This is a genomic window from Flavobacterium gillisiae (assembly GCF_900107635.1).
In the GTDB taxonomy this organism is placed as follows: domain Bacteria; phylum Bacteroidota; class Bacteroidia; order Flavobacteriales; family Flavobacteriaceae; genus Flavobacterium; species Flavobacterium gillisiae.
This window is the reverse complement of sequence record NZ_FNRD01000001.1, coordinates 461,373-519,043: the sequence shown is the minus strand read 5'-3', so window position 1 is coordinate 519,043 and position 57,671 is coordinate 461,373. Positions and strand designations below refer to the sequence as shown.

The following is a 57,671-nucleotide window of genomic DNA, read 5'->3' as shown; positions in this document are numbered from 1 at the left end:
TTAGAATTGGAAAATCTTTTTTCCAGCTTTTATTTAAATTATCTTCTTTTGACATGGGTATATATTTAAAAAATGATCAACTCAGTACTACCCTTAGGCATCATGATATTCACTTTTGTATTAACAATCTCTTTTCCAAAAACAAAAGTATTCACCGGTGAACTATTTGGTCTCATTTCGGTGATCTCTTCTTTGGTACCATAAAATAATGCCCCACTAGGACAAACCGTGGCGCACATAGGTTTTTTACCTACGCTAGTTCTGTCGTAGCACATGGTGCACTTCATCATCATATCGTATTCTTCTATTTTCTTTGGAACACCAAAAGGGCAAGCCTCAACACAATTGGAACAACCAATGCATCGCTCCGTGTTTGCTGTATGTACTATCCCAAATTCGTCTTTTGATATGGCGTCTGCAGGACAAACATTAGCACAAACTGGATCATCACAGTGCATACACACTTGAACCGTAGTTTGAGTAGTAGACGCTCGATCGACGTAATTAACATGAATCATAGAGTCCTGACCGTTTGTTTCACATTCGGCGCAAGCCATTTCACAGGCTTTACAACCAATGCAACGTTGCATATCTACAAAAAATTCTTCGTGTGTATTAAAACTGGTATAGTTCATTTTTTGGATTTTTTTATAGGTTAAACACTTGCGTAGGCTTTTGAGTCTTTAGACGGCGCGGCAATTTCGTTAAGCGGTTCCAAATGGCATGCGCATACTTTGTACTCTGGTATTTTTGAAATTGGGTCCAATGTTCCTGGCGTCAATTGATTGGCTGATTTTTTTCCAGACCAGTGATACGGAATAAAAACAGTATCTTCTCGAATGGTTTCTACAATATTCGCTGGAAAAATTCCTACTCCTCTTCGAGTCGAAACTCTAACCAACTCTCTTTGTTCAATACCAAATTTCTTTGCCATTACAGGATGAATTTCTAATAAAGGCTCTGGATATTGATCGACCAATTTTCCTATTCTTCGGGTTTGTGTTCCACTTAAATATTGCGAAACTACACGTCCTGTGGTTAATATTACGGGATAATCTGTATCAGGCACTTCGCCTGGAACCTTGTAAGGAGCTGGATTGAAATGTGCTTTCCCATCCGGTGTTTTAAACTTTTTATCTTCCCATAAACGTGGCGTTCCAGGATGGTCTTCTGTAGGGCAAGGCCAAAAAATCCCCATATTTTCTTCTATTCTTTTATAGGTAATTCCATTATAATCAGCAGTTCCTCCTTTTGATGCCACACGCAACTCATTAAAAATTGCTTCACTATCATCATAAGTAAACTTATCCTCTTCTCCCAAGCGTTTTGCTAATTCTAATATGATTGACGTATCTGTTCTCGCATCTCCTGGAGGCGTAATTGCTTGACGAATTCGGATTACTCTTCCTTCGGCAGATGTTGTTGTTCCCTCCTCTTCTTCTTGCAATGAACCCGCAAGAACAATGTCTGCATGACGCGCTGTTTCATTTAAGAAAAAGTCGATACAAACATAAAATTCTAATTTTTCTAGCGCTTCTCTAACGTAGTTACTGTTGGGTAAAGACACTAACGGATTAAAACAAATAGACAATAGCCCTTTGATTTCACCTCTATGAATGGCTTCAATTATTTCGTAAGCAGTAAGTCCTTTTCCAGGCATGTCTTTTTCATCAATACCCCAAACTTCTGAAATGTACTTGCGATGCTCCGGGTTTTCAATATCCCGATTTCCAGGTAATTGATCGCATTTATGACCGTGCTCTCTTCCGCCTTGACCATTTCCTTGACCCGTAATTGTTCCATATCCGCAATAGGGTTTCCCAATGCGGCCTGTAGCAAGAACTAAATTTATACAACCTAAAACATTATCTACTCCTTTAGAATGGTGTTCGATTCCACGTGCATGAAGCAAAAAACTCGTTTTAGCTCTACCCCATAATTCAGCAGCTGCTTTGATTTTTTCTTTTTTAATTCCTGTAATTTCCTCTGCCCATTCTAAGGTATAATCCTTAACAGAATCTATTGTAATATCAAACCCAGAGGTATAATTATCTATAAAGTCATGGTCTAGCAAGTCATTATCTACAAGATATTTCAGCATCGCTCCATAAAGCGCTGAATCTGTTCCTGGTCTTACATCTAAGTGAATGTCTGAAGTTCTAGCCAATGGAATCATTCTTGGATCAATCACAATCAACTTCGCTCCACGATCTCTCGCTTTCCAAATCCAATGCGTCAATGTTGGAAAAGTCTCACTGATATTGGCTCCAGCCACAATAATTACCTCGGCATATTCTAAATCTGCATACGTATTTGAAGCTCTATCTAAACCAAAGGCTTTTTTGTTTCCCGCACCCGCGCTCACCATGCACAAACGACCGTTGTAATCTAAGTTTTTTGTTTTTACGGCTACACGAGCAAATTTACCCATCAGGTAACTTTTTTCATTGGTTAAAGAAACACCCGAAAGTATCGAAAAAGCGTCTTTACCATATTGTTCCTGAATACGCTTAATTTCCGAAACCGTTTTATCCATGGCTTCATCCCATGTAGTAGTCTCAAAACCTTTTCCTTCTACCCTTTTTATTGGGCCTAACAAACGATCTGGATGGTTATTTTGCAAGTAGCGTTGTACTCCTTTTGGACAAAGTCTCCCTTCATTAAAAGGAAATTCCATCCAAGGCTCAAACCCCACCACTTTATTACTTTTAACTAACAACTGAATTCCGCATTGCATACCACAAAAACAACAATGTGTCTTCACAATTTCATCGGGTTCATCCCTTCCTTCATACCCTTCTTTCGGGCTATAATTTAAATGAGGCCCAAAATCTTCTACAATTTTTTCTTCTGAAACAGGTAATTTTGCCATGTGTATTTTTTTTCAAGTGTCTGTTAATCCTTTTCTCTATTGTAAAATTTAAAATCCTTTGGGCGTGACCCTTTCTATAAAAAAGGGCTATCTACTTTGTCGTCATTGCCCTTTTTATAGCCACGGTCGGGCTATACGCGCTACTACGGTAGCTAGCTTCTATCCCTCACGCAGTCCTGTAGAAATACTATTTCCTAATCAGTACTAATTTCATTTACAAAACCAACTTATCTTATTTCTGTGCATTTCCTTAATTATCCAAATAAATGACCGCTTTCTTGCCTTGCCTTTAAGTGGGCTTGCGCCAATCGCGATCTTTTTCCCTCAGGACTCAAATCCAAATGCGACGTTCCATCTTCACGATCAAAATTAAAGCCTAACTCCTTTGTCACAATTTTTAGATCATTGATGTGTAAATTAGTAGCATATTCTTCTCCAGTATGCTCGCAAACTGCCATTCCCATCTTCATTCCTTCCTTCTTGTAAATATGGGCACCAATTTGTGCAGGACGCTGAATGATATGGAAAAATTTCCCAAACGGAATCCAAATTAAAAACATGATTACCGTTACCGCATGAATTACGGCCAAGAAATCAAAAGCAAATCCTTTCATAAATTGATACGAATACGTCAAACCAAGTCCTGTAACGGATATGGCTATCAATAAAATAAGTGGCAATAAATCACCTTCAAAACTTTGTGTAGCAATTAATCCTGGATTAGTCAAACGTCTTCTCAAATAATACAATGATCCTAAAATAACCAAATAAGAAGACCAGTTTAACGCATGAAAAGTTAAAAAAGCCATGATAGAGTCGAGTTTGAATTCCATCACTTTAAAACCGAAGAAATGCGCTTCGTACAACGAAATACTATTGGGAGCCATCGTGAAATGAATCCAACCAAAAGTCAACGGAATGGTAATTAAAAATGCCGAAGTACAACCTACTGCTATCATAAAATGCGCCATCCAACGGTATTTCCCTCTTGGGTAAATAAATTTCTGAAAGGCTATATTTTCAATGGTTTCTTTTGAAGCAAACCAAAAATGTGAAAATACTTTTCCAGTAACCAAGTACATGATTCCTCTTTTAAAATAAATCCATGTGGGCGGTCTTTGCAACCATACCGAATAGCGGTACACAATACCAAAAAAAGCGAATATTGTTCCAAACAAATAAGTAATAAGCGCAGCATCAAAATTCTGCAAATTTCTGGAACCAAAAAATACCAGCACAATAGAAAATATTGACATTCCGGTGGCGATAAGTAAGGCCTTGGTATTAAAAGTTCTGTTTTTCATTTCCTATAATTTAATAAATAGCGATCTATGTCATTTTATTATAAAATCTACAAGATCCTAAAACCTTGTAGATCATTATTTTATTTTCTGATTCTTAAAACAAATATAAAATCATAAACTAACTTGGTTTTTCACATCCTCTACGGTTATAAAACCACCAATTGATCATTGTAGCTAATATAGTGAATATAATCAAGCCGATAAAGAACTGATTTGCACCACCATTAGCGGTAATATTATTCCCTATTAAAACAGCAAAAATAAATGGGCCAAATGCTGCAATTGCTGCTGTCCATCCAATTACCCCAGCTGCTTGACGTTGATTCTCAGAAAAGATAATAGGATATTGTCTAAAAGTACCTGCATTACCAACACCTGTAAAGAAAAACATTACTAAAATAACTCCTACAAACATTGGAAACTACTCCATACTTGTAGGTGCTACAAGTCCTTGAGTTACCAAAATAATTGCGCCTCCCAAAATACCTAATCCAGTTATTGTTGTTAAAATAGCACCTCCCACTTTATCAGCAATAAAACCAAATAATATTCTACTCGCTGACCCAATAAGTGGCCCATAAAAAGCATAAACTAATGGGTCTGGTGCATTTGGAAAATCACCATATAAAAATTTAATCATTAACGGGAAAGCCGCAGCCAAACCAGCAAAAGTTCCAAAAGTCATCATGTAAGTAACAGTACAATACCAAGTATGTTTGTTTCCAAAAATATCCAATTGTTCTTTAATGGACGCTTTCATTGGGATACTTCTTAGGTAAAACCAACTCACGATAGACATGATCAATAAAAAAGGAATGTACCAAAAGGCAGCCGATTGGATGTACATATTTGTATTCACAACCGCTTTATTTCCTTCTTGAATCTCATTCAATATTTTCTCAGCTACTTTTGGATTAGCATTCGCAAGTACTTTTGCTCTTACGTTTACTGGTAATGAAATAAACAAAACCACTTTATCTGAAGAATTTACTGCAGTACTCACTGAGTCTATTACTTTTTTCTTCACATTAGACAAGATAGCGGTTTGCGTTTTATCTTCTAATGCAGCAAAAACTTGTTGTTGTTTTTCAATACTTGCGTTTTCAATCACCACCTTAGTTTCTTTGGCGTCAATTTTTGTAAATATTGAAGGTGCGCCATAAAGCGCTACACTCAAAACCATCGGCGTTACAAATTGCGCTAATGAAACTCCAAAATTCCCAATACCGGCTTGAAGTCCTAGTGCTGTACCTTTCAATCTTTTAGGAAAGAATAAACTTGTACTTGGCATATAGGACGAGAAATCTCCTCCACCAAAACCAGTTGAAAAAGCTAAAATTATAAACACCCAGAAAGGAGTTTGCGGATTCATAACCGCAAAACCAATTCCTATTATTGGGAACACCTTTAAAATCGTGGCAAAAGTAACCACATGACGCGTTCCAAAAATTGGCAATATAAAAGTATGTATGATTCGTAATAAACCAGCAGCTAAACCAGGTACGGCAGCCAACCAGAAAAGTTGATCTTTTGTATAAGTGAATCCAAGCCCTGGTAATTTTACCACCAGAACACTCATGATAAACCAAGAGGCAAATGATAAAATAAGTGTTAATGTAGTTATAGTTAAGGTTTTCCAGGCAATTTTACTCCCTGTTTCATTCCAGAATTTTTCATCTTCTGGTTCCCATTTGTCTAGCCAAGTCTTCATATGTATTTATTTTTGGGTTTATATTGGTGATACGTAATTCGCATAATCGTTATGCTTACTTCATATCTCGATTTTTTAAGTGTAAAAACTATTTTTAGTGATTGATGTGTTCAATATCTCTAGTAAACCCTGGTGTTTTCTTTCTCATGATATTAATAATGGTTTTGTGCATCCAAATCAAACATGCGGTAGAAATCACAAAAATAAAGAGCCAGGAACTCGTCCAAAGACCTGTAAAATTCAACAGGTAACTAAATATAATTGGTCCAAAAAAACCTCCTAATCCTCCGATTAATCCAACCATTCCACCCACAACACCTACTTCATTTGGAAAATATTCTGGGATGTGTTTGTAAACTGCCGCTTTACCAATTCCCCACGAAATCCCTATAAGTACAACTAGGATAACGTACACCCACATATTGGCTGCAAATTTGATTTGTGTAACGCCCTTGGCTAATAATTCTTTCTTGTTAACGGCCTGATTTTCTTTTACTACAATTTCTTGCCAAGAGGTTTTAACGGGTAAAATAGACTCGTTAGTTAATGCAGCTTCAACCTTAGGTTTAATCGTGTAATCATTATTATTTAGTACTAATCCAGAAGCGGTAACTTTAGATACGATACCACTATTATTAGCCATTACACCTGGTCCTGAAGTAAAGATCTCCATTTTAGGAAACATCAATAAAAAACTGATTACCATAGTCGAGCCCAATACCCAATACATTACTTTTCTAGCTCCAAATTTATCCGATAGATAGCCTCCAAAAGCTCTGATAACTCCTCCAGGCAAACTGAACATAGTAGCAAACATTCCTCCCATAACTAGCGAAGTATGGTATACATTCATAAACGTAGGAAGCAACCACTGTGAATAAGCGACAAAACAACCAAAAACTAGAAAGTAATAGGCTCCAAAACGCCAAACTCGAACTGATTTTAATGGCATTAAAAGTGTTTTTATATTTTTAGATTCTCCTTCTGGTTTTTTATTTTTAGCGACAAGTATAAAAAGGATTCCAATAACGACCAAGACCACGCCATAAGTTATTGGCAACATTTTCCAACCGTTAATAGGATCACTTTTAGAAAAATTATTTAGTAAGGTTGGTGCTATAAAAGTAGTGATAGCTGCACCTGCATTTCCCATTCCGAATATCCCCAAAGCTCTACCCTGCCAGTTTTGTGGGTACCAAACAGAAGTGTAAGCAATCCCAACAGCAAAACTAGTTCCTACCAATCCAAAAAGAAAACTCAGCACGGCAAAAGTCAAAAAACTATCTGCAAAAGGAAGTAAAAACAACGGAATAGAACATAGAAATAATAAGATCGAAAATATAATTTTACCACCAAATTTATCGGTAAGAATCCCAATAGGAAGGCGGAAAAGAGCCCCTGATAAGATGGGAATTCCTAAAAGCCATCCCACTTCGACAACAGTCCAGTTGAAGATGCCTCTTTCAACTAAAAAAGTAACTAAAACACCGTTTAACGTCCAACAAGCAAAGCAAATCGTAAATGCTAATGTGTTTAGAAATAATATTTTGTGTGATGCTCTTAAACTGCTCATGATAGTCTCGAATTAATTAAAAATTAAAATCGGACAAAAACATCCTTCATTTAATGATGCAAAATTAATAACAAACGAGTCATTAAAACATGATATTTGTCAGCCTAGCTAAATGCTTTTTAAATTACAAAAGAAGATAATTCTATTATTTGATATAAATTACTAACGCTGAATTTAGCCTTTTGACTTTTAAAAAATTCAAGGTTTTAAATAGAATGAAGGCATAAAACCATGCTTAACTTTTTTTGTAGAATATAAACCAGGAATTCCTCTTTTCATCCTTATCCCCCAATTTTTATCATACTTCTATTTTGAGAAAATAGTTTTGGGTTTTGAAATTTCGCATCATCATCCATGCCACCACGCATGGCATGTTTCGATTTTATATTCTGAAAAATAAGAGGCTCAATAGCTCCTCCAGAACGCAACGTTTGCAATAAATCCGTTTCAGAATTGGAGAAAAGACAGTTTTTAAGTTTACCATCGGCGGTTAAACGGATGCGATTGCAACTGCTACAAAAGGGATTAGTAACAGAACTAATCACCGAAAAACTCCCTTTGTAATTCCTTATCTTATGATTCTTGGCGGTATCATGTGGTTTATCTATCAAACGTTTCACTTTTTCAACAGTGTATTGATCATTGACTTGCGAAAGGATTTCGGCATAAGAAACCAGCTTCTCCTTGTTCCATTGATTGCCATCAAAAGGCATAAATTCAATAAACCGAATTTGGATGTTTCGGTCTTTGGTCAATTCAATAAAATCGATAATTTCATTGTCGTTAAATCCTTTCATCACCACTACATTCAGTTTCAACTGGAAACCATTGGCGTCAAGCAACTCCAAGTTTTCATTGAATTTATCAAAATAATTCCTGCGGGTAATCTGGTTGAACTTCTCTTTTTGCAAACTATCAATACTCAGGTTTAAGGTGTGAACACCTGCTTCTTTGAATGTATCTATAAAATCATGAACCAGGATTCCATTAGTAGTCAGTGTGAGTTCTACTCCTAATTTACCAAGACGCAGAATGATATCTTTGGCATCTTTTCGAACCAAAGGCTCTCCACCAGTCAACCTGATTTTATTTACGCCTTGATTGACAAAAGTTTGTGCAATAGTAACAATTTCATCTGCAGTCATCAGATGGGCTTTTGGCGTAAGCGAAATCCCTTCGGCCGGCATACAATACGTACATCTCAAATTACAATTTTCTGTAATTGAAATACGCAAATAGCTGTGTCCGCGACCGTGAGTATCCTGCATTAGAATGTTATTTTCCATGGTTGAATCCTTTTAAAATTTTGAATAAATGCAAAACCGAAGGAAAAACGGCGTCCATTGATTCTCCTGCTCCAGCTGTAGAACCTGGCAAAGCCATAATTAATGTATCTCCTTTAAAACCGACAACGCTTCTGGACAACATCGCATAAGGCGTGCGATCCTGACCGTACGCGCGAATCGCCTCCTCGATACCTGGAATACGGCGGTCTAACAACGGAATCACCGCTTCTGGCGTGACATCTCGATCTGACAATCCTGTTCCTCCAGTCAAGATAACCAAGTCCACATTCTTAGCACATAATTTATTAATGGTGTCCTGAATGTCTAAAACCTCATCCGGAATCACGACATAATTAGAAACACTTAATCCTAAATTTTTGATTTTATCCGAGATTACTTTTCCGGCTCTATCTTCTTTTTTTCCACTAGAAACACTATCCGAACAGACCATTACCGCTACCGATAAGTCCTGAACTTCTTTGTTGCCATAATCTGATTTTCCGCCTTTTTTATGCAATAATTTAATGGTCGAAATCTCCACTTGTTTGTCAATGGGTTTCAGCATATCGTACATCGTTAATGCCACAATCGAAGCACCATGCATGGCCTCAACCTCAACACCTGTCCTATAAATAGCCTTTACGGTAACCTTAATTAAAACCGAATCCTCCAGAAATTCATAATCGATTCCCGTATATTCGATCGGCATAGGATGGCAATCCGGAATAGAATTAGAAGTGTTTTTTACTGCAAAAAGTCCTGCTGTTCTTGCTACTTCTAGCACATCGCCTTTAGGAACTGTTTTATCCAATATCGCCTTCATCGTGTCTGGCGAGCCTACTTTTACAATAGCCTGTGCCGTTGCGGTGCGAAGCGTAATTATTTTATGTGTAATGTCTACCATTTTATTGCTTTTGGTTAATTGTTATTTCGCAAAGATTCACAAAGCTAACACGAAGATTCGCGAAGTTCTTTCTTCTTACTGTCGCTTTAGGCGCTCTACGTAACTTATCTAACTTTTCTTATTTCGCAAAGATTCACAAAGCTAGTACGAAGATTTACAAAGTTATTTCCTTCTTAGTGCATCTCTGAGTTTCTTTGGGTGCCTTTGCGTAACTTATTTTACTTTTCTTATTTCGCAAAGATTTATAAAGCTAACACGAAGATTCACAAAGTTATTTTATTCTTAGTGTATCTCTGAGTTTCTTTGGGTGCCTTTGCGTAACTTATTTTACTTTTCTTATTTCGCAAAGATTCACAAAGCAAACACGAAGATTCACAAAGTTATTTTCTTCTTAGCGTATCTCTGAGTTTCTTTGGGTGGCTTTGTGTAACTTATTTTACTTTAATTTCTTCTTAGCGGATCTCTGAGAATCTCTGTGTGACTTTGCGTAACAACCTAAGAATTCTCTTTCCAAGTATAGGATTCGTCTTCCATTATCTCTTTACCAAAAACAGCGGTCTTTTCTTTGATTTCTTCAACCAAAAACTCCAAGGCTTCATAAACCACTTTTCGCCTTGGTGCCGACACAAAAACAAAAAGGCAAATCTCCCCCGTTTTTACCGTTCCTAGACTATGATAAATATGCAAACATGACAATTCATATTTGGTGAAAGCCGCTTCGCGAATTTCATAAAAAGTCTGTTCAGCCATTTCCTCGTAAGCCGAATATTCGATAGCTACAACCGTTTTCCCATCAATAACATCGGCGCGAACTTGCCCTAAAAAAATATTATGAGCGCCAATAGTAGTTTTACTTTGATGCTTCGCAATAGCATTTCCAATGAAATCTGATGTTATCGCTCCTTGAATGAAAGAACTTTTTTTAGGTTTTGTTGTTGCCATTATATTGGTATTTTTATTTAGTTTCTAAATGTATTTTTATGGATTCAATTCCCTTTTCGAGATGAGAAAGCTTCGTAAATCCTTCTTTTTTTAAATAGTCCAAAGCCAATTGACTTCGTTGTCCGCTTTGACAGAATAAAACAATCTCTTGTTTTTTATCAAACTTTCTGCAGTAGTTTTCCAACTCAGCAAGGGGAACGTTCACCACATTTTGCTCGTTGAATTTCGGTTCTTCGTAGGCTTCTCTAATGTCGATAACTACGCAATGGTCTTGACGACACTTTTCTAAAAAAGTTTCTTGCCTTATTGCCATGACTACTTTATCAGAATCCTTATTTAGAATTAAAAATCCGCTTTTAAGTCCTTTTTCAATTTCTCTAGGATTTTTGGTAAAATCAATTATTTGCGTTTGATACTGCAATGCATCATAAATCAGCAATTTACCTGACAGTACACTTCCTATCTCCAGAATAATCTTTAGTACTTCGGTAGCTTGAAGCGCACCAAGTGTATTTGGTAAAATGCCCAAAACTCCCGAACTAACGCAATTTGGAACAGCATTCAAACCCTCCTTTTGAGGAAATAAACAACGGTAGCTCGGTCCATTTTTATAATTAAAAACCGAAACCTGCCCTTCAAATTTGTAAATTGATGCGTACACAACAGGAACTTTTTTGACTAGTGAAACATCATTAATCAAATAACGAACACTAATCGTATCGGTACAATCTACGATAATCTGATAATCGCCAACTATTTCAATTGCGTTTTTAGTATTAAAAAACTCAGGAAACACCCTAACTTCAACATCGGGATTCAGTTCTTTAATCACGGTAGCGGCTGTTGCTGCTTTGCTCTTTCCGCAATCTTTTAAAGTATATAATAATTGTCGATGCAAATTGGTTTCTTCAACGATGTCACCATCTACAATTCCTATGAAACCCACTCCAGCGGCAGCCAAATTCTGCAAAACGGGACAACCCAAACCACCCGCACCAATTACTAGGACACGAGCGTTCTGTAATTTCTGCTGGCCTTGTTCTCCTATTTCGGGTAGCGCTATTTGTCTGGTATATCGTGTTGAATTTTTCATTATAGAATTTTATTCCCCATTAGGGATTCAGGAATTATCCTCCCGCAAATGGTGGCAAAAATGCAATTACGTCCTGATCTTTTATATTGGTATCCATACCCACCATTGCCTGATTTACAGCAACTGAATAGTTGGTGTTTTGCAATTCTTGATACGCTGATTCCATTTTAGATTTTAAAAAAGCAACTGAAAAATTGGATTCATCCAATACCATTTGTTCCTCTTTTTTCTTAGTGATATCAGCCAGTAAACCAAAATATTTGATATTTATAATCATGATATTATTTTTTGATATTCTTCTTGTGTGTTTATATTTTGCACTTGATCCTTCCATTTTGCGGGAACTACAATGGTTTGGTGCGCCACCTCATCTCGTACGCTTCGCAATCTTAATTGGTCGTTTCTCAGATTTTCTTCAAAAACAGTCACCAGCGATTGGTCATAAATCGCAATCAAAGGATAGCTTTTGTCATTGGCCTGCACTTGCGTCATTAAAAAGGAATTCGAGTGATTTTCGAGAATCCATAGCAACAATTCAGTCGTGACCAAAGGCGCATCCACGCTTAGTACAAAGTTTAATTTTGTTTTGGACTGTTGCAAAGCGGTATAAATTCCGCCCACAGGTCCTTTGTCTTTTATTATATCTTCAATTCGGGTATAACCCAAAAAATCATAGTCGGTATTCGAGGAAACAATAACAATGTTCTCGCCCACAATAGGACTTACAGCTTCACAAATATGGCTGACAAATGGTTTCCCGTTCAAAGGCAACAAACCTTTATCGGTTCCCATGCGTTGGCTTTTACCGCCAGCTAGTATAAATGCTGTTATTGTATTTTTCATGCGGTTACATATAATTTATAAATCGCTATGGAAAGCACTACTGCCAACACATTTCGTAAAACCAGTGTATTGAATTTCTTGCTTCCGTAATAAGCGCCAAAAAAACCACCTATAAAAACAATGGCTATCAATGGCAACGACGATTCTGGAAGCAATCCGCCTTGGAGCAAGAAACCAGAAATTCCAGATATCGAGTTAACAAATATAAACAAGGCCGAAACCGCTGCCGTTTCTTTCATTGTCCCCCAACCTAAAAGAAGGATTACAGGACTCAATATAATACCGCCGCCAATACCTATCAAACCAGACAAAAGTCCGATGAGAGCTCCCACAAATAAGGCTAGGTATATATTTACAGGCGTTATCTCCTCCTTCGTTTTTCCTAATAAACCCAACAACCTCATCACTGCAAAAATTAAGGCTGTCGCCAAAATTATTTTATAATAAAAAGTGGAAACCGTAAGATAGCCGCCCAAAAATGAAAAAGGAACCGAGGTTATTGCAAAAGGATAAAATAAGTTCCATTTGAATTTTTTTTCTCTATAATAAAAGTAAAATGCAATTCCCGAAACCAGAATATTAAGCACTAAAGCAGTTGGTTTCATAAACGTTACTGGAAAAGCAAAAGCACTCATTAATGCCAAATACCCACTTGCTCCTCCATGTCCCACGCTAGCATACAAAAAAGCAACGATAGCTAACAAAAGCAATAACAAAGGGGTATCAAATAAATGGACTGCAGTCATAGGGAATGTTTTTTGAGCTGTTCGTCAAGAAACTCCCAACAGGCTGCATTAATAGATTCGAAAGAGGTTATGAGTGATTCGCCATAAGGAGTTAGTATTGTACCACCGCCTTTGCTTCCACCCACTTGAGTTGCTATCAAAGGGCTGCTTGCCGCTTTATTAGAAACGTCTACTAATTTCCAGGCTTTTTGGTAGGATAGATTCATCGCTTTGGCTGCTTTATTGAGCGAACCCGTTTCGGCAATCAATTTCAATAATTGAACACGGCCTTCACTAATGAGAATGCCTTCCTCTGTTTCTATCCAAATTTTACTCTTTATCTTCAAAACTAAAATACGTTCGTTATACTTTTACAAATATAACGAAAAGAAGTATCAATTATATATGATAAATATCAACTTGTGAACCTTTAACGATTTCGTAATTACCATCAGACACAAAAACGAGACTATTGGCAACCGAAAAAGAGTTCAACATCGAGGAAGCTTGATGCGATAAAATGGTAACAGTATCACCCTCAACATTGGCTTTTAGAAATTGACAACGGCTGTTATTCACGTTAAAATCGTGGCTGATTGTTTTGCGAACGGTTTGATTGTAGTTTGTTGCTTTTCCCGAAAGAATGGTTAACGTAGGCAACACATACACATAAAAACAAGTCAAACAAGCTCCTGGATTGCCCGGTAAAGCAAATACCATTTTATCTTTTAGTCTACCAGCAAATAGAGGTTTGCCTGGTTTTTGATTTACTTTATAAAATAAGGTTTCTACCTCTAGTTCTTTTAAGGCCTGCGCTACAAAATCATAATCTCCTACTGATATTCCGCCGGAAACTAATACCACATCATTTTCGGACAAGGCTTGCTGTATTTTGTTTTTAGTATTTTCGAAATTATCATTTACTTCATAAAGGGTAACAGTATCGTAAAACGCATCTTTTAGCGCCGACTCTAGCATGACACCATTACTTTCATACACTTTTCCGTATTCTAATGGATTTCCGGGTTTCACCAATTCGTTTCCTGTAATCAGAATTCCAATAGCGGGTTTTTGATATACTTTTACTTTGGTAAATCCCAAACCTGCTAGAAACCCAATGGCTGCGGCATTAAGTACCGAACCTTTTTCAAGAGCCAGATCGCCTTTGGTAGTTTGTTCGCCAATTGGTCGGATATTCAAACCTAATTTTGGGTGTTCTTCAAGTTTTAAAATAGTTTCTTTAACAGAAACTTTTTCGATTTGGATCACCGCTGAAGCCGAATCAGGAACTGCTGCGCCTGTAAATATTTTGACTGCTTGACCGGGTAGTAATTTAACTTGGTGGCTATCTCCTGCTTTTATTTCACCTATAATTTCATAATTCAAACTATCGTGAAAGTTGACTGCAAATCCATCCATAGCCGATTGTCGGAACGGGGGCATGTTTATGGGAGAATACAAAGATTGTGACACAACATGTTTACGCGCTTTTGACAAAAGATATTCTACTTCCTTTGGTTCGGGTAGCTTATTTTTTAGTATCGAAAATGCCTCTTGTACTGAAACCATGTTTTAATTTTTTAATTGAATTCAAAAATACGATTCGGAATTGACTTATCAATCGGGTTCTATTTATTAATTGTGATTTTTAGCAATTGCGTAAAAGCGTAGCCTTGTAAATCCTAAAAATGAAAAGCAGCTAAAGTCTAGCGTTATACTTCGGAAAGTTATTGTCGTTACTATTGGTTTTGCGTGAGGGATAGAAGTGAAAAGCCCACAAACAAGTGTAGCGATAGCGAAACTTGTTGAGGACTTGTAACGAATAGCCCGACCCGATTTTTTGGAGGGTCACGCCCAAAATATTTTTTGAATCTTTAGTGGTTAAAAATGAAAAAGACTGTGAAACCAACGCACAGTCTTTTTCGAATTAATAAACCTAAACTTAACTATTTTGTCGCGAATAATCTTGGACTAAATGAAACCATAACCCAAACCCAATTGTTTGTATTGCTTGCGTTTCCTCCTTTTAGTCGCTCTAATGTTGTTGAACCAAACATTTGAGAATATCCTGCCGAAGCTGTAATGTCTTTTTGTAATGCGTAACTTGTTGTAAAGTCAAGTTCTGTGCCTAAATAGCTGTCCATTTTTGCATTAGAAGCATCCAAAACCATATTTGGAGCCGAGAATACATGTGGAATTAAATTAAACTGCCATTTGTTATGCGTGTAATTTAATTTCAAATAGGCATCTTGTAATCCAACGCTATTTATGTGGTTACCTACGTAGAAATAATCCATCAAACCATTGAAACCGTGATTAGTTCCAAAAAGAGGTGTGAATGATTTAAAATCAGTGCTGCTGTCATTTTGGTCCTTTCCAGAAAGGAATTCATACCCCAATCCCGCTTTAAACTTAGCTGTAACAGCATATCCTAAATAAGCACCCGCATTAAAAGCGCTTACCTCTTGACCACTGCTTTTACCTGTTTGTGCATATAAACCTAAGTTTGTGTCCCATTTATTTTCTTTGTAAGAAAGATAAGTTCCAAAGGTTTGTTTGTAATCTACTTTTAAATCGGTTAGTGTTTTTGCATATTCGTAACCCGTATTTAGCAATAACAAACTCATGTTTAATTTACTAAACTCAGTGTGATACCAGGCGTATTGCATGGATTTGTAATTGGTTGTGTACGGCGTGGTTGGCGCTACTAAATTTTCTTTATCGGCATTTAATGCAAACCCTAAGTCCAACTGATTATTTTTTGGATGGAAAGAGATTACTGCAGCATCATGGCTTTGTCCTTGTTGCGCCCAATCAATTTCGCCAAAAATACGCTGGTTGTCGTACGAAATCACCTGACGCCCTAAACGTGCGCTCCAGTTGGTATCAAAATCGTATTGTGCCCAAGCTTCGAAAACTGCAATTGCATTCTTATCAGCGGTAGTAGTCGTAGCTACATCACCCCAAGTACGTATGTTTTGTAGGCTTAATTTGGTTTTTAACTTGTCTTGTTTGAAGTTCAAAATTAAGCGAGAACGTTGAGACACAAATGAGGTCGCGTCCTCCGAATCTTTAATTAAGCTTTTGAATCCATTTCGGTATTCAAAACGAGGTCTAAGTTGTAGACTTGCGTCAAATTCTTGAGCGTAAGAACCTATGCTTATCAATCCAAAGAATGATAAACCAATTATTTTTAATGATTTCATGAGTTGTTTAATTTAGCTTATTCGCTTCTTCAGTAATTTTTTTAATCGTTTCATCCGAGTTTACACCAATGCCTTCTTGTTGAAAGGCCAGTTCACCTTCGGCATTAAAAACACTAATAATGTTGGAATGTGAAAAATCCATCGGTGATATTTTTTTGTAATTTACTGCTAATACTGCAGCAAATTCACGTGTGTTTTCTTCCGTTGAGCGCAAGAATAACCATTGATCACCTTCCATTTTATTTTCGATAGAGAACGCTTTTAATTTTTTAGGAGTGTCAACCTCTGGATCGATACTTACTAATACAAGCTTGACATTTTTCTTAATATTATCTGGTAAATGAGCTTCTATATTTCGCATATCAGCTACTAATCTTGGGCAAGCCGACTTACAAGAAGTGTAAATCATTACCATTACAAGAACTTTTCCTTTTAAATCTACCATCTCGATATTCTTGTTATCTTGAGTAGTCCATTTTGACGGTAAATTATAGATTGATAAATCCGAAATAGGTTTAGCAACTGGTTTTTCAGTTGGATTCTCTCCCGATTTATTTTCTTCCTTTTTCTTATTGCACGATTGAAGCGAAAACAGTAATAGGGCTAAACCTAAAACTAGTTTTAAACTACTACTTAATTGACTATTTGATTTCATTACTTTAAATTTTGAATTGTTTTCGGAACGGTTATTTATCCTTAGCGCAACGGAAACCTAGGTTTTTAGTGGTGTAACTTGCTTTTAAACTTCCTCGAAAAGCATAACGCATAAAAGCGGCATAATTCATCAAATCAGTAGCATTAATAGAGGCGCTTCCGCAAAATAGATTCTTGTCGGTATCCTTATCTTTTCTAGATTCACCAGAAAGAAAAATACTATTGAAGTCTCCAGTCCATTCCCAAACTAATCCATGCATATCATAAACACCCCAGTAATTCTTGAATGTTTCCCCTACAGGATTAGCATACGTATTTGGCTTTTCATACCAAGACATAATGTATTTATTGAAGCTTTCTTTAGTACGCGCATCGATTCTTTTTTCATCGGCCATAGCTACATATTCCCATTCGTCCATGGTAGGCAATCGACCACCTTGACATTCGCAATATTTCTTTGCAGTAAACCAAGAAACATTAGTTACTGGTGCGTTGCCTAAATTTGCTTTTCCGTAATTATAATCACTTGCCCAATGCGAGAGATAGCTTTTATCAGCAAATAGCCCTTTTATTTTAGAACGTGTATTTTCTGGATATTTTTTTAGAAATGCTAAATATTGTGCATTTGTAACAGGATAAACATCAAGGTAAAATGCTTTTACTGCTACTGGTTCTTTACTTGTAGCACCATAGAGGGGAACAAAAGTTCCCCTTTCTATAGCAACCATTTTAACAACTTGAGACCATAGCGATGCTGTTATAAGAAATAAAAATATTGGCAAAAATCGTTTCATATTTGACACGGCAAGTTTCATTTTAGTTGTAATTATTTTCTTTGAGCTTTTACCATTGCTGTTGTAACCACTGTTTTATTGTTACCCCAGCTTGAGTAAACATAAGTCATTACATCTGCTATTTGTTGGTCACTTAAAGCTTGAGCTGGCATGGCACTGTTAAACTTTTTACCATTTACAGTAATTGCACCCGTAAGTCCTTTTACTACGCCTTTAATCGCTCGATTTGCATCTTTATTCAAGTAATCTGATTTAGACAATGGAGGGAAAGCACCAGGAATTCCTAACGCAGTCGCTTGATGACAAGCCACGCAAACCTTATCATAAACTACTTTTCCTTTGGTTGCATTTTGGCTGAATCCTTGTAAAGCCACTGTCAACATTGCGATTGTAAAAACATACTTTTTCATCTTGTTATTAATTTATTGTCTTAACTATTTTTGTTTTTTCTTAATGGCTTTCTTTGGCTTTTGGAGCTGGTGTTGCTCTAATTGCTTTTACTCTTGCTGGAGTTACCACTGTTTTATTATTTCCCCAACTGTTATATACATAGGTTAAAACATCAGCAACTTCTTCATCAGTCAAGTTTTGACTTGTCATCACATTATTGAATTTTTTTCCATTTACAGTAACTTCTCCACTCAAGCCTCGTAATACAGCACCAATTGCTCTATCAGGATTGGCATTTAAGTAATCTGATTTAGCTAACGGCGGGAAAGCATTTGGTACTCCTTGTCCTTCCTGTTGGTGACAAGCAAAACAAGTTCTTCCATATAATTCTCTACCAGAGTTAACTTGTTGCGCAACTGTTTTAGCAACCGTAGGTTTTTCTTTTCCAGCAACTTTTGGCATATTTTGTACCGTTCCACCTTCAGGTAAATAAATTCCTTCTTGTATTGTTCCAGAATATACTTTTTTATTGTCTTCGCCTTCTACTTTCAACATCCCTAAAGCTCCTTTGTTAAAGGCTCTAAAAATAGAGTGATCTACTAAAATGAATGTTCCAGGAACCTCTACTTTAAGTTCAACTATAACAGCACCACCGGCAGGAATTAAAGTGGTTTGTACGTTTTTATTAATCAATTCACCACCTTCAATATGTACTTTGTCAAAGATTTCACCAATGGCGTGAAAAGAAGACACTAAGTTAGGCCCACCATTACCCATAAAAATACGTACTGTTTCTCCTTTTTTGGCTGTTAATGCTTTTTCACCAGTCAAGGCTCCTACTTTACCATTAAACACCACATAATCTGGAGTTTCTTTAATCGCTTTATCCATATCAAAAGCTTGGTGCCCTTGTTCTCCATAAGCTCCTTTAGTATAGAAATCCCCTTGCATGATGTAGTACTCTTTGTCAACCGGAGGTAAACCACCTTCTGGTTCCACCAAAATCAAACCATACATTCCGTTTGCAATGTGCATTCCTACAGGTGCTGTTGCACAATGGTACACATACAAACCAGGAAGTAAGGTTTTGAAATTAAATACTTTTTCGTGTCCTGGTGCTACAAGTGACGAGGTTGCTCCTCCACCTGGACCTGTAACCGCATGTAAATCGATATTGTGCGGCATTTTGTTGTCTGGATGGTTTTTCAAATGAAATTCTACCTCATCTCCTACTCTAGTTCTAATAAAACTACCCGGAACTGATCCTCCAAATGTCCAATAGGTATATTTTACCCCATCAACCATTTCTCCTTCTTGTTCCTTAATTTCCATGTTCACAATCAGCTTTTTTGCCGCTCGATCTCCTACTGGTTTAGGAACAAATGGTGGCGCAGTGAGCTCAGCAACTTGCTGCCCTTCTACTTTTATACTTTCGTAATATTTAGCATCTTTCTCTTCTGTTTTACCACAAGAAAAAAGTCCTAAAGCAAGAGCTACTACTACAATAGCATTCTTTGTTTGTTGTTTAATGTTATACATGATATGATTTTTTTTGGTTTATTTAGCCTTTGAGTTCTTATTCAAAATTAAGAGATAAAAAGGTCTTTTATTATGATAAAAGTCATGTTTTTAACTTTATTTTAAGGATTTTAAAAAATTAATAATATCAGCGAAATCATCAGTGCTAAAACTATAATTAAAGTGTATTTCCAAGCTGAATTTGCCTTTTTTAATTCCATAAATTGAAATGCAACCAACAAGAATTTAATACCTGAAAGTCCCATTATCAAAGCGACAGCTACATTCGAAAATGAAGTTGAATTTGAAATTAAAGCAGTAGTAATCGTCAATACAATTAATAATCCGTAAGTAACTAATAGTGATTTTTTCATTTCTTAAAAGATTAAATAAAGTGTTGGAAAAAGTAGCAGCCAAATCAAATCACACATATGCCAGAAAGCGGCACAGGCTTCAATGTCTTCAACAGCGGTATCCGAATTTTTCTTGGTCATCCCGTAGTTTGTCCAAATCAAAATTACCAACCCCATAATTACATGAATCAAGTGAAAAGCAGTTAACAACCAATAAAAACTAAAGAAAACATTTGTTTCTAATGTAATTCCAGATTCAATTTTGTGATAATATTCTACACTTTTTAGGATCAAAAATAACAAACCACCAAGCATCGTTAGCTTGAAATAAAAGGATGATTTTGCTATATTTTTTTCCTTGAAATGGTGTACGGCGGTAGCCATAAAAAAACCACTAGTCAATAAGAAAATAGTATTAATAGCACCAAAAGTACTGTTGAGTTGCAAACGCGATTGATGAAATACTTCTGGCTCTTGATGACCATAATAAACAAAGGCAATTAATGCCATTCCGAAAGTTATTAATTCCAGATAAATGATAATCCACATCAGAATTCCTCCTGGCGGATAAAAGATGTTTTTGTAATTTATATTATATGTTTGCATTTTATTCAATCTATTTTTGATGTTTAATTTTTTCGTACAATTTCACTAAGGATTGCAACAACTCGACGGGAGTCGTCAAAATTTGGTAATGATTTTGTCCGAACATTTGTGGTAGATAATATTTAGCCTGAGCTTCAATGGCTAACGCATAGGAATTAATATTCCTACGGTTGAGCTCTCGAAGTGCTTGCTTCACATCATTAACACCGTATTTACCTTCGTATTTATCGTAATCATTGGGTTTTCCGTCAGAAATTAGAATAACCCATTTGTTTTTGGTGCTTCTACTGTCCAATCGTGCGCCTGCATGTCGCAAAGCAGCACCAATTCGAGTATATCCGTTAGGTTCTATGGCTCCAATTTTATGCTTGGCTACATCCCATTTTTCATCAAAATCCTTAACCGTTAAGTAGGTCGAATAGTTGCGCGTTTTAGAATAAAAACTATCAATCGAAAAATCAATATTGAATTCGTTCAACATTTCTCCAAAAAGAATAGAAACTTCTTTTTCGACATCAATCACCCGGTTTCCTGCCGCATAGCTGTCGCTCGAAAGACTGATATCCAAAAGCAGAAGAATCGATAAATCTTTGTCTTTTTTTCTATTCGAAATATAAACATTCTCAGACGGCGTGCGTTTAGAATGAACATCTACATACAAATCTGTTAACGCATCGAGGTCAAACTCTTCGCCTTGATTTTGACGTTTTTGTTGTTGCATTTTATTGTTAACGCTCGTCAACATTTTGCGCAAACCCATTAAGGTTGCCGCGTTCTTCGTAATTGTATTTTTATAATAATTGGCATCTGTTTTAAGCTGTGATTTGGGGTAGACTTTACAGAAATCATCTTTGTAATTGCGTTTGTCAAAATCCCATTCGTCATACTTAATATGAAAACCTTTGGCATCCACTTCGGCACTTTCAGAGATCGTAGTATTTTCTACAAAGTCTGCTTGATAAACCGAATGTGCAGTATCATCAACTCTCACGGTGAATTTCATGCTCAACTCTTCTAACGCGTCTTGATGTTCCTCTAATTCGTCTGAGCCATCAAAATCACGCCATACACCGTTGAACTCTTCGGCGGTTTCTACTTTTTCAAAATTATGCAGCATCACATAATCTTCTTGTTGCTTTTTGTCTAATTCAACCGTAATTACTTCTTCTACAGCAGTTGCCTTCAAAGTTGTTGTAGGTTGCGGCTCATTGGCTTTTTTGATTTTATCCGAAAAATTCTCCAGTTTTTTATCGCTGTTTACTTCAATTTCATTCTGCATCCATTTTCCGTACAGCCACGAATAATCGGCGGCAATCTTATCGGTTGCTTTTTGAGTGAAATGATTTTTTATTTTCGAATGAAAATCGGCATCGATAGAAAATTCGTTAAATAAAATGGATAGAATTCCTTCGGATGTCTCTAATGCTTTTTGCTGTGAAAGTTCTAATGATTGATCACTTTCAGTAGGTTTCCAGTTGAATCCCAAACGTTTTTGAATGCTCAGATACACCACCCGAAAGAGATAGAAAGTAAGATTCTCATTTGTAGTCTCTAAGTCCGAAAAGGATATTGGAAGGAAAAAATTATTATTTTTATAACCACCTTCCCTTTCCGCAGGATATATATCGATAGGATCGCCCGTTAATGCGCGAGCCAAAATCGTTAGACGTGGTTTGACATCATTCAATATTACCGTTCTAGCTACAATTTTGGGATCAATTTTTCTGCTTTTTTTCAATTGCTTGAAAAATTTCCCTACTAAATATTCGTCTAATTCGAAACCCATAGTTTTAGTATTCAGTGTTCATTTTTTTAGTGATCAGTTCGTCTCGATGAATTCAATAAATAGTTAAACAGCATTCAACTGGATACTAAAAACTGACTACTGAACACTTTTATTAAATCATCAAATCGCACAAATCTTTTAATGCAACTAGTGTTTGTAAATCGTCTGTTAACGGTTCTACAACCGCGACGTGAACCGACGCTCTTTTAGGATGCCCGCTTTGAATAATCTTGGCGGCATTCACTAGTAAACGAGTGGACACAGTTTCGGTTAAACCTAATTCGGTTAGGTTTCTGATTTTGTTTCCAATAGCTACTAATTTCTTCGCAGTATCAGGGTCAATATCAGTTTCATTAACCAAAATTTCAGTTTCGAGTTTCGCTTCTGGATATTCGAAAGAAACCGCTATAAAACGTTGACGTGTTGATGGTTTCAATTCTTTAAAACCTCTTTGATACCCTGGATTAAAAGAAGCTACAAGCATAAAATCAGGATGCGCTTTTATGGTTTCTCCTAGTTTATCGATAAACAGTTCCCGTCTGTGGTCTGTCAAGGAGTGAATGGCTACGATTACATCTGGGCGCGCTTCGGCTACCTCATCGAGATAGATAATTGCACCTGTTTTTACGGCCGTAGTCAGTGGACCATCGAGCCAAACGGTTTCTGCTCCTTTGATGATAAATCGACCAATCAAATCGGTGGATGAGGTTTCTTCGTGGCAACTTATGGTGATTAATTTTTTATCTAACTGATGCGCCATGAATTCTACAAAACGAGATTTTCCTGTTCCTGTAGGCCCTTTTAATAAAAAAGGAATTTTGTTTTTATAGGCTTGATTAAAAACGGCTATTTCCTTACCTACTTCTTGGTAATAAGGGGTCGCTAAAGCTATATCTACTAACATATTATTTTATTTTAAGTATGAAAAAAACCGAAACCGAAAACACTATTTTATGGAAGTGCAGCTCAGAAAATGATTTTTGATTAACGATTAACGATTTTTGATTGCAGATGGAAAAACCAGCTGAGAAAAAGATTTAAGATCTTTGACTCACGATTTATGATTGCAGATTGAAAAAAAACCTTCTGAAATCATAAATTAATTTAATAGCAGCATAAAATCTGAAATCGTTAATCGTTACTCTTCAATCAGAAATTTTTTGATTTACCACTACGCTGCGTGAGGGATAGCAGTGGAGCTCTTTTTTATCTTGCTTATTTGCAAGATAAAAAAAGCGGGAACGGATAGCCCGACCCACTTTTTTCGGTGGGTCACGCCCAAAACATTTTTCCGCTGTCTATTAATCAAACTCAGATTAGTAATTTAATCTTCAATTAAAGCTTCATCTGTAGGGGTACCATATTTTATAAAATCATAAATAAATAGTGCAATTCCAGTAGTAAACATCGTGGCACAGATCAGTAAAACAACAAAGTGAATTGCAATTTCGTCTTGTACGACCATGAAATCCATTTTCATTTTTCGTTCTAAATAGACTTGTACTACACCTGCTACTCCAAAGGCAACGGTCATTCCTAACATTCCTATGTTTGATAACCAGAATGCCATCATTCCTTGTGTACTTGCATAACGTTTACGTCCTGTTAAATTAGGAAGTGCATAGCTAATAATTGCTAAAACGATCATGGCATAAGCACCCCAAAAGGCGTAGTGGCCGTGCATTGCTGTAACTAAGGTACCGTGTGTGTATAAATTAGTTTGTGGTAATGTGTGTGCAAAACCTAACAAACCTGCTCCAATGAATGAAACAATTGAAGCTCCGATGGTCCAGAATAAAGCAATCTTATTGGGATGACTTTTTTCTCCTTTTCGATACATATTGACAGCGAATAATGCCATGGCTAAGAAAGCTAAAGGCTCTAAGGCTGAGAAAATTCCACCAACTACCAACCAAATTTTATTTACTCCGATGTAGTAATAATGGTGACCTGTTCCTAAAACTCCTGAAAGGAAAGTTAAACCTACGATGACGTATAACCATTTTTCGATTACTTCTCTGTCAACTCCTGTTAACTTGATTAATAAGAAAGATAAAATACCTCCCATGATTAATTCCCAAACACCCTCAACCCATAGGTGAACGACCCACCAACGGAAAAATGAATCCATTACCTGGCTATCAAACCATATCATTCCGGGGATATAAAGTAAAGCGGCAAAAAATAAACCCATTACTAGAACTAAAGCAGTGGTTGTTTTTTGTTTTCCTTTGTATAAGGTTCCTATAATTAGGAATAAGAAAAGCAATACATTAACGACTACTAAATAGTCTAATTCTCTCGGGATTTCTAGAAATTTTCGTCCTTCCCAATGGTTAAAGTGAAAGCCTACAATAGCTACAACGCCAACTACGGCAAGGGATATTAGCTGAACATAAGCCCATTTGACGCTTATTAATTCATGCTGCGCCTCTTCGGGGATGATGTAATACGCTGCTCCCATAAAACCAGTTAACAGCCAGACAACCAGCAAATTGGTATGTACGGCACGAGCTACGTTAAAAGGGATTATTTCGTGTAATCCTTGTATTCCTATTCGGTCAAATCCCATGATAAAACCGTAGACGATTTGCAGGGAAAAGAGTAGCATGCACAGGGCAAAAAACCAATAGGCTACTTTTTGTGATTTATATTTCATTTTTGTATATTTTATTTGTTACTGGTCAAATATGGTATCGCCTTTTTTTTTATTGGTGTTTGTTTTCAACAAACTTCTTGTTAGTGGCGAGTTCATATTTGTGTATTTTATTTGTTTTTGGTCAAATATGCTATCGCCTTTTTTTTAATGGTGTTTGTTTTCAACAAACTTCTTGTTAGTGGCGAGTTCATATCCTTTATTATTAAATTATTCTTGTTTGGCTAAAGGCGAAACCACATGCTCAAACCCATTCAAATCTAGTTTTCCAATCCATTTAAAATAAGCGACCATTGCATTGGCATCGGCTTCACTCATTTTATAAGCCACCATTTTTCGTCCTCTTGGCGCCCATGGAACTGGCGACATTAAAACGGCCTTGACATAACCTTCACCTCGACGATCTAAAACTTTTGTCAATTCAGGGGCGTAATAACCACCTTCTCCCATAATACTATGGCATCCCATACAATTATTGGATTCCCAAATTTCTTTTCCCCTCACTACCTCTTTGGTAATCTCGCTGTAATGCGTTTGATCATTTCTGGGCATAAACGAATAAATAGTCAATCCTATAAAGATTAAAAAGGTGACTAATGTTCCTCCCAGAAAAAATGCTCGTGCTTGTGATTTTGAAAGCATAATAATCTGTTTTTAGTTATTAAATAATTTGATTTTAAATAAAGGACAATTTTGTCTTTTATTATTTCGCAAAGATATAAAAGATAACTTTATCTTCTATTATTATTTTGAGTTTATTTTATCCTTTTTTCAAATATCATTTTACAAATCGAATTTCACTCGAATGATATATCCGTTATGAGCCTACTACTATTACTACTTCAATTAAAAACATTAATAACAGCACATATACTTACTAACTAGACTATTATAAAATTTATTTTAATTACGGATAAAATTGTCTTTTATTAAAAATAATTACTAAATTTGCTTAATCAAATAAATATAAAAAACAACAATATGGAAACTTTAGAAAAAATAACAATTGGAGAATATGTAGCAAAAGATTTTAGAACAGCCGCTTTATTCTCAAAATACGGCATTGATTTTTGTTGCAAAGGAAATAGAACAGTAGAGGAAGTTTGCGAAAAAAAAGCAGTACAACCCGCAGATTTACAAATCGAAATTGATGCTATTTTGAATACTAAAAGTGATTCTGGAATCGATTTTAATGCATGGCCATTAGATCTTCTAGCTGATTACATCGAAAAAACACACCATCGTTATGTAGAAGAAAAAACACCTACCCTAATTCAATTTTTGGATAAATTATGTAAAGTTCACGGAGCGAGTCATCCAGAATTATTCGAAATCAATGAACTTTTTAAAGGTTGCGCAGGAGAGCTAGCACAACACATGAAAAAAGAAGAATTGATGTTGTTTCCTTTCATTAAAAAAATGGTTACCGCATCAATTTCTGATGAATTAATTGCACAACCTCATTTTGGTACCGTTAAAAATCCGATTGCGATGATGATGGCTGAGCACGAAGCAGAAGGAGATCGTTTTGCTAAAATAGTAGAATTAACCAACAATTACACTCCGCCAGCTGATGCTTGTAATACCTACAAAGTGACTTTTGCAATGCTACAAGAATTTGAACAAGATTTACACAAACACATCCATTTGGAAAACAATATTTTGTTCCCAAAAGCAGTGGCTTTAGAAAAAGAATTTACAGCTCAATCTTAAAAAATAAATATGACTATCCGTTTTACGTCCTAAAAAATATGTCACGCAGATTTTGCAGATTTCAGCAGATCTTTTACCCGTATTCTGCGGAAATCTGCAAAATCTGCGTGCCTTTTATAATCTTAGACCTAGTAACGGATAGCCATAAAATAAATTGTGTAAAAAAAACAACTATGGAGAATTACGTTATCAAAAGAAATGGAAAATACGAACCGTTTGAATCTTTTAAAATTAAAGATGCTATTGAAAAGAGTTTCAAAAGTGTCTCTGTAGTTGTTGATAAAAGTGTTTTTGATAGTGTTAGCGAAATACTCGAAACCAAAGAAGTTTGGGCTGTTGAGGAAATCCAAGATTTAATCGAAAAAGCTTTCTTTGAAAATAATTATTTTGAAGTGATGCGTTCCTTTATGTTGTTTCGCCACACAAGAAAACTACAAAGAGAACATGTAAACGGTTTGAACGACGACACTACTTATGTAGATAGTACGCAAACCATTGAAGAATATATCGAACAAACCGATTGGCGCATCAATGCTAATGCAAATACCTCCTATTCCAACGCAGGATTGGTTAATAATGTTGCTGGAAAAGTGATTGCTAATTATTGGTTAGACAAGGTATACACAAAAGAAGAGGGTTACGCACATCGAAATGGAGACATTCATATTCACGATTTAGATTGCCTAACAGGTTATTGTGCAGGCTGGAGTTTGCGTGTTTTACTAAACGACGGTTTCAACGGAGTTCGAGGACGTGTAGAGAGCAAAGCTCCATCTCATTTTAGAGAAGCTTTGGGGCAGATGGCCAATTTTCTTGGGATTTTGCAAAGCGAATGGGCAGGTGCGCAAGCTTTTAGTTCGTTTGACACCTATTTGGCTCCTTACGTTTTTGCAGATGATTTGTCTTTTGATGATGTACTGAAAGCGGTTCGTAGTTTTGTATATAATTTGAATGTTCCTGCTCGTTGGGGACAATCACCTTTTACAAATATTACTCTGGACTGGGTCGTTCCCGAAGATTTGAAAACCCAGATTCCGACCAAAAATGATTTGCATTTTTTCGAAAATAATAATCGTGCAACTGTTTTGGCTAGAGCCAAACAAAGAGGAGTTAACAAACTAACAGACTTGCGCTACGAACATTTTCAAAAAGAAATGGATCTTATCAACAAAGCCTATTACACCGTGATGACCGAAGGTGATGCCAACGGACAACCCTTTACCTTCCCTATTCCGACAGTTAATATTACTGAAGAATTTGATTGGGATGGTGAAAATACCGAATTGCTTTTTGAAAATACCGCCAAAATTGGTTCGTCTTATTTTCAAAATTTTATCGGAAGTCAATATGTTTTGGATGAAAATGGGAACCAAATTGAAAACGAAAACGCCTATAAACCCAATGCGGTTCGTAGTATGTGTTGCCGTTTGCAATTGGATTTGCGCGAATTAGTGAAACGTGGAAACGGATTGTTTGGAAGTGCTGAAATGACCGGAAGTATTGGTGTTGTAACTGTAAACATGGCGCGTTTGGGTTATTTATACAAAGGTGACAAAGCAGCATTATACCAACAACTAGATCGACTTTTATATATTGCTAAAGGTACTTTGGAGAAAAAAAGAGTCTTTGTTCAAGAAATGTATGACCGTGGATTGTATCCGTATACCAAAAGGTATTTGCAACATTTTAGAAATCACTTTTCGACCATTGGTGTAAACGGAATGAATGAAATGATTCAGAATTTTACGAACAATGAAGACACTATTGCTTCGGACACTGGAATTGAATTCGCTGCCGAAATTCTGGACCACATTCGCAAACGAATGAAAGAGTTCCAAGAAGAAACAGGAAATCTGTATAATCTAGAAGCAACTCCTGCCGAAGGGACAACCTACCGTTTTGCCAAAGAAGACAAAAAACGATATGCTGACATTATTCAGGCGGGTCAGGAAGAGAATATTTATTACACCAACAGCTCTCAAATTCCGGTAGATTTCACACAAGATCCTTTTGAAGCTTTGTTGTTGCAAGATCAACTGCAATGCAAATACACTGGTGGAACCGTGCTTCATCTTTATATGAGTGAGAAAATCAGTTCTCCTGAAGCGTGTAAGCAGTTTGTCAAAAAAGTAATCTCTAATTTCAAATTACCTTATATCACGGTAACTCCTGTATTTAGCGTTTGTCCTGTACATGGATATTTGAATGGCGAACATGAATATTGCCCAAAATGTGATGAAATTTTGATTGAAGAGAAGGAGAAAAGTTTAAAGTTAACTAACTAATTTAAAAGTTAAACCATTAAGAAATTAAGGTTCATTAAGACTTAACTTTTCTTAATTTCTTAATGGTAAAAAAACATGAAAAACATGAAAACAACAGCAAATCAGATTTTAGAAGAGAATCAAACATTGAGAACAAAATGCCTGGTATATACTCGTGTAATGGGGTATCACAGACCAATAGAAAGTTTTAACATAGGAAAAAAAGGTGAACACAAACAACGTACCCATTTTACAGAAGGAAAATATTGCTAAACCAATTTATAGCATCACTCCATTTACCTTATTAGATTACCCACATAAATCAGCTTGCATTCTTTGGTTTGCAGGCTGTAATATGCGGTGTTTGTATTGCTATAATCCCGAAATTGTTTTTGGCAAAGGCAGTATTTCTTTCGAAAAAACATTAGAATTCTTGAACAGCAGGAAACAATTGCTAGATGCTGTAGTCTTTAGTGGAGGCGAATGTTTACTTCACAAAAAGAGTATTTTGTTTATTGAAGAAGTCAAAAAAATGGGCTTTCTGGTCAAAATAGATACCAATGGTTCGCAACCCAAAATACTGGAGGAATTAATCAAAAAAGAGCTGATTGACTATGTTGCTCTTGATTTTAAGGCGATGCCTGATAATTTTGAAAAAATAACACAATCGAATCTTTTTGTCCCTTTCGAAAAGTCACTACATTTATTGCTTGAAAGTAAATTGCCGTTTGAAGTTCGTACCACGGTACATTCCGATTTATTAAAGACAGAAGATATTCATCGAATGATGCTCTTTTTGGAAAAAGCAGGATATACTGGAAATTATTACATTCAGCATTTTGTAAACGGAACGACTACTATTGAAAAATTAGGCTATTCGTTTAAGGAATTAGAAAAAGAAAACCTTTCGACAGAAAAAATAAAAGTACATTTTAGAGGGTGATTATTCCATTGTATTTATAAACCATTAATTTAAAAACATCTCATGAGCGATACTAAACCATTAAAAAGAGCCCCAGAATTACAGCCATTAAGCCATGACCATCATCACGGATTATTGTTATGCTGGAAAATACGCACTGGAATAAAAAAGGAAGTATCACTAGAACGCATTAAAGAATACACCGATTGGTTTTTTGAAAAGCATTTAAAACCCCATTTTGAATTAGAAGAAAAATATATCTTTACGATTTTAGGTGATAATAATCCATTGATTCAACAAGCGTTGTCAGAACATAGCCGTCTCAAAGATTTATTCAACGCGACTACCGATTTAAAAGAAAACCTTAGTCTAATTGACAAAGAATTGGAAGCACACATTCGTTTTGAAGAGCGCGTATTATTTGCTGAAATTCAAAAAGTAGCCACCGCAGATCAATTAGCAAAAATTAAAGAAATTCATACCGAAGAAGCTTTTGTTGAAAAAGATGATAATGCATTTTGGCTTTAAAATTATGTTTTGAACCATTAAGAAATTAAGAAAAGTTAAGGTTTTATACCCTTACTTTCTAGATCGTTCTCTTTTCAAAATTCAGCTAAAAGTTACGGTCAATATGAGAAATTGATTATGAAAAAACATTGGATAGTAATTTGTTTTGCAAATTTTTTTATTGCCTCGTTAATGGGATTGCTCCTCCGTTGGATGTATGTTTCTCCAATCGAAGGCGTAAATTTTCAGTTTTTAATGCATGGTCATTCCCATGTAGCCATGCTGGGCTGGGTTTATATGATGTTGTATTGTTTAATCGTTTATAATTTTGTTCCAAAAGACGCACAACAAAAACGAATTTACAATCGCTTATTTTGGATTACTGAAGTCGCCGTCATTGGCATGATGCTGGATTTCCCTGCTCAAGGTTATGCTTTTGTCTCTATCCTTTTTTCTACTCTTCATATTTTTTGCAGCTATTATTTTGCTCGACTCATTTGGAAAGAGGCAAAACCCGCTACTTTCCCCGAAAAAATAATGCTGCGTACCGCTTTACTTTTTATGGTTTTCTCTACTTTCGGAGTTTGGTGTCTGGGACCAGCGGTTGGATTACTGGGAAAATCAAGTGCTTTTTACCAAATATGCATTCAGTATTTTCTTCATTTTCAATTTAATGGCTGGTTTTTATTCGCTGTTTTAGCCTTGTTTTTTCAACAAATAAAATTAAAAATTGACGATAAAAAATTCCGTTTGTTCTACACCTTATTCGTTATTGCAACGATCATGACTTTGGCTTTGCCGGTAAGTTGGTTTCTTACCAATCCTGTTTTTTATTGGATAAATGTTGTTGGTGTGGTACTACAATTGGTTGCTGCTGTACTTTTTATTCAAAACACTAGATCACAATTACAAGTGTTTTTTGGTACTTTATCTTCTTTAGAAAAAACAGTTTATGGTTTTGCTCTATTTTCGTTGGTATTAAAAATCGGAATTCAATTGGTTGTTTTAGTACCTGAATTGGCTCAGATGTCGCATCAAATTCGGAATTTTGTTATTGGATATATACATCTGACCATGCTTGGAATCATCACTGGATTTCTGTTTGGCTTTGCTTTGCAAAATAAATTTTTAAATACTAAAAACGCATTTCATAAAGGGGGTATCCAAGTTTTTTTGATCGGTTTTGTAGCTACCGAGATCTTGTTATTTCTACAAGGTTTGTATTTGTATTTTGACATGGGAATACTTCCAAATTATTATATAAATTTGTTTATTGGTAGTGTACCACTGGCAACGGGAATTTTGATGATAACTGTGAATTTGCTTTGGCAACAAAATACAAAAAGACACAAATTACCACGAACTGTTAATGAAAAATCAGTATAATTATTTTCTTTAAATTCTTTGCTATTTGTGAAAATTTGTGTAATTCGTGTCCAAAACAAATGCTGCTTTTGCCAAAATAATTAAACCTGAATATTAAACTTATTTCGTAATTTTGAAAAAAACAAATTATGTTTTCAAAAACCTGTGAATACGGCATTCGTGCCACTATTTTTATCGCTTCTCAATCTTACCAAGACAACCGAGTGGGATTGAAAGACATTGCGCAAAAAATAGATTCTCCTGAGGCTTTTACAGCTAAAATTTTGCAAATCCTTTCCAAAAATAATATTATCCATTCCATTAAAGGAGTTGGTGGTGGTTTTGAAATTCCTAAAAACACCATGAGCCAAATCAAACTAATACAAATAGTGTCTGCGATTGATGGCGATCGTGTTTTTACAGGTTGTGGATTAGGTTTAAATCATTGTTCTGAAGATCATCCATGTCCTGTTCATGACAAATTTAAAGAAATCAGAAATGGATTGGCAACAATGCTCGAAAACACCAATCTCGAAGAACTCGCACTGGGAATTAAATCGGGTGATACTTTCTTGAGGTATTAACACAAAATAAGACTAAAAAAAATCGGCTTGAAAAATTTCAAGCCGATTTTTTTATTTATGCCAATTGGGGAATTTTAATCCCAAATAATTCTTCTTTATAAAAATGTAACAAGGATTGAATGTTATCATTTGCTTTATCAGCAGCAACTCCTTGAGCAAACAAGGATTGATAATATGAAATTCCTTCAGCTAGATTATTTTTAAATGAATTCCATTTTTTAATTTGGCCCGCAGTAATCTCTTCAGAAACTCCTTTAATTTCATTTTTCAGATAATCGATATACATCGTTAATTCCTTAACAAACATATTCGGACGATTCGTTACCGTCAATACCGAAGCATTCCCGTAAATATGCTGCACCATTTTAGAAAGTGATACTTCTTGATCAAAATAAGCCATGTTAGGCCCGGGACAAATAACCACCCCTTGTGCCTGACCTTTAATTTTCATGTCATTCTCTAAGTAAGAAGCATTGGCTAAACCAACACAAAGACACGATTTCTCTGTAATTTTAGTTTTAGCATTTTCAAACATTTCTACCGTCAAAGTCTCTTTCTTATGATCTAATTCTTCTAATTTCAAATCTTGGAATTTCTTCGAAGCAGAACAAATCCCTTTTGCACCATATTCTTTGCTTAGCGCCAAAAATTTCTTCGGACAAGAGCTTCCTGCGTTGCTTTCCTGAATTCTTTTCTGCTTCAATAGTTCATTAGTAGTTCCTTTCAACGTGTTAAAAGGAATTCCTAATGGTGAAATATGACTCAAATACAAATCTTCTTCTTTGGCTTTCGCCAAAAGCGTTCTTGTTTCTTCATCCACAGAAGTCGCTTCTGGAACCAATAAAAAAGGCGAACCCCAACCCACAGAATCCACTTGATAATGATCCATTAAGAAGTCATGCTCCGCGGCAGTTCCTACTCCACCTTGTACGGTGATTTTTAATTCCAAAGGATTTGCAGGAATATGTTTCCCTTTTTGCCCTAAGGCTTTCACCATTAACTCGTGCGCTGATTGAATCAATTGCTCCTTCTTTTGTTTGAACTCCTCTAAAATAGGCCCTAAAAGATGTCCTTCCGTAGCAAATGCATGTCCTCCACAGTTCAATCCTGATTCAATTCTATATTCCGAAACCCAAAGTCCTTTTTTTGCCAAAAAGTTCCCCTGAATCATCGCCGAACGAAAATCACTTACTTTCAAGATGATTTTCTTGTTCAATTTATCCTCGAAATCTGGAAAAAACACATCAAAGTTCTCAAAATAACTGTACAATCTAGGATTCATTCCCGCCGAAAGCACCACCGAAGAAGTCAGTGTGCTGTTAGCAAAACCACGAAGAGAAGCATGAGCGTCATTAAATTCCGTTGGCAATTGCTCGTCTTTAATGAAGTTATCCTTGTCTACTTTAGTCATGATATTGACATCGATATCGCCAGGAGTTAGATTGCTTTCAAGAAAATTTTTAATATTGTCTTTAAAAGCAACACCTTCATCAATTAGATGCTGTAAGCCGCCTTTTATCTCAGACTTGTTGGGCAGCATCGCAATGTAGTTCTCTAAAGCCAATTTACTATCGGCTAGTTCGTTTTTGAAACTCTCGAATTTATCTTTTACAATTTTGTCTACTAAATTCAAATAAGAAGTAACACGTTCTGCACGATAATCGTGTATTTTTTGGGTTATTTCTTGATAAGGCAAATTGAATTTAGTGCTGTAAAAGGCATTCATTTTTTCAATTAAATCATCGTCTATGATCGAAATCACAGAGGATATACCATACTTTGCCACTCGAATAGGACTGTCTATCGTGTAGGCAAGTCCCATTACAGGGATATGGAAAGTATGTAACGGTTTTGTTGTTGTCATCTGTAAAATTTATTTGTTCAAATAGGGTACAAATTTCGACAAAGCAAACTGTTTAAAACCTGATAATTATCATACTAAACCGTCCTATATCAACCTACTTTTACGTCCAAAAAAGAATAAAAAAACACAAGAAAATTTGGCTTGTCCTTTTTACATCAATTAAAATAGATTCATCTTTAACAATCCTATTTTAAGTAAGTTATCTTCTTTTTAAAATCAAAAACAACAAAAAAATAGAGTGGAGAATGAAAAATCTTAAAGAGAGAATATTGGAATTGAAAAAGGAGAAAAATGCGGTTATTCTAGCCCATTATTATCAAGAAGCCGATATTCAGGATATAGCGGATTATGTGGGAGATAGTTTGGGTTTATCGCAGGAAGCTATGAAAGTGGATGCTGACATTATCCTTTTTGCTGGAGTTCATTTTATGGCTGAAACCGCCAAAATATTAAACCCGACCAAGAAAGTAATTTTACCGGATTTAAAAGCAGGCTGTTCGTTAGCAGAATCCTGTCCACCAGATTTGTTCAAACAATTCATAGACCAGCATCCAGACCATATTGTCATCACCTATGTGAACTGCTCTGCCGAAATCAAAGCATTAAGCGATATTGTTTGTACGTCATCAAATGCGGTAAAAATAGTAGAATCAGTACTAAAAGATAGACCTATTATTTTTGCGCCAGACAAGAACTTAGGAAAATATATTATTGAAAAAACGGGTCGTGAAATGCTGCTTTGGGATGGATCCTGTGTGGTTCACGAAGCATTTTCATTGGATAAATTAATAGAAGTTCATAAACTGCATCCTGATGCGACCATCATTGCTCATCCTGAATCAGAAACACACATTTTAAAAACGGCAAGTTACATTGGTTCAACAGCGGGAATGATTGAATATGTAAAAACAAATTCTAACAACAAATTTATTGTCGCAACTGAAGCAGGAATTCTTCATAAAATGCAACAGGAAGTACCGGAAAAAATATTGATACCGGCGCCAGCTAAAGACGATAACACTTGCGCTTGCAGTGAATGTGCGTATATGAAAATGAACAGCTTACAAAAAGTCTACGACTGCTTACTGAATGAAACTCCAGAAATCGTTGTTCCCGAAAATATTCGTAAAAAAGCATTACTTCCTATTGAACGTATGCTAGAATTATCAAAATAATGACACTAACAAATTACTTAATAATAGGTTCTGGCGTAGCGGGATTGACCTTTGCCATAAAAATCGCAGATCAATTTCCTGATAGAAAAATTACCATTATCACTAAGGCTTCGGCAGACGAATCGAATACAAAATATGCCCAAGGCGGAATTGCCATTGTCACTAATGAAACTGAAGATTCCTATCAAAAACATATTGACGACACCTTGATTTGTGGTGATGGACTCTGTGATGTCGCTGTAGTAAAAATGGTGGTTACCGAAGGCCCTGAACGTTTGAAAGAACTCATTGCTTGGGGCGCTAAGTTCGACACTAATGCTATGGGATGTTTTGACCTAGGAAAAGAAGGCGGTCATTCTCAAAACAGAGTTGTACATCATAAAGATCAGACTGGTTTTGAAATTGAGCGTACCATACTAGAACAGGTGCGTCAAAAAGAAAATATTATCGTCTTAGACCATCATTTTGCCCTTGATTTAATTACTGAAAACAATCGGTGTCTCGGTGCTTATGCTTTAAATCAAAAGACGAATAAAATCATCACCTTCCAATCTGATTTCACATTGCTCGCCGCTGGCGGAATTGGGCATCTTTATGGACACACGACTAATCCCGTGATTGCTACAGGAGATGGCATTGCTATGGCTAGCCGTGCAAATGCAGTCATCAAGGATATGGAATTTATACAATTTCACCCCACTGCATTATATGAAGGATCTTCTGGCTCAGCGTTTTTGATTTCGGAAGCCGTTCGTGGATTTGGCGCTTATTTGCGTACTAAAAACGGACAGCGATTCATGCTTGATTACGATGAAAGAGAAGAATTGGCTTCGCGAGATATAGTTTCGCAAAGTATTGATATGGAACTTAAAAAATCAGGGGACGAATGTGTTTATTTAGATTGCACCCATTTAGATATGGAAGCATTTACAAAACATTTTCCTATGATTTATGAACGTTGCAAAAGCATCGGTATAGACATTGCTAAAGATTGGATTCCAGTAGTTCCTGCCCAGCATTATCTTTGCGGTGGCATTGTGGTGGATAAAGACGGAAAAACATCTATCGAGAATTTATTTGCCTGCGGCGAATGTTCCCGAACAGGATTGCATGGCGCCAATCGATTGGCCTCCAATTCCCTACTGGAAGCCTTAGTTTATTCAGATAAAATCTATCGTTATTTGGCGAAAGCCTCCTTAAAAAAACAAGATTCTAAAAACATAATTTCGGATTGGACAGCTGTAAATCAACCCGAAATCAGTTCTGATTTTATAACTAACATGAAAGCCGAATTACAACTTTTAATGCGTAAAAATGCCGGAATTGTTCGTAATGACACCGATTTAATTAGCGCTAAAACACAACTACTGCTATGGCAAAACGAACTTGAAGCACTATCTAAAACCCATCAAATCAATACTAAACTAAGAGAACTGCAAAACATGATTACTGTGGGCTATTTAATTGTGCAGCATTCCATCGAAAGAACCGATAATCGTGGTGGCTTTATGAAAACTATAGTAGCTACTAAAGCAATTACTAATCCGTTACTTGATTATCCTGAAGAAGCTCTTTTTTAATATAATTTCTTATGATAATTATCATTTTATTAAAGTGAAAAAGATATGATATTTGCATTAATATACTGGTAAATAAACCAATATACCTTTAACAAACATCAAATCAAGTATGACAATAGATGTTAATTTCCTTTTCCCATGGGCTGCATTCGCAACAAAACATAAAAAAAATGAAGTGGTTTTTCATAAGGAAGAAGCTGCGCATTTTTATTATCAAATCATTGACGGCGGTGTAAAAATATACAACTCAAACATTAAAGGAGAAAAATGTACGCAAGGTCTATTTTGTGCCAGAGAAGGACTTGGTGAATCTCCTCTATTCGTTGATGAAACCTACCCCTGCAAAGGGGTTACAATTAAGGATAGTACCATTCTAAAATTATCAAAAAAGGATTTTTTAAAAATTATTGAGGATTATCCCCCAATCCGGAAATACTTTTTGCTTTTACTTTCCAAAAAGATACATTCCAAGTCAAAAAACTAAGTTTAGGATTATCACTTTTTAAAATTTATTCAAGGAAACATCAGGATTGCCTGCTAATAAAATTTTGATTCTATTCAAACATCAAAAAATCACTGACTACACAAGGTTTAGGATAGAATCGGTGATGTAGATTTTTACGATAATGAAAGATTGCTGCAAAGTCAGAATTATCAACTATAAAATATATTATAACCGATTGTCTTAAAACTTTAAATAGAAAACAACACTTTTTTCTAAATGATTCGGCAGACACACGAAAGATTACCTATTCCAATAACTTTATTTATTGAATCCATCACTTTGTATTTAGTATCAAAAAACCGTTTTTTTAATTTAATAGTGCTGCTTTATTATCAATATCATTTCTAGTGATTAGATTGGATACATTTTCAAAAGTAGTTGTAGCTATTTGAGTAAGCGCTTCATTAGTAAAAAAGGCTTGGTGCGCAGTTACCAAAACATTTGGAAAACTCATTAATCGTTGTATATCATCATCTTGAATAATATCTTCAGACAAATCTTTAAAGAATAATTTCTCTTCTTGTTCGTATACATCAATCCCTAAATAACCAACTTTCGCGTCCTTTAACGCTTCAATAATATCCGGTGTATTGATCAACCCTCCTCTACTAGTATTAATTAGCATAATGTTATCTTTCATTTGCGAAAGCGAACTTTTATTAATCATATGCTTTGTTTTATCATTTAACGGACAATGCAAAGAAATGATATCAGCTGATTTAAAAATAGTCTCCAGAGTTTCATAACGCACTCCTAATTTCTCGATTTCTTGATCTTTACTTATATCGAAGGCTAGAACTTTACAACCAAAGCCTAAAACAATTTTAGCAAATGCTTTGCCTATATTTCCAGTTCCAATGATTCCTACTGTTTTACCATGTAAATCAAAACCCAAAAGCCCATTTAATGAAAAATTTTGTTCTCGTACTCGATTATAGGCTTTATGCGTTTTACGATTTAAAGTCAAAATCATTGCCATGGCGTGCTCAGCAACCGCCTCAGGAGAATAAGATGGAACACGACAAACTCGTATACCGGATTTTTTAGCAGCTACAAGATCTACATTGTTAAAACCTGCACAACGCAAAGCAATGATTTTTACTCCCTTTTCTGCGAGTTTTTCAATTACTTCAGCATCTACAACATCATTTACAAAAACACAAACAATAGCTGTATTTTTAATTAAATCTACTGTACGGAAATTCAATTGAACTTCAAAAAACTCTAGTTCAAAACCAAAATTATCGTTGTACTTTTCAAAAAAAGATTTATCGTACGATTGCGTTGAAAAGAAAGAAATTTTTTGTGTCATTAGCTTTTGGTTTGCTGTCATAATATTAAAAATAATACTTCTTCTTAAAAGAGAGGTTGAGTAAAAACAGTACCACTAGAATACTAATTCAAAGATACTTATAAACAAAAAAGCAATACTAATTCTACAGAACTATTATTGCTTTTTTGTTTCAGGAAAACTATAATCTCACCAATGCCTATAAAGTATAATTTAAGTTTACACTCCATCTGTAATTAGCCTCTATATTCCCGCTCGATAAATTCTGATTAATAGGAAGCATCGCATTAATTCCAACCGAAAATTTGTCTTTACCTACTTCTAGACCAAACTTACTAAACAGAATATCTCCAGCTGTATTAAGTACTTTTTCGCCGTGTTGCTTATTACTTTCATAGACTTCGCCGGCTATTCCTATTTGCGGAACCAGCTGTACGGTCTTTAAATCTAAAAGATAGAACAGTGTACTTCCGTAATTCAGTTGATTACCAAACTGGTATTTCTTAGAATTCTCGGTCTTGATGTTGTAGTTCAGCATACTATTCAATCCTAAGTTTTTCTTCTTAATCATATATTCGGTAAGAAAAAGGTAATCCCAACTACCGGTTCCCAATTGGAAACTTTGATTTACAGTCCCTAAATTATTCGCTTCTTCAAACTTACCTGTTGGCATTTTTACACCACCTCCTACTTGTATATTGTGCGTAAAAACAGTACTGTCTTTTTGTGTCTGATACACAGAATACGTTGCCATAACGGTGATATCTCCCAGACCGCTGATGTTCTCTGTTCCGGTAGTCAATTCTCTATTGTGAAAATGATACGGAATCAAAGCTGCAATTTGGATTTTTTCAGTAACTGGTATTTTAGTCCAAATTTGAGCCGTATTGAAATTCTCATCAATCCAAGGAGAGTTAGCAAAAATCCCATCTCTACTGGAATAACTTTGATTGAAATAGCGAATACCAACAAAATTACTATTCAGCATAGAGCTAAAACCCATACTTCCTCCACTAGCAGAACAGCCACAGGCGTCGCAGTCAAAATCCATGGCCGCAGCGAGTTGCATTTTCTGGAAAGTAAAACTAGAAATGCTATCTTTTATAGGAGTAGCGCTCACCAACTGAATGGATAAAAAAGCAAGCAGACTTATTATTATTGTATTTTTCATGGTATTTAAAATTCGGAAAATCGTTTATCAGTAAGATATCGATTGTCTGTTAATGTTTTTAGAAATGCGATTAGCTGTGTTTTTTCGGTTTCGGAAAGTGTGATTCCGAGTTTTGTATTTTGTTTTAAAATAGGATCTAATGTAGGCGAATCAACAATTCCAGAACTGTAGTGATTAAGCACTGCTTCTAGGGTTCCAAAACGACCATCGTGCATGTACGGCGCAGTTACTTCTACATTACGCAAACTAGGTACTTTGAATTTGTAATAATCTTCGGCTAGTTCAGTAACGCGGTAACGCCCAACATCATTTATTAATGGGTTTATGGCTAATCCGTTGTTTCTAAAAGCATCATCAGTCATTAGATCTGTTGCATGACAAGAAGCACATTTGGTTTTAAAAACGGTATAACCCGCTGTTTCTTCACTAGTAAGCGTACCTCCTGATTCATTGCGTCTGTAATAATCGAATTTTGAATTCGAAGAAGTCAGCATGACCATAAATTGCGAAAGTGCTTTGAGCATGTTCTCGACAGAAACAGTTCCATCGGTAAAAGAGGCTTTAAACAAATCACGATAGGTTTTATCAGCCTTCATCATGGCCAGAATGGCATTTAAATCGCCATTCATTTCAATTTCGCTTGTCAAAGGAATGATGGGTTGCAGATCTAAATGAGAGGAAGCACCGTCATACATAAAAACGCGCTGAAAAGCCATGTTCTGAATAGCAGGAGCATTTCTAGTTCCCTGAGCATCATTCACACCGTGACTTACGGTGTGTCCGTGATGGGTGAAGGCATTTTCCTGTAAGTGACAAAACCCACAAGACACCAGCCCGTCCGAAGCTAAACGACCATCATAAAATAGTTTTTTACCCAGTTCAAATCCTTTTTCTGTTGGAGGATTTGTGGTAATATCATACGCTAAATCTGGAAAATTAGAAGGCACAGAGAAATCTAATGGTAGATTCACATAGTCATCATCCTGATCAGAGCAACTTAATACTACGGGAAAGAGTAGCCAAAGAAAATGTTTTATTTTCATGGTTTGGATTTTTGAAAGAAGCACAAAAGTTGTAGACTAGCCCCGGTTGCAGCGGCATCCTTTTTTTATTTTTAAAAAAAGATACAGCGAAAAACGGGACTGAACTTGTTTAAAATACCACTCTTGTGCTCCTAAAAATGAAATTAATCGTTGTGAACGTGGTCTACTGAAAACATAGTCGAAACGTTTTGAGTGATTAAAGGCAAATTAGTTCCACCCATAATATTTGCTCCAGTTCCGCTAGCATTATTATCAGAAAGTTTGATCACATTTGTACTGTTTAATACTTTAGATAAATCAGTAATAATGTGAATTTGAGGTGTTACAGTAGTTCTCACTAAAGCTTTTGTCTGTAAATCAAGACTAACTGTTGTGTAGTTATAGTCCGTTCCCGTTTGTCCAGTATGTACTTTAAACGGTACTGCAGTTGTTACGGTACTCGATGTAAAAGTCCCTTCAAAAGCCACAAATTTGTATCCTGCTGACCAACTCCACATCATTCCTGCTGTTTGTGCTGTAGCTAAGAAATCTCCTTGACCATCTGCCCCGGCACTCCATTGGTCTTTATCTACTCCAACACCAAAAGTTACTTTAGTATAGTTAGCCGCTGGTACATTTAATAAGTCAATAACATGACTTGCTGCCGTTGCTTCATCTACAATAAAATAGCTTTCACTTTTTGGGTAAGTATATGTAGTTCCGTCTTCCTTAGTCAAAACAATATTACTAATAATGTATTTTATGGATGTGATTTTAAGGACTTCATTACTAGCAGTTGTGTTTGTTTGTGTCTCCAAAATTAAATCGTTTCCGTTGAAAGAGTTATCAAATTCTAAAGCTAATGTTCCTGTTCCTGAAATTGTTTCTTCATCATTAGAACATGCAGTAAATGTAGTGCTCAAAGCTAATACAGCTAAGGCTTTATATAGTATGTTTTTCATTTTTATAATTGTAATTTCTTTTTATATTTTTTCAATAAGATGCGTCAACAGACTTCCTCATAGGCTTTCGCCAAAGGGAATAAAACACATAAAAAACGGTATATTAAGAAATAAAAATAGGGGGATGAAAAATAACATAGCTATCTAAATGTGAATACAAATTAGCATAACTAGAATTTAATTCTTGAGTAGTGGATTTTTGAAAAAATAGAAAGTTAAAAGAATCTGCCTCTGTAACAAAAAGATCTACAAAGGAATTTGAGCTTTGCTTTTTATCAGAAGAAATCGGTTTGTCATCATCTGAAGCTTTTGCTAATTCTTGCATCAAATGACACTTCCCGTTGCACTTCAATTCTGGCTTAGCCTTATTGATACAAAGTACTTTTGAGATATACTCATAATTGACAGCGTAGTCTATAACCGGAAGAATTGGTTTTAGAAACAAAACTAAAAGAATTATGACTGCATATTTTTTCACTTTGCAAAGATAGCCTTCACTTTTCAATTTTATGTGACAAATATCACCTTATTACTAAACTTTTGTTAACGGTTAAACCTTAAGGAAACATTAGTGTCTTATCCCTATAACTTTAAAACAAGTACAATGAAAAAATTATTTATCGCTGCTTTATTAGCAGTTAGCATAGCGAATTTTGCACAAGACAAAAAAGATATGCCGAAGAGAGCTGAAGTGGAAAAATTCACTCCAAAACAACAAAATGAGTTGATGTTAAAGAAAATGACATTAGAGCTAGACTTAAACGCAAAACAGCAAGACCAAATGAAAAGCATCATTGCTGAAAAAAGTGCGAAACGAGAAGCGATGATGAAAGACAGAAAAGACAACAAGACAAAACCAACAACAGACGAGCGTTTTGCTAGAAAAAACAAAATGCTAGACGAGCAGATTGCTATGAAAACCAAAATGAAAAGTATTTTATCTGCTGATCAATTTGCAAAATGGGACGCCATGAAAGGAAAACACCACAAACGAGGGGCACACAGAATGCACAAAAAAATGGGTGATAAAATGGATACCAAAAAAGAAATGCAGAAATAAAAAAAACTTCCGGTGAAAGCCGGAAGTTTTTTACTTAATCTAAAAAGTTTTAGAAACTTTATCAATGGCCTGAATCGTGAAATCCAGATCTTCATAAGTAAGTGCATCCGTAATAAACCAAGTTTCATAAGCTGATGGCGCAATATAAATTCCTTCTTGCAATAATCCATGAAAGAATTTTTTAAACGTTTCATTGTCTCCATTTGCTGCAGTTTTAAAATCAACTACGGGAGTCGCATCAAAATGAACTGAAATCATCGATCCGATTCTATTGATGGTAAATACAACATTATTTGCTTTTAATACTTTTTCAATTCCAGCATGCAAATAGGCTGTTTTCTCTGCTAATCTATCAAAAATAGCAGCATCATTATTTAGCGTTTGCAGCATGGCTAATCCTGCAGCCATAGCCAATGGATTTCCTGATAAGGTTCCTGCTTGGTAAACGGGACCAAGTGGTGCGAGATAATTCATTATTTCTTCACGAGCAGCAAAAGCACCTACAGGTAAACCTCCACCTATTACTTTTCCAAAACAAACAATATCTGCATCAACATTAAACAATTCCTGAACACCACCACGAGCCAATCGAAATCCGGTCATCACCTCATCAAAAATAAGTAGAATGCCGTTATCCGTACAAAATTGGCGCAAGCCCTCTAAAAAACCTTTGTTTGGCGGAATACAACCCATGTTTCCTGCAACCGGTTCCACTATTATAGCAGCAATTTCATTTTTATTGGCCTCAATTAGAGTCTTTACATTTTCTAAATCATTGAACTTAGCCAATAACGTATCTTTAGCTGTCCCGGCAGTTACTCCAGGACTATTAGGCGAACCAAAAGTTACGGCTCCACTTCCTGCCTGAATCAAAAAAGAATCAGAATGACCGTGATAACAACCTGCAAATTTTATAATTTTATCTCTTTTAGTAAATCCACGAGCTAAACGTACCGCGCTCATACAAGCTTCAGTACCTGAATTTACGAACCTAATTTTATCAATATTAGGCACCATAGACACAGCCAAAGCGGCAATTTGCGTCTCTAATTCCGTTGGCATACCAAACGAAGTTCCTAACTTGGCTTTCTCGATTACTGCTTGAACCACCGGTTCAAAAGCATGACCTAAAATCATAGGTCCCCAAGAATTAATATAATCAATTAAACGATTTCCATCTTCGTCGTACATATATGCACCCTTGGCACTTTTAACAAAAATTGGAGTTCCCCCTACTGCTTTGAACGCTCTTACTGGCGAATTTACTCCTCCTGGAATTACCTTTTCTGCTTCAGCAAAAAGCTGACTACTTCTTTTATATAACATGTATATTTTGGATGTTTTATTTACGATATGCTATTTTCTATTCTAAACTTCTACTATTTCACTATCAATTTTTGACCAATAGAAATGGTGTTTGCTGATAGGTTATTGATTTGCTTTAAATCAGTCACCAATAAATTATATTTTTTTGAGATTGAATATAAAGTATCTCCTTTTTGGACTTCATATAGAGACCTGTTCTGGCTGTCTAAAGCTGCTATTCTTGTATCTTGTTTTTCAAATGGAGTATAGTCTCTACCCATAACGAGGGCATCATATTGTCCCAAATTGTAACGCTCGATATACGATATTAACTTGTCTGGGTATTTAGGATCTGTGGCGTAACCTGCTCTTCTAAGTCCTCTTGCCCACCCTTTATAATCTTCTTTTGCCAAATTGAATAAACTAGAATATCTGCTTCTACCCGTCAAAAACAAGGCGTGATCATTAAACGACTCTGCAGGCTCATCATATTTTCTAAAACATTCCTGACTGGAATCATCATCATGTCTGACCGATTCTCCTGTCCAACCCTCATGGCATTTTATTCCAAAATGATTGTTGGCTCTAATGCATAAATCACCTCTTCCTGCTCCTGACTCTAATATTCCTTGAGCTAAAATAATACTTGCTGGAATCCCGTAAATTCTCATATTACTCATGGCAATATCTTTATACTGAGAAATATACTTGCCGATTACATCAGTTCCAACATAGGTTACTGAGGTTGATTCAATTACTTCATTCTCTTCTTCAGCTTGTTCTTGTGTTGACGATTTTTTCAGCGTTGGCTTGACTACATTTGTTTTCTTGCCAGAACGAGCTACCACTTTTTTTGAACTTGTAGGCGTTGCTTTTTTTGTTACTATCACAGGCTTTGTTACATTACAACTCAATAAAGTAAATAGCGTAAGTATAAGTAGGATTTTTTTAAACATAGGTATCTATTAAGGGTAATTGTTTACTTTTTAATTTTGCATTCATTCCTTCGATTCCCTGAATTCCTCCTGTATGAATTAGAAGAATTTTTGATTCAGCAGGAAAATAATTGGCAGTTATCATTGTTATAACGCCAAAAACCATCTTTCCAGTATAAATAGGATCTAATGGAATAGTATTGTTTTTATAAAACTGATTGATAAAAGTAATTAAATCTTGATTCACTTTACCGTATCCGCCAAAATGGTACTCCGTTATCAGCTCCCAATTTTTATCACAATCGTTGTTTACAAAACTACGAATTTCATCTTTTAAAAAATCACCTTTTAAAGCCGGAAATCCTAAAACTTTTTGATGAGGCAAAACACTATTAATAATTCCAGAAATAGTCCCCCCCGTTCCCACTGCACAACAGATGTAATTAAACTGTTCGTCTTCTTTGGTTAGAATTTCCTTGCAACCTTTTATGGCTAATTCATTTGTACCGCCCTCTGGGATAAGGTAAAAATCACCGTGTTGCTGTTTTAAGTTTTCTATAAATGGAATTTCGTTTTTTAATCGGTATTCTTCTCTTGATATAAATTCGAATTGCATACCACAGTTTTGGGCAAATTGCAAGGTTGGATTAGTTGCTATTTTGTCCCGTAATTCATCACCTCGAATAATCCCGATGGTTTTAAATCCATTTTCTTTTCCAGCAAACGCAACTGCGGCAATATGATTAGAATAGGCTCCGCCAAAAGTCAGCAGCGTTTCCTGATTTTCCTCTTTTGCCTGAAGCAAATTATACTTCAGCTTTCTAAACTTATTCCCTGAAACGAAAGGATGAATCAAATCTTCACGTTTGATAGTCACCGAAATCGCATTTGGGAATTTTATAATGAGTTTTTGATTCAAACCGAATAATTTTTCACAAAGGTAAAATTTAAATGTAATAAAAATACAACCGTTACCGATTGCATTTGAATTTCACGTCTTAAAAATTAATTTTTGATAATTACTTTCTGACCGATGTCAGTATCCTCTGTAGTACTTAACTTAACTATATAGATCCCATCACTTAATCCAGCTGTTGAAAAGCTGTAATCAATATTAGAACCTAAATCTTTTTTAGCAAAAATCAACTTCCCTACTATATCATATAGATTACAGGCAACTAACTCTTTTTGTTTTGGATTATTAATAGTTAAATTTTTAGTGGTATTATTTTGGTACATTATAAAACTTTTACTTTCCTGAGAATCAATTCCTAATGTTACTCCTTTCTTAAAAGTGATTTCAAATTGAGTATTATTAACTCCTGCGGCTAATGTTAAATCGTAGAAACTGTTTTTAATATCATGATAAGTATCCGCAGTTTTGTTATGTAAGTAAATATTTTCAGCCCCAGTAAAATTAAGAACTTTATTTACAGTAATTTTATAATTTGCCTCAGCAGTGTTCCTAAACCCGATTGCAATTTTCTTGTCGATATCAAAACTTAAAGCGTTAATAACATATTCATTGTCATTCATAACAAAATAAACATCTGCAGGAGAATCATCACTAGTTGACAAGGCATCCATTGCATGATCAACGCCGTCAGTTGCTTCTGGAATAAATGCCAAAGCAAGTTGACGAACTCCTTGACTATTAAGTAAGGTATTTAATCTGATTTGCGGCGTTGGATCCACACTTACTTTAGAATAATCATACCCAGAAACAGAAGCTATCGATGCCAATTGTGCACTTGTTTTATTCGTTTTGCTCTGGCTCGTGTTTTTTTCAAACTGTGAATAATTTGCAGCACCTTCTTTGACAAATACTCTGTAGCTGTTTTTCATTTCAACTGCGCCATTGGCACTGCCTTCTATCATAAAACCCTGCCCTACTGGACTAAAACGTCTTTCATAATTTCCTCCAGTTCCTGTTACAACTCCTTGATTACCTGATCCATCATATGAATAAAAAGTCGCCGGAACATAGACGCCTACACTATTTAACGCACCTGGCGAAAAAGCACCATATCCGCCTTTGTAGTCCGCTATAAAGTGTGAATTTACCGTTTTGTCTTGCTCCCAAAAATAGGCAATACCCGTTGAATTTGTTGCGGCAGTCAAAAATGCAGAAAGATCGATTGCTGATGGATAGGGATTTCCTGTCAAAATTAATTCCTCAAATAAAACTGGAATAGAAATAGTACCATCATTAGGCTTTCCTCTAAAATCATAACGTTGTTTGCTTCCTGGGTTGTTTTGAATCCCATTTACACTTGTAGTATTAGTTCCAGAAGTTCCTTTCATGGTAAAACCTTCCCCAGCATTTATGGTAGAAGCAGCACCTACATAAACCCAACTTGTCAAAGAAGTAACTGGTAATTTCCAAATCCAATAAGGCGCAATAGCAAAAGGTGAGGCTGTACCATTGTAATTATTTGTTGCCAAAATAGTTGGGGCATTACTAGTAGTTAAGTCGACAATATCTCTAAGTTGGGTGATCCCAAATGGAGAATTCCCAGCTGAGGCTATATTACCTCCTACTGGAGAGCACCAATAATTGTACTGAAAATTATTAGTAGTCCCTTCTTGAAACACAGACAAGTTACCTAGTCCTTTATTTGAACTTGTTCCAGAAGTCCCTTGTAGCAACTGAGCATCATTTCTAAGATAAAAATTACTGCTTGTAGCATTTAATTCTAAATCCTGTTTAATAAAAACAGCTACATTACTGGAATAAACATAACTATTAGAACTAACATACATTTGACTTTGCACGGGCAATTGAAATAAAAAACCAGCAACTAACAAAAAAGATTGTTTAAGTATTTTTGTATTCATAATTATTACGTTTAAATATTTAAAAATGCTTTGGCGCTTTAATAATTACAGCCTCCAGTTTAAAAAAACAACCTAAAATCCTGTTCTTCTCTTATCCTACGCATCCAGCAACTTACTTTTTATTAAAGTTAAGTAAAGATAAGTTGAAAAATAAAAATTACACCGACAATACGCATAAAAAATCGACAAACTACACTTATTAAAACTAAATGAAGATTTTATCCTACATAATACAGAGGTAAATAACATCCCAAAATAGAGGCGAAAAACGAAGTAAAAAAGAGGCCCTAAAAGCCAGGATGAAAATTGTAATATATCCTTGATAATAATTCAATATACTCACATTGAGTGTATTGAATTAAAACGCTAAGTTTTAGTAACGGAGTGGTTTTAAAAAATAGTTTAAGTCACTATTTATCTAGTGATAAATATTTTGCAAATCTTAAAATCGATCTGCTTTTCAAATAGTCTAAATTCAATTCATTAGCGTAAGCTTCCCGTTCAAAACTGATGTTTCGATAGGCTAAATGTCTATTTCTATACTGAACTAATCGAACAAGATACTCCAAGAAGTACCATATATAAAAAGGAAGTATTAATAATTCTAACTGCTGGCGCAAGTGTATCTTTTCATGATTGACAAAAACAAGATTTTCTTTGTCCGTAGCATATCGTACGAAAACGAATGGAAAAGTAGCTAATCCACGAAAGCCTTTAGGTATTAAATATTTTGTAACGATTAGAAACATTGGTTGCTTAGATTTTGTGTTAACAAGTGAATGTAACAAAGTAATAAAATAAATAGATGCTTGAATAACTAATTTGTGGTCATTTTAAAAAAAGGACAAAACTAAAATAAAACTAATTTTCAATCATTTTTTTCATTTTTATAACAACGCTATAAAACTATTTTTAACATATCAAAATGTTAGACTATTTTCACACTATAAACCCTAATTTAGTGTAAAAGCATCGATTAAACCCATAAAAAACAGATTAACTACAAAATAATTTAACGCTTTTCAATCTATTTGTTATTTATAAAAGAAAATAAATTAGTTTTGCGACTAAAATCTTATAAATCACAATGGAAGAAAATTACTTTTTTGAAAATACAAATTCTCAAAATTTTACGGCAAAACCTAATACTATCACTTCCATCAAGTTAAAAAATAATAAACAATTTTTCATAGTCTTTTTAAGCTTGTTCCTGATGTTGTTTTTGGGGAATGAGATGAATGGCCAAACAACTTATAACGCCACAGCTGGAGTCGGAAATTGGTCTTTTACAGTTCCTTGTGATGTCACTTCGATTAATGTGCAAGCCTGGGGTCCAGGAGGAAAAGGTGGTGATGCTACTGGAAAAAACAAATATGGATCCGGTGGTGGTGGTGGTGGATACACAACTAGTTTATTGTCAGTCACATCTGGCCAGGTTATAAATTTAACTGTTGGAGCAGGAAATTCCTTAACCAATACAACAATTCTTACATTAACAGCTGGCTACGGCACATCTGGTGGCGCAGACAGCGGTCCTGTTGGATTAGGAGGAACATCAAGTGGTGGAACGTCAAATCCTTCAGGCAGCCCAGGTTCAATTGGAACTATTTCATCAAGTGGTGCCGGAGGTAATTGTCCATCAGGAGGAATTGGCGGAACAGGAAGGAATATTAATAGTAATGGAAATCCTGGAGGTTTACCTGGAGGTGGTGGAGCCGGTGGATATAGAAATAATGATGGTGGCTCAGGTTTAAATGGAGGTGATGGAGGTGATGGCCAAGTAATAATTACCTATACCTCTGCTTTTAAAGCTTATTGTTCTCCTAGCTTTACAGGTCGCGTCGAACCAATAACTAATGTAACTTTTGCAGGCATTAACAATACGACTTCTACTGTTGTGGGAGGTAGTACTCCTGCGAATGAAAGTTTTTGCGGTGTTGCCAACCTTGTACAAGGTTCATCCACCAATGCCATATCCGTAAGAGGGAATACAGCAGGAAATTTCACTAATTATTTCAGGGTTTACATAGACTGGGATCAGAATGGTGTTTTTGGAAATAATACAAATGAAACCTACTATTTAGGAACCATTACTAACTCAGGAGGAAACACTATAACATTAATAAGTAATATCAGTGTTCCTACTACAGCACTTACTGGGAATACCCGTATGAGAGTCTTGAAAAATTTTGGTGTCGACCCTACAAGTCCATGTGGAACATACAGTTATGGTCAATCAGAAGATTATACGGTTACTGTAGCACCCTCATCCCCTCCAACGATTACTACCCTAGGATCAACAAACGGTTGTGCAGGCACTTCCATTACGATAAACGGAACCAATTTAACGGGGGCTACTCCGGCTAATGTTAAAATTGGCGGTACTCCCGTTTCATCTATAACCTCTAACACAGGTACCGTTTTAGTTGCAGTTATAGGTGCTGGAACAACGGGAACCGTAACGGTTACTACATCAGGCGGCACCGCTACAAGTGCGGCAACTTTTACAGTAAATCCTTCTCCAACTGCCAATGCAGGCTCAGCGCTTGCAGCTATTTGTCAAGGAGAAACAACTGCAGCCTTAGGAGGCTCCGTGGGAGGTTCAGCTACGGGTGGTATTTGGACTGATGGCGGAGTAGGAGGGACATTTACCAATAATACGGGAGCAACACCTGGCACCACAACCTGGACACCCCCTGCTGCCTATACAGGAACCGCTACATTAACACTTACCACTTCGGGAGGTCTTTGTGTCGCCGCGACCACATCAAAACCACAAATTGTAAATAGTAGTCCAACTACTGCTACAACGGGCGCTAATCAAACCATTAACGCCGCATTGACATCTACATCATTAGGAGGAAATACACCTGTTTCTGGCACTGGTTCATGGTCAAAAATCTCTGGCCCTGGCACGGTTACATTTAGCCCTACTACTTCTGGTACAGCAACCGTAACTGTAAGTATATATGGAACTTATGTATTTAGATGGGCAATCAGTAATGGTTCCTGCACATCCACTGCTGACATTACAGTTACTTATGTACCACTAACAAACGGCCCGGGAGGCGTAACAGCTGATTTACAGTTATGGTTAAGAGCAGATATGCTTAATGGAACTACTACAGTTGCTGATAATACAGATGTAAATACATGGAACACTCAAGCGAGAGCTACTGATGCCATAAAACCTACGTCTGTTGGCGCTCCTAAATATAGAAATACCGCAAGTCGAAATATTAACTTTAATTCTGTTGTAGAATTTAAGAATAATTATGCCTCAGTACCACAAAATTATACAGACAATGATGCAAGTAGACAATATTTAAAAGGCTCCTCTGGATTTTATACGCAAGATATGTTTGTAGTACTAATCCCAAATGTAACTGTAACTTCAACTTTACCAAGTATGGATATATTTTGTGGCGACAGAGTTCCTCAAACTGACCAAACTGATGGTTCAGGTTTAGGTTATGGAAATTATACGGCAAGGTTTAGTAGCGAAGTTCTTACTTATGCTATAGGAACTACAAGTAGCGGTAGTGGTTATGGTGTATCCCATGTAAGTACAACCGCTTCTTATTCAACAGTCGGTATCATAAACGGAAGTAATAACTCCGCTGGAACTGGATTGAATTTAACTTTTAATGCTAATGATGTTGTTACTACTACTAATGACTTGGCAGATTTTGGTAACGTTACAAACAGTCAATTTTGGATCGGAAGAAGTGAAGGTTGGGATGGAAGTCTAGATGGCAGAATAGCCGAAATTATTACATTAAGCAAACGATCAACTGATAGTGAAAGAAGCAATATACAAAGTTATCTTGCCATCAAATATGGTATAACCCTAGGAGTGAACGGAACTTCCATGAATTACACAAACTCTGCGGGAACTACGATATGGAATGCAACCGCAAATGCTACTTATAACTATGACATTACAGGAATTGGTAGAGATGATTTATCAAAACTAAACCAAAAACAATCTAAAAGTGTCAATACTACAGATGATATCACAATTGGATTAACGAGCATTTACAGCACAAATACTGAAAATACAAATGTTTTTGATACTAATAAAAAATTCTTAGTATGGGGTAACAATAACGGCACACTAGCCGCACAAGCTCCAGTTGTAGTAAATATTAGCTCCGCAATAACTTCACCTACTGCACTTACAAGTGATGTAAGCTTTATTTCTGTGGGGAGAACTTGGAAAGTAGTAGAAACAGGGGGTGACGTTCCTACTGTAAAAGTATCTATTCCTATTACAATGTTATCAGCTACTTTGACCCCTCCTGGTGATTACTTAATGTTCATCTCGAACACACCAACTTTTGATCCTACTGCTGAGTATCGCGTCATGAAAGTAAACGGAACAAATCTAGAAACGAATTATGACTTTAATGGGACAAAATTCATCACCTTTGGTTATGCACCAGAAAAGACTTTTGCACGTTCCATCAAATTTAATGGTACGACAGATTATTTGGATGCTGGAAACGTACTAGATCTAAATACTTCTTTTACTGTATCTGCTTGGGTTAATAGAGCTAATTCAACAAACAAAACAATACTCTCAAAAAGAAACAGTGATTTTACAACTGGCTATGATCTAAGCATCAATTCAGCTGGAAAAGCAGAAATGAGTTGGTTCGTAGGCGCGGCTAAAAAAACCATTACATCTAATGTAATTGTACCTGTCGGCATTTGGCACAATATAGGAGTAACTTTTGATGGAACTACGGCAAAAATATATATCGATGGGGTTAACTTCGTGTCCACTAATTTAGCGGGGATACCAACCGCAACGACACAATCATTTTTGATTGCGGCAGCTGACGGAGCAACGCCTACATCATTTTTCTCTGGATCAATAGATGAAGTTCGTGTTTGGAAAGTGGCATTGACCCAAGACCAATATCGCTATGTAATGAATCAGGAAATACTAAATAATAATACAGCATCAAACGGAGCGATTATACCTAACACTATTACTAAAAATGATATTAGTAGTGTACCATGGACAAACCTCAGCGCTTATTATCCTATGTCAACGTATACTTACACCAATGCAAAAGACATTTCTAACAATAACTATACAGCCGCATTAAAAAATTTAAAAACAGTTGATATACAAACTGCACCTTTGCCATACGAATCACGAGCAGCTGGACCATGGCAAACTCCAACGACATGGTTAAACAACACAGTACAAGATTTACCCAACAGTACATCTATTGAGGACGTATCAAAAACTATCGACTGGAATATTGTAAAAACGACACACGATATAACTTCTAACGGTAACAAAACTGTTTTAGGATTATATGTTGGTGTAGGAACAAATAGTACTTTAACAGCTACATCAGCTAGCGGTTTACAAACAGACGGAACTAAAATCGAAGTATCACATTACTTAAAACTAGACGGAAAAATAGACTTAGTAGGTAGATCACAACTGGTTCAAAAACTAGGTAGCGATTTAGATGTGACAAGTAGCGGTTCATTAGAGAGAGACCAACAAGGACAATCTAATAAATACAATTATAATTATTGGGGCTCTCCGGTAGGACCTATTAGCACTACCGCTAACAATACTTCCTATACAGTAGGCGGAGTATTAAAAGACGGTACGGATCCAGCAACCCCTAAAGTCATAATTTGGACCAGCAGTACTGACGGTGCCGCTACTAATCCAATTACCTTATCTAATTTTTGGATAAATAAATTTGATAATAAACCAAATGACTACGCTAACTGGACTAAAATATTTCAATCTGGAACTGTTGAAGCCGGAAAAGGCTTCACAATGAAAGGAAGTAATGCTGCAACTGCCACTCAAAACTTAGTGTTTACTGGAAAACCTAATAACTCGACGATATCAAATGCTGTGGGAGCCGATCAATTAATCCTTCTAGGAAACCCGTATCCATCCGCTTTAGATGTTGACCAATTTATAACTGATAATATCGCCTCGATAGAAACTTCTATTTCTAATCCCGCTACGGACGGTGCGTTATATTTCTGGGAGCACTACCCCTCTAATTCTAGTCACAATTTAAGAGACTATAAAGGTGGTTATGCAATAAGAAATTTAGCGGGAGGAGTAGCTCCAAGCTCAGTTGGAATTGACTTCATTAACACAAGTGGAACTTCAATTAGGCCAGTGCCAAATCAATATATACCCGTAGGACAAGGATTCTTCATTTATGGAAAAACTGGTACGGGTGGAACTGTAGTTTTTAAAAACAATCAAAGAGAGTTTGTAAAAGAAGAAAATGCTACTTCACAAATAATGTATCGTAATGCTACTACAAAAAAAGAATTTGACCATTGGACAGACAACAGCGACACAGCCACTCCAAAGGATAGCTACAAACGCATTCGTTTAGGCTTTAACTATTACAATCAAAATTATCATAGACAAGTGCTTTTAGCCTTTATGGATGAGAAAGCAAATAGCGAAATAAATGATGGTTATGATGCTTATAATATAGATGACTCACGAACTGACATGTATTTACTAAATGGTGAAGAAGAGTTAGCAATAGCAGGAGAAGGATTTTTTGACACCAATCTCTCCTACCCTATCAAGGTTAAGACGGAAGAAGCAGGAACTATATCCTTTAACATCGATGCTTTAGAGAACTTTGATGCTAATCAAAAAATCTACATCTTTGATAAACTGGACAACTCGTATCATTCAATCAATCTCGACAAGTATGAATTAGAAATTTCTGACGGAACATTTAGTGATCGATTTGAGCTTCGTTTCCACAATGAAACAGGCACCACTTTAGGAAACAAAGACTTTACCTTAAACGATAATATCAAAGTAATTGTTAATCAGAAAGTAACGGTACAGTCTCCTAAAGAGCCTATAAAAAACATCGTTGTTTACGATCTATTAGGAAGAAAAATAGATAGTTATGAAAAAGTAAACGCTTTGCAGTTTACCTTAAATCACCTAAACAAAACAACAGTTGGTTTAATACTAAAAATCACTTTAGATGATGACACCATTGTTTCTAAAAAAATAATCTTCTAAAGACAAAAATTAATTCATAAAACCACTTCTAGCCGAGTGGTTTTTTTATGTCTAAAAAAGTGAAGCCCTTTCTAAAGACACTGTCATCTTAAATTAAATTAGTAACAAAACTCATTCCTCTAAACCTAGGGATACAGCACCTAAAATTAAATATTTAGCAACAATAAGAAACATTCGCTATAAAAATTATAAATTTGTAATGCTAAAATAGTTCTTTTTAATGAAATACTCAATAGCTTGCGTACTCTACTAAATTGAACTATTAGAAATATCTTTACAATAGAATACTTTCATATATGATTGACGAGAATGACCCAAATAAATTAATCGAAGGCGAAGATTTCTATTATACGCCAGAAGGTTATAAATGCTTTACTGAAAAACACCACTTAAAAAGAGGGTATTGTTGTAAAAGTGGATGCCGTCATTGCCCTTATGGCTATGACAAAAAAACAGGTACAAACAAAAAGTAGTTATCTTTAACTACAGTTGCCATAAAACAAAATAACAAAATGGATATTTGTTCACAGAAATACAGAATCAAAATTCACAAATCCTACCATCGGTCGGATATTCGTTATCCCTAGTGGTCTCGTGACGCTCAGTATTCTGAGAAAGGAAATAGATTCCACGGAATCTATTTTAGCGAAATACCACTTTTACATACTAACGAACTACAATCAAAATGACTTTTCAAGAACAAATCCAAGAAGGAATTCCTACTTTATTGCCACAGCCAAAACCGTATGAGGTTGCAATCAATCACGCACCAAAACGAAAAGAAATCCTTTCGGCTGACGAAAAAAAACTGGCCTTAAAAAATGCTTTGCGCTATTTTGAACCGCAACATCATGCCGAATTAATTCAAGAATTTCGCCAAGAGCTAGAAACCTACGGTCGCATTTACATGTACCGCTTTCGTCCAGATTATGAAATGCGAGCACGTCCGATTGAAGAATACCCAGGGAAATGCGAACAGGCAAAAGCCATTATGTTGATGATCCAAAATAATCTAGATTATGCAGTGGCACAACATCCTCATGAATTAATCACTTATGGCGGAAACGGCGCAGTTTTTCAAAACTGGGCACAGTACCTGTTGACCATGAAATACCTGTCAGAAATGACCGAAGACCAAACCTTAACTATGTATTCCGGACACCCGATGGGATTATTCCCTTCTCATAAAGAAGCACCAAGAGTGGTCGTAACTAACGGAATGGTGATTCCTAATTATTCTCAACCGGATGATTGGGAAAAAATGAATGCCTTAGGTGTATCACAATACGGACAAATGACCGCTGGTAGTTATATGTACATCGGGCCACAAGGAATTGTGCACGGTACGACGATTACAGTTTTAAATGCTTTTCGAAAAATAAAAAAAAGCCCTACAGGAGGTTTATTTGTTACTTCTGGATTAGGAGGTATGAGTGGTGCCCAACCCAAAGCAGGAAATATTGCGGGTTGTATTACCGTTTGCGCCGAGGTCAATGCAAAAATCACCCACATTCGTCACAGCCAAGGTTGGATCAACGAAGTAGTCGAAGACATTGATGAATTGGTAAAAAGAGTTGCTTTGGCGAAAGCCAACAAAGAAACTGTATCCATCGCCTATCTCGGAAATGTAGTGGACGTTTGGGAAAAATTTGACGAACAAAACATTCATATCGATTTAGGAAGCGACCAAACCTCTTTACATAATCCGTGGGCTGGTGGTTATTATCCTGTTGAAATTTCGTTTGAAGATGCCAACGAAATGATGGCCAATAATCCTGATTTATTCAAGGAGAAAGTACAGGAAACATTACGCCGTCATACCGCTGCAATCAATAAACACACTGCCAAAGGAACCTATTTCTTTGATTATGGAAATGCTTTCTTACTAGAAGCTTCTCGTGCAGGTGCAAATGTAATGGCAGAGAATAATATAGATTTCAGGTATCCAAGTTACGTACAAGACATTATGGGCCCCATGTGTTTTGACTACGGATTTGGACCTTTCCGTTGGGTTTGTGCTTCAGGGAAACCAGAAGATTTACAAAAAACAGATACTATTGCCTGCGAAGTACTGGAAGAAATGGCAAAAACAGCACCGCTTGAAATTCAGCAGCAAATGCAGGATAATATTCAGTGGATAAAAGGCGCTCAAGAAAATAAATTAGTCGTGGGATCACAAGCTCGTATTTTATATGCAGATGCTGAAGGTCGTGTGAAAATTGCCGAAGCATTTAATCAGGCTATTGCCAAAGGCGAAATTGCAACAGTAGTTCTTGGGAGAGATCATCATGATGTTTCTGGAACAGACTCCCCTTACAGAGAAACTTCTAATATCTAC

Annotated in this window: 51 protein-coding genes and 1 pseudogene (2 of these 52 cut by a window edge); 14 read left to right on the top strand and 38 right to left on the bottom strand. The window is 35.9% G+C overall.

Going from position 1 to position 57,671, the window contains the following annotated elements; translation table 11 throughout:
* From BLV35_RS02400 to BLV35_RS02270, 27 genes and pseudogenes are all read right to left on the bottom strand, one after another.
* Positions 1-55, bottom strand: the start of a protein-coding gene (locus tag BLV35_RS02400) for a Rieske (2Fe-2S) protein (RefSeq protein ID WP_091084212.1). It extends 458 nt beyond the left edge of the window; only the first 55 of its 513 coding nucleotides appear in the window; its start codon is at positions 53-55; its stop codon lies beyond the left edge, outside the window.
* 10 nt (positions 56-65) lie between these two features.
* Positions 66-635, bottom strand: a complete 570-nt coding sequence (locus tag BLV35_RS02395) for a 4Fe-4S dicluster domain-containing protein (protein ID WP_091084208.1) — start codon at positions 633-635, stop codon at positions 66-68.
* A gap of 20 nt (positions 636-655) precedes the next feature.
* Positions 656-2,872: a molybdopterin oxidoreductase family protein gene (locus BLV35_RS02390; RefSeq protein WP_091084205.1), complete on the bottom strand. Its 2,217-nt coding sequence runs from the start codon at positions 2,870-2,872 to the stop codon at positions 656-658.
* A gap of 254 nt (positions 2,873-3,126) precedes the next feature.
* Positions 3,127-4,176: an MFS transporter gene (locus BLV35_RS02385; protein ID WP_091084202.1), complete on the bottom strand. Its 1,050-nt coding sequence runs from the start codon at positions 4,174-4,176 to the stop codon at positions 3,127-3,129.
* A gap of 118 nt (positions 4,177-4,294) precedes the next feature.
* Positions 4,295-4,591 carry an MFS transporter gene (locus tag BLV35_RS19425; protein WP_091084199.1) on the bottom strand — a complete coding sequence of 99 codons (297 nt, stop codon included), beginning with the start codon at positions 4,589-4,591 and terminating at the stop codon, positions 4,295-4,297.
* A 6-nt stretch (positions 4,592-4,597) separates the two neighbouring features.
* Positions 4,598-5,887: a magnesium transporter MgtE N-terminal domain-containing protein gene (locus BLV35_RS02375; protein ID WP_091084196.1), complete on the bottom strand. Its 1,290-nt coding sequence runs from the start codon at positions 5,885-5,887 to the stop codon at positions 4,598-4,600.
* Positions 5,888-5,981: 94 nt separating this feature from the next.
* Positions 5,982-7,460 carry an MFS transporter gene (locus tag BLV35_RS02370; RefSeq protein WP_091084193.1) on the bottom strand — a complete coding sequence of 493 codons (1,479 nt, stop codon included), beginning with the start codon at positions 7,458-7,460 and terminating at the stop codon, positions 5,982-5,984.
* A 281-nt stretch (positions 7,461-7,741) separates the two neighbouring features.
* Positions 7,742-8,746: a GTP 3',8-cyclase MoaA gene (gene moaA / locus BLV35_RS02365; RefSeq protein WP_091084191.1), complete on the bottom strand. Its 1,005-nt coding sequence runs from the start codon at positions 8,744-8,746 to the stop codon at positions 7,742-7,744.
* A complete protein-coding gene (gene moaCB, locus BLV35_RS02360) occupies positions 8,736-9,650 on the bottom strand; it encodes a bifunctional molybdenum cofactor biosynthesis protein MoaC/MoaB (RefSeq protein WP_091084187.1) in 915 nt (304 codons plus the stop codon). The genes moaA and moaCB overlap by 11 nt, the downstream gene beginning before the upstream one ends.
* Before the next feature lie 495 nt (positions 9,651-10,145).
* On the bottom strand, positions 10,146-10,592 hold the full coding sequence (locus tag BLV35_RS02355) for a molybdenum cofactor biosynthesis protein MoaE (RefSeq protein ID WP_091084184.1): 447 nt from the start codon (positions 10,590-10,592) through the stop codon (positions 10,146-10,148).
* A gap of 13 nt (positions 10,593-10,605) precedes the next feature.
* Positions 10,606-11,685 (bottom strand): HesA/MoeB/ThiF family protein, encoded by a 1,080-nt coding sequence (locus BLV35_RS02350; RefSeq protein WP_091084180.1) that lies wholly within the window; start codon positions 11,683-11,685, stop codon positions 10,606-10,608.
* Positions 11,686-11,719: 34 nt separating this feature from the next.
* Positions 11,720-11,962, bottom strand: a complete 243-nt coding sequence (locus BLV35_RS02345; protein ID WP_176980551.1) for a MoaD/ThiS family protein — start codon at positions 11,960-11,962, stop codon at positions 11,720-11,722.
* The gene (gene mobA, locus BLV35_RS02340) at positions 11,959-12,528 is read right to left on the bottom strand and encodes a molybdenum cofactor guanylyltransferase (protein WP_091084173.1); all 570 of its coding nucleotides are present in this window, start codon (positions 12,526-12,528) and stop codon (positions 11,959-11,961) included. Before mobA ends, BLV35_RS02345 begins: the two co-directional genes overlap by 4 nt.
* Entirely contained in the window at positions 12,525-13,274 is a 750-nt protein-coding gene (locus tag BLV35_RS02335) for a sulfite exporter TauE/SafE family protein (RefSeq protein ID WP_091084170.1), read from the bottom strand. The genes mobA and BLV35_RS02335 overlap by 4 nt, the downstream gene beginning before the upstream one ends.
* Positions 13,271-13,600 (bottom strand): winged helix-turn-helix domain-containing protein, encoded by a 330-nt coding sequence (locus BLV35_RS02330; protein ID WP_222617380.1) that lies wholly within the window; start codon positions 13,598-13,600, stop codon positions 13,271-13,273. The genes BLV35_RS02335 and BLV35_RS02330 overlap by 4 nt, the downstream gene beginning before the upstream one ends.
* Before the next feature lie 52 nt (positions 13,601-13,652).
* Entirely contained in the window at positions 13,653-14,822 is a 1,170-nt protein-coding gene (locus BLV35_RS02325) for a molybdopterin molybdotransferase MoeA (RefSeq protein ID WP_091084165.1), read from the bottom strand.
* A gap of 377 nt (positions 14,823-15,199) precedes the next feature.
* Positions 15,200-16,459 (bottom strand): alginate export family protein, encoded by a 1,260-nt coding sequence (locus tag BLV35_RS02320; protein ID WP_091084163.1) that lies wholly within the window; start codon positions 16,457-16,459, stop codon positions 15,200-15,202.
* A gap of 7 nt (positions 16,460-16,466) precedes the next feature.
* Positions 16,467-17,114: an SCO family protein gene (locus tag BLV35_RS02315; RefSeq protein ID WP_091084160.1), complete on the bottom strand. Its 648-nt coding sequence runs from the start codon at positions 17,112-17,114 to the stop codon at positions 16,467-16,469.
* Between the two features lie 31 nt (positions 17,115-17,145).
* A complete protein-coding gene (locus tag BLV35_RS02310) occupies positions 17,146-17,907 on the bottom strand; it encodes a formylglycine-generating enzyme family protein (protein ID WP_091084158.1) in 762 nt (253 codons plus the stop codon).
* A gap of 32 nt (positions 17,908-17,939) precedes the next feature.
* Positions 17,940-18,263, bottom strand: a pseudogene (locus tag BLV35_RS02305) (c-type cytochrome); the annotation flags it as partial.
* A gap of 94 nt (positions 18,264-18,357) precedes the next feature.
* Positions 18,358-19,836, bottom strand: a complete 1,479-nt coding sequence (nirK, locus tag BLV35_RS02300; protein WP_091084153.1) for a copper-containing nitrite reductase — start codon at positions 19,834-19,836, stop codon at positions 18,358-18,360.
* A 110-nt stretch (positions 19,837-19,946) separates the two neighbouring features.
* Positions 19,947-20,189 (bottom strand): cytochrome C oxidase subunit IV family protein, encoded by a 243-nt coding sequence (locus tag BLV35_RS02295; RefSeq protein ID WP_091084150.1) that lies wholly within the window; start codon positions 20,187-20,189, stop codon positions 19,947-19,949.
* Between the two features lie 3 nt (positions 20,190-20,192).
* On the bottom strand, positions 20,193-20,774 hold the full coding sequence (locus BLV35_RS02290) for a cytochrome c oxidase subunit 3 (protein ID WP_091084848.1): 582 nt from the start codon (positions 20,772-20,774) through the stop codon (positions 20,193-20,195).
* Between the two features lie 10 nt (positions 20,775-20,784).
* On the bottom strand, positions 20,785-22,560 hold the full coding sequence (locus tag BLV35_RS02285) for a nitric oxide reductase activation protein NorD (RefSeq protein WP_091084145.1): 1,776 nt from the start codon (positions 22,558-22,560) through the stop codon (positions 20,785-20,787).
* Positions 22,561-22,672: 112 nt separating this feature from the next.
* Entirely contained in the window at positions 22,673-23,464 is a 792-nt protein-coding gene (locus BLV35_RS02280) for a CbbQ/NirQ/NorQ/GpvN family protein (protein WP_176980550.1), read from the bottom strand.
* 420 nt (positions 23,465-23,884) lie between these two features.
* On the bottom strand, positions 23,885-25,219 hold the full coding sequence (locus BLV35_RS02275; protein WP_091084143.1) for a cbb3-type cytochrome c oxidase subunit I: 1,335 nt from the start codon (positions 25,217-25,219) through the stop codon (positions 23,885-23,887).
* A gap of 207 nt (positions 25,220-25,426) precedes the next feature.
* Entirely contained in the window at positions 25,427-25,858 is a 432-nt protein-coding gene (locus BLV35_RS02270) for a c-type cytochrome (RefSeq protein ID WP_091084140.1), read from the bottom strand.
* 339 nt (positions 25,859-26,197) lie between these two features.
* Between BLV35_RS02270 and ric the strand changes: the two genes are divergently transcribed.
* The 7 genes from ric (at position 26,198) to BLV35_RS02240 (ending at position 32,571) form a co-directional block, all read left to right on the top strand.
* Positions 26,198-26,929, top strand: coding sequence for an iron-sulfur cluster repair di-iron protein (ric, locus tag BLV35_RS02265; protein ID WP_091084138.1), 732 nt, complete (start codon positions 26,198-26,200; stop codon positions 26,927-26,929).
* Between the two features lie 173 nt (positions 26,930-27,102).
* Entirely contained in the window at positions 27,103-29,214 is a 2,112-nt protein-coding gene (locus BLV35_RS02260) for a ribonucleoside triphosphate reductase (protein ID WP_091084135.1), read from the top strand.
* Between the two features lie 84 nt (positions 29,215-29,298).
* Entirely contained in the window at positions 29,299-29,466 is a 168-nt protein-coding gene (nrdD, locus tag BLV35_RS19120; protein WP_176980549.1) for an anaerobic ribonucleoside-triphosphate reductase, read from the top strand.
* Positions 29,420-30,136 (top strand): anaerobic ribonucleoside-triphosphate reductase activating protein, encoded by a 717-nt coding sequence (locus BLV35_RS02255; RefSeq protein WP_245711999.1) that lies wholly within the window; start codon positions 29,420-29,422, stop codon positions 30,134-30,136. The genes nrdD and BLV35_RS02255 overlap by 47 nt, the downstream gene beginning before the upstream one ends.
* A 42-nt stretch (positions 30,137-30,178) precedes the next feature.
* Positions 30,179-30,643 carry a cation-binding protein gene (locus tag BLV35_RS02250; protein ID WP_091084133.1) on the top strand — a complete coding sequence of 155 codons (465 nt, stop codon included), beginning with the start codon at positions 30,179-30,181 and terminating at the stop codon, positions 30,641-30,643.
* Positions 30,644-30,760: 117 nt separating this feature from the next.
* On the top strand, positions 30,761-32,008 hold the full coding sequence (locus BLV35_RS02245; RefSeq protein WP_091084130.1) for a hypothetical protein: 1,248 nt from the start codon (positions 30,761-30,763) through the stop codon (positions 32,006-32,008).
* Positions 32,009-32,136: 128 nt separating this feature from the next.
* Positions 32,137-32,571: an RrF2 family transcriptional regulator gene (locus BLV35_RS02240; protein WP_091084128.1), complete on the top strand. Its 435-nt coding sequence runs from the start codon at positions 32,137-32,139 to the stop codon at positions 32,569-32,571.
* A 55-nt stretch (positions 32,572-32,626) separates the two neighbouring features.
* On the opposite strand, the gene BLV35_RS02235 is transcribed toward BLV35_RS02240, so the two are convergent.
* Entirely contained in the window at positions 32,627-34,435 is a 1,809-nt protein-coding gene (locus BLV35_RS02235) for a hypothetical protein (RefSeq protein ID WP_091084125.1), read from the bottom strand.
* A gap of 233 nt (positions 34,436-34,668) precedes the next feature.
* Here BLV35_RS02235 and nadA point away from each other — a divergent pair, with 233 nt between their 5' ends.
* From nadA to BLV35_RS02220, 3 genes are all read left to right on the top strand, one after another.
* Positions 34,669-35,610, top strand: a complete 942-nt coding sequence (nadA, locus tag BLV35_RS02230) for a quinolinate synthase NadA (RefSeq protein WP_262488510.1) — start codon at positions 34,669-34,671, stop codon at positions 35,608-35,610.
* Complete coding sequence (nadB, locus tag BLV35_RS02225) at positions 35,610-37,190, top strand: L-aspartate oxidase (protein WP_091084121.1); 1,581 nt, start codon at positions 35,610-35,612, stop codon at positions 37,188-37,190. Before nadA ends, nadB begins: the two co-directional genes overlap by 1 nt.
* Positions 37,191-37,299: 109 nt before the next feature.
* A complete protein-coding gene (locus tag BLV35_RS02220) occupies positions 37,300-37,674 on the top strand; it encodes a Crp/Fnr family transcriptional regulator (RefSeq protein ID WP_091084118.1) in 375 nt (124 codons plus the stop codon).
* A gap of 328 nt (positions 37,675-38,002) precedes the next feature.
* Here the strand turns inward: BLV35_RS02220 and BLV35_RS02215 are convergent, their stop codons facing one another.
* The 5 genes from BLV35_RS02215 to BLV35_RS02195 form a co-directional block, all read right to left on the bottom strand.
* On the bottom strand, positions 38,003-39,007 hold the full coding sequence (locus tag BLV35_RS02215) for a 2-hydroxyacid dehydrogenase (protein ID WP_245711998.1): 1,005 nt from the start codon (positions 39,005-39,007) through the stop codon (positions 38,003-38,005).
* 178 nt (positions 39,008-39,185) lie between these two features.
* On the bottom strand, positions 39,186-40,157 hold the full coding sequence (locus BLV35_RS02210; protein ID WP_091084113.1) for a transporter family protein: 972 nt from the start codon (positions 40,155-40,157) through the stop codon (positions 39,186-39,188).
* Between the two features lie 5 nt (positions 40,158-40,162).
* Positions 40,163-41,200, bottom strand: coding sequence for a cytochrome-c peroxidase (locus BLV35_RS02205; protein ID WP_091084110.1), 1,038 nt, complete (start codon positions 41,198-41,200; stop codon positions 40,163-40,165).
* A gap of 143 nt (positions 41,201-41,343) precedes the next feature.
* A complete protein-coding gene (locus tag BLV35_RS02200; RefSeq protein ID WP_091084107.1) occupies positions 41,344-42,141 on the bottom strand; it encodes an MbnP family protein in 798 nt (265 codons plus the stop codon).
* A 103-nt stretch (positions 42,142-42,244) separates the two neighbouring features.
* Positions 42,245-42,619 (bottom strand): hypothetical protein, encoded by a 375-nt coding sequence (locus tag BLV35_RS02195; RefSeq protein ID WP_245711997.1) that lies wholly within the window; start codon positions 42,617-42,619, stop codon positions 42,245-42,247.
* 126 nt (positions 42,620-42,745) lie between these two features.
* Here BLV35_RS02195 and BLV35_RS02190 point away from each other — a divergent pair, with 126 nt between their 5' ends.
* Positions 42,746-43,201, top strand: coding sequence for a guided entry of tail-anchored proteins factor 1 (locus BLV35_RS02190; protein WP_176980548.1), 456 nt, complete (start codon positions 42,746-42,748; stop codon positions 43,199-43,201).
* A gap of 39 nt (positions 43,202-43,240) precedes the next feature.
* On the opposite strand, the gene hemL is transcribed toward BLV35_RS02190, so the two are convergent.
* The 5 genes from hemL to BLV35_RS02165 all read right to left on the bottom strand — a co-directional run bounded on the left by hemL (position 43,241) and on the right by BLV35_RS02165 (position 49,028).
* Positions 43,241-44,527: a glutamate-1-semialdehyde 2,1-aminomutase gene (hemL, locus tag BLV35_RS02185; RefSeq protein WP_091084104.1), complete on the bottom strand. Its 1,287-nt coding sequence runs from the start codon at positions 44,525-44,527 to the stop codon at positions 43,241-43,243.
* 53 nt (positions 44,528-44,580) lie between these two features.
* Positions 44,581-45,462, bottom strand: a complete 882-nt coding sequence (locus BLV35_RS02180; protein ID WP_091084101.1) for a glucosaminidase domain-containing protein — start codon at positions 45,460-45,462, stop codon at positions 44,581-44,583.
* Positions 45,455-46,360, bottom strand: coding sequence for a 1-aminocyclopropane-1-carboxylate deaminase/D-cysteine desulfhydrase (locus BLV35_RS02175; RefSeq protein ID WP_091084098.1), 906 nt, complete (start codon positions 46,358-46,360; stop codon positions 45,455-45,457). The genes BLV35_RS02180 and BLV35_RS02175 overlap by 8 nt, the downstream gene beginning before the upstream one ends.
* An 86-nt stretch (positions 46,361-46,446) precedes the next feature.
* On the bottom strand, positions 46,447-48,279 hold the full coding sequence (locus BLV35_RS02170; RefSeq protein WP_091084096.1) for a T9SS type A sorting domain-containing protein: 1,833 nt from the start codon (positions 48,277-48,279) through the stop codon (positions 46,447-46,449).
* 410 nt (positions 48,280-48,689) lie between these two features.
* Entirely contained in the window at positions 48,690-49,028 is a 339-nt protein-coding gene (locus BLV35_RS02165; protein WP_091084093.1) for a hypothetical protein, read from the bottom strand.
* 338 nt (positions 49,029-49,366) lie between these two features.
* On the opposite strand from BLV35_RS02165, the gene BLV35_RS02160 reads away from it, so the two are divergent.
* The 3 genes from BLV35_RS02160 to BLV35_RS02155 all read left to right on the top strand — a co-directional run.
* The gene (locus BLV35_RS02160; RefSeq protein ID WP_091084091.1) at positions 49,367-55,333 is read left to right on the top strand and encodes a DUF8202 domain-containing protein; all 5,967 of its coding nucleotides are present in this window, start codon (positions 49,367-49,369) and stop codon (positions 55,331-55,333) included.
* A 296-nt stretch (positions 55,334-55,629) separates the two neighbouring features.
* Positions 55,630-55,806, top strand: coding sequence for a C1orf53 family protein (locus BLV35_RS19215; protein WP_157824593.1), 177 nt, complete (start codon positions 55,630-55,632; stop codon positions 55,804-55,806).
* 212 nt (positions 55,807-56,018) lie between these two features.
* Positions 56,019-57,671: the 5' portion of a urocanate hydratase gene (locus BLV35_RS02155; protein WP_091084088.1), read on the top strand. It continues 330 nt past the right edge of the window; the window shows 1,653 of its 1,983 coding nt (coding positions 1-1,653); its start codon is at positions 56,019-56,021; its stop codon lies off the right edge, out of view.

What these genes read in the sequence shown, in the direction of transcription:
- BLV35_RS02290 (WP_091084848.1), bottom strand. Translation starts at nt 20,774, where the DNA reads ATGCAAACATATAATATAAATTACAAAAACATCTTTTATCCGCCAGGA.
- BLV35_RS02395 (WP_091084208.1), bottom strand. Translation starts at nt 635, where the DNA reads ATGAACTATACCAGTTTTAATACACACGAAGAATTTTTTGTAGATATG.
- BLV35_RS02165 (WP_091084093.1), bottom strand. Translation starts at nt 49,028, where the DNA reads ATGTTTCTAATCGTTACAAAATATTTAATACCTAAAGGCTTTCGTGGA.
- BLV35_RS02215 (WP_245711998.1), bottom strand. Translation starts at nt 39,007, where the DNA reads ATGACACAAAAAATTTCTTTCTTTTCAACGCAATCGTACGATAAATCT.
- BLV35_RS02190 (WP_176980548.1), top strand. Translation starts at nt 42,746, where the DNA reads ATGAAAAAATTATTTATCGCTGCTTTATTAGCAGTTAGCATAGCGAAT.
- nadB (WP_091084121.1), top strand. Translation starts at nt 35,610, where the DNA reads ATGACACTAACAAATTACTTAATAATAGGTTCTGGCGTAGCGGGATTG.
- mobA (WP_091084173.1), bottom strand. Translation starts at nt 12,528, where the DNA reads ATGAAAAATACAATAACAGCATTTATACTAGCTGGCGGTAAAAGCCAA.
- hemL (WP_091084104.1), bottom strand. Translation starts at nt 44,527, where the DNA reads ATGTTATATAAAAGAAGTAGTCAGCTTTTTGCTGAAGCAGAAAAGGTA.
- moaA (WP_091084191.1), bottom strand. Translation starts at nt 8,746, where the DNA reads ATGGAAAATAACATTCTAATGCAGGATACTCACGGTCGCGGACACAGC.
- BLV35_RS02275 (WP_091084143.1), bottom strand. Translation starts at nt 25,219, where the DNA reads ATGAAATATAAATCACAAAAAGTAGCCTATTGGTTTTTTGCCCTGTGC.
- BLV35_RS02320 (WP_091084163.1), bottom strand. Translation starts at nt 16,459, where the DNA reads ATGAAATCATTAAAAATAATTGGTTTATCATTCTTTGGATTGATAAGC.
- BLV35_RS19215 (WP_157824593.1), top strand. Translation starts at nt 55,630, where the DNA reads ATGATTGACGAGAATGACCCAAATAAATTAATCGAAGGCGAAGATTTC.
- BLV35_RS02295 (WP_091084150.1), bottom strand. Translation starts at nt 20,189, where the DNA reads ATGAAAAAATCACTATTAGTTACTTACGGATTATTAATTGTATTGACG.
- BLV35_RS02240 (WP_091084128.1), top strand. Translation starts at nt 32,137, where the DNA reads ATGTTTTCAAAAACCTGTGAATACGGCATTCGTGCCACTATTTTTATC.
- BLV35_RS02280 (WP_176980550.1), bottom strand. Translation starts at nt 23,464, where the DNA reads ATGTTAGTAGATATAGCTTTAGCGACCCCTTATTACCAAGAAGTAGGT.
- BLV35_RS02250 (WP_091084133.1), top strand. Translation starts at nt 30,179, where the DNA reads ATGAGCGATACTAAACCATTAAAAAGAGCCCCAGAATTACAGCCATTA.
- BLV35_RS02180 (WP_091084101.1), bottom strand. Translation starts at nt 45,462, where the DNA reads ATGTTTAAAAAAATCCTACTTATACTTACGCTATTTACTTTATTGAGT.
- BLV35_RS02350 (WP_091084180.1), bottom strand. Translation starts at nt 11,685, where the DNA reads ATGAAAAATTCAACACGATATACCAGACAAATAGCGCTACCCGAAATA.
- BLV35_RS02220 (WP_091084118.1), top strand. Translation starts at nt 37,300, where the DNA reads ATGACAATAGATGTTAATTTCCTTTTCCCATGGGCTGCATTCGCAACA.
- BLV35_RS02345 (WP_176980551.1), bottom strand. Translation starts at nt 11,962, where the DNA reads ATGATTATAAATATCAAATATTTTGGTTTACTGGCTGATATCACTAAG.
- nirK (WP_091084153.1), bottom strand. Translation starts at nt 19,836, where the DNA reads ATGTATAACATTAAACAACAAACAAAGAATGCTATTGTAGTAGTAGCT.
- moaCB (WP_091084187.1), bottom strand. Translation starts at nt 9,650, where the DNA reads ATGGTAGACATTACACATAAAATAATTACGCTTCGCACCGCAACGGCA.
- BLV35_RS02285 (WP_091084145.1), bottom strand. Translation starts at nt 22,560, where the DNA reads ATGGGTTTCGAATTAGACGAATATTTAGTAGGGAAATTTTTCAAGCAA.
- BLV35_RS02245 (WP_091084130.1), top strand. Translation starts at nt 30,761, where the DNA reads ATGAAAAAACATTGGATAGTAATTTGTTTTGCAAATTTTTTTATTGCC.
- BLV35_RS02270 (WP_091084140.1), bottom strand. Translation starts at nt 25,858, where the DNA reads ATGCTTTCAAAATCACAAGCACGAGCATTTTTTCTGGGAGGAACATTA.
- BLV35_RS02260 (WP_091084135.1), top strand. Translation starts at nt 27,103, where the DNA reads ATGGAGAATTACGTTATCAAAAGAAATGGAAAATACGAACCGTTTGAA.
- BLV35_RS02235 (WP_091084125.1), bottom strand. Translation starts at nt 34,435, where the DNA reads ATGACAACAACAAAACCGTTACATACTTTCCATATCCCTGTAATGGGA.
- BLV35_RS02315 (WP_091084160.1), bottom strand. Translation starts at nt 17,114, where the DNA reads ATGAAATCAAATAGTCAATTAAGTAGTAGTTTAAAACTAGTTTTAGGT.
- BLV35_RS19425 (WP_091084199.1), bottom strand. Translation starts at nt 4,591, where the DNA reads ATGTTTGTAGGAGTTATTTTAGTAATGTTTTTCTTTACAGGTGTTGGT.
- BLV35_RS02210 (WP_091084113.1), bottom strand. Translation starts at nt 40,157, where the DNA reads ATGAAAAATACAATAATAATAAGTCTGCTTGCTTTTTTATCCATTCAG.
- BLV35_RS02205 (WP_091084110.1), bottom strand. Translation starts at nt 41,200, where the DNA reads ATGAAAATAAAACATTTTCTTTGGCTACTCTTTCCCGTAGTATTAAGT.
- BLV35_RS02160 (WP_091084091.1), top strand. Translation starts at nt 49,367, where the DNA reads ATGGAAGAAAATTACTTTTTTGAAAATACAAATTCTCAAAATTTTACG.
- BLV35_RS02355 (WP_091084184.1), bottom strand. Translation starts at nt 10,592, where the DNA reads ATGGCAACAACAAAACCTAAAAAAAGTTCTTTCATTCAAGGAGCGATA.
- BLV35_RS02335 (WP_091084170.1), bottom strand. Translation starts at nt 13,274, where the DNA reads ATGACTGCAGTCCATTTATTTGATACCCCTTTGTTATTGCTTTTGTTA.
- nrdD (WP_176980549.1), top strand. Translation starts at nt 29,299, where the DNA reads ATGAAAACAACAGCAAATCAGATTTTAGAAGAGAATCAAACATTGAGA.
- ric (WP_091084138.1), top strand. Translation starts at nt 26,198, where the DNA reads ATGGAAACTTTAGAAAAAATAACAATTGGAGAATATGTAGCAAAAGAT.
- BLV35_RS02310 (WP_091084158.1), bottom strand. Translation starts at nt 17,907, where the DNA reads ATGAAACGATTTTTGCCAATATTTTTATTTCTTATAACAGCATCGCTA.
- BLV35_RS02325 (WP_091084165.1), bottom strand. Translation starts at nt 14,822, where the DNA reads ATGGTTTCAGTACAAGAGGCATTTTCGATACTAAAAAATAAGCTACCC.
- BLV35_RS02375 (WP_091084196.1), bottom strand. Translation starts at nt 5,887, where the DNA reads ATGAAGACTTGGCTAGACAAATGGGAACCAGAAGATGAAAAATTCTGG.
- BLV35_RS02200 (WP_091084107.1), bottom strand. Translation starts at nt 42,141, where the DNA reads ATGAAAAACATACTATATAAAGCCTTAGCTGTATTAGCTTTGAGCACT.
- BLV35_RS02390 (WP_091084205.1), bottom strand. Translation starts at nt 2,872, where the DNA reads ATGGCAAAATTACCTGTTTCAGAAGAAAAAATTGTAGAAGATTTTGGG.
- BLV35_RS02370 (WP_091084193.1), bottom strand. Translation starts at nt 7,460, where the DNA reads ATGAGCAGTTTAAGAGCATCACACAAAATATTATTTCTAAACACATTA.
- BLV35_RS02170 (WP_091084096.1), bottom strand. Translation starts at nt 48,279, where the DNA reads ATGAATACAAAAATACTTAAACAATCTTTTTTGTTAGTTGCTGGTTTT.
- BLV35_RS02385 (WP_091084202.1), bottom strand. Translation starts at nt 4,176, where the DNA reads ATGAAAAACAGAACTTTTAATACCAAGGCCTTACTTATCGCCACCGGA.